The organism is Streptomyces sp. NPDC103540, assembly GCF_055584445.1.
Map to the genome: position 1 here is coordinate 228,939 of NZ_JBVJMA010000006.1, position 57,671 is coordinate 286,609.

Consider the following 57,671-nt stretch of genomic DNA (forward strand, 5'->3'; position numbering starts at 1 on the left):
ACTCCGATGCCCTGCGCCACCTGGCGATCCGCCGGTGGAAAGCAGGAGACATCGATAGTTGCGAGTCGCTCCTCCGAGAGGCCGCAGGCGTCGGCGACGCCAAGGCCGCACGCGCCCTGATCCTCCTGCGGGAGCAGGCAGGAGAACCCGGCCGTGCAGAGGCCATCGCGCGTCAGGCGGTCGACGCGTGTCGCCCCCAGCTTCTACGCGATCTCGCAGTACTGCGAGCGAAGGCCGGGGACATGACCGCTGCCGAGCGTCTCTTTCGGGAGGCCGCCGAGGCGGGGCACCAATACGCCCTCCGAGAGCTGATCCGGTGGCGGGACGATACGGGTGACCACGCCGGAGCCGAAGCCCTCGCGCGCGAGACGGTCAACACGGATGTCAACAGCCGTCACCCGTTGCACGAGCTGGCACGGTGGCGGGACGGAAACGGCGACACCATCGGTGCCGAGGCGCTATACCGCGAAGCCGCCCGCTCCGGAAGCGACGACGCCTTGGTGGATCTTGCCGTGTCACGGGAGCGAGCCGGGGACCGAGGAGCCGCTGAAGCACTGTACCGAGAGGCAGCTGACATGGGTAACGTCGACGCGCTAAGGGCACTGGTACTGCGGCACGGAGAGAGGGGAGACGGGAAGAGAGTCGAGTCTCTCCTCCGTGAAGCCGCCGACGCGGGGAACGCCCGCTTCTTCCTCCTCGACTCCCGATGGCCATCGGGTCTGGACCCCGATGGCGAGCCAACCTCCTCGTGGAATCAGAGGGCTTCTTCTTCGCCACCCTGAAAACGAACTGGTCAGTCGGCGCACCTGGCACATCCACACCGCCGCCCGCACCGCGATCTTCGAATGCATCGAAGGTTCGTACAACACCCCACGCCTCCATAGCAGCCTCGGCTACCAATGACCAGCCCAGTACGAAACGACTGCCACCTGACCAACACAGCAAACCTGTCTGCCAAACAGTGGGCTTATCCGCTTTGACGGACATCCGAGATCAGGGGTTCAACCCCGGGAGGATGTCCATCATGGCGAGCATTGGGGAAGAAGAAGCCCCGCTCTCGCCTCTCGTTCACGCCGGATTTCAAGGCGGAGATTGTCGAGCCGTGCAGGCGCGGTGACCGCTCGGTCGGTCAGATCGCCAAAGACTTCGATCTGACCGAGACCGCGGTGCGGGACCGGGGGAAGCACGCTGAGGTCGATAAGGGTGAGCGAGGTTGCCTGACCAGCAACGACCATGAAGAACTGGCCGCGTTGCGGCGGGAGAACCGCAGGCTGCGGGAGGACGTGGAGGTCCTCAAGCGTGCGACGGCCTTTTTTCGCGACGGAATCGCGGTGACGGTGCACCCGTTCATCGAGGCGGAGAAACGTGCAGGTCACAGCGTCGAACGGGCGTGTGAACTACTAAAGGTCTCCAGAACCGCCTTCTATGCCCGCTGCACCGGCAAGCCCGGCCCCCGCTCGGTCCGTGACGCCGAGTTGACCAAGCGGATCACCCAGGTCCACCAGCATTCGCCGGGCACCTACGGTGCCCCGCGTGTCCACGGCATCCTTCGACGCGAGGGCGAGGAGTGCGGGCGACGCCGGGTCGCCCGGCTGACGTGGGAGGCGGGGCTTCAGGCCCGGCACCGACGCCGACGGCACCTGACCACGATCGCCGGTCCAGGGGAAGCCTCGCGGCTCGACCTCATCGTCCGGAACTTCCACCCCGACTCCACCGGCCTGGACGCACGCGGGTGCGGCGAAATTACCTACATCCCGACCGGGGAGGGCTGGCTCCATCTGGCCACCATGATCGACATCTCCTCTCGCCAGGTCATTGGCTGGGCAACCGCCGATCAGATGTCTGAAAGTCGCTGATGGATCTGTGGCCCGAGTCGTAGGCTTTTCGGAGTAGCCGCGTACAGCTGGGGAGTTTGGCGCGGGGGGATACGCCTGCGCCGCATGTGGCGTCGGCTCAGTCGCGGGGGTCCGGTGTATCTGGCCACACTCAGGGCCGAGAACTTTCGAGTTTTCGGTGCCCGGCGATCGGCGTTGGACGCTGGTGGCTCGCTTAGCCTTGAGCTGCAGCCCGGAGTGTCCGTTCTGCTCGGGGAGAACGATGCGGGGAAGACCGCCGTCGTGGACGCCATCCGACTGTGCCTCCTGACGACAGCGGCGGACTTCTACCGTGTTACCAAGGACGACTTCCACGTCGGCCCGGACGGGCGAGCGGACACCTTCACCATCGCGTGCTGCTTCAGGGACTTGTCCACGGAGGAGCAAAGCATCTTCCTGGAGCTGCTGACTACGGACCAGAACGGGACGACGTCTCTGCACATCAGTTTCAAAGCCCAGCTGATGGAGTCACTGCCGCCGCATCGGGTGTCCGTCACGACACGTACCGGCCCGGACGGTGACGGTCCGGCCGTGGACGGCGCGGCTCGGGAGCATCTGAAGGCTACCTACCTCCGTCCGCTGAGAGATGCCGAGGGTGAGCTGAGAGCGGGCCGAGGTTCCCGCCTTTCGCAGATCCTTGCCGGCTATCCCACGATGAAGGACGAGGGTGCGGACGACTTCGACGTCGACAATGACACGGCCAAGACCCTGGTCGGCATCCTGCGCCGCGCTGAGCACCACATCCGCTCCAACGCCACTGTCACCGCTGCGCTCGACGACATCAACAGCGGCTACTTGGAGAGGTTCTCCATCGGCACAGAGCAGCTCCGTGGAGAAATCGGCGTCGCCGGAGACGCAACGCTCTCCCGGGCACTGGAACGCCTGGAACTTCGACTCTCGGCCGGTGCACCGGAATGGACGCGGCGTGGGCTCGGCTACAACAATGCGCTCTTCATGGCCGCCGAACTCCTGCTGCTCGGCAACAGCGACGTTGCACCCCTCCTGCTCATAGAGGAACCTGAAGCCCACCTCCATCCCCAACTGCAGACACGGGTCATGGACCTTCTACTCGGACGTGCCGCCGGTGGGGACGGAAACGCCGCCACCCGAGTTCAGGTCGTCATCACCACGCACAGCCCGCACCTTGCTTCGGCTGTTCCTGTCGAATGGATCACCCTTGTTGCCGGGGGCCGCGCCTACGGGCTCGCGCCGGGTGATACCCGGCTCGAGCCGGGCGACTACGCCTTCCTGTCCAAGTTCCTCGACGCGACCAAGGCCAACCTGTTCTTTGCCCGGGCTGTCGCTCTCGTCGAGGGTGACGCGGAGGCTCTGCTGCTGCCGGCCCTCGCGGACGCCGCAGGCTGGTCGTTCAGCGAGAACGGCGTCAGCATCGTCAACGTGGGGCACACCGGTCTGTTCCGCTATAGCCGTATCTTCCAGCGGGACGGTGACCAGATTCCGGTGTCCGTCGCCTGTATCCGTGACCGCGACCTCCTCCCACCCGCGACCCCTGCGGACATGCGCGGCCAACTCCCCTGCGTCACCGACATGACGCCCGAGCAAGTAGAGGAACACGTAGCAGGATTGAAAGACGGGGACGCAGGACCGGTGAAGACCTTCGTGTCCGACCACTGGACGTTCGAGTACGACCTCGCAGCAGCGTCATGGCCCCTTGCGACCGTCATGCATCAGGCCGTCCGTTCCGCGTGGGCCTCCACGAAGAAGTGGCCCTCTACCGCCGAACTAGCCGACATCCAGACGCGTGCGGCCGAGGAGGTCCGGACGTGGCAGCAAGGAGGGATGTCCCCGGGCGAAGCCGCCATGCGGATATATCAGCCGCTGCGCAGGAAGCCCGGGAAGCAGGCGAGCAAGGCCGTGACCGCGCAGTACGCCGCACAACTGCTGAAGCCGCGATCGATCGACCCGAACAAGCTCCCCACGTACCTACGCGAAGCCTTCACTCACCTCTGCGGTGGCGCCTGATCCATGGAGCTACCGCTGACGCCGGACGCGCTGTCCAAGGGGAAGGTCGATGCCGCTGCCGCTGGAATGGGGCTCACTCTTCCGCATCAGGAGCAATGGGACTTCCTGCAGAGCCTGTACACCTTGGACCTGCAGGCGGCCCCCGGTTCTGGGAAGACCAGCCTGATCGGACTCAAGCTTGCCCTGCTCGCACGGGGTTGGAGATCGGCCACCCGCGGCGTGTGCGTCTTGTCCCACACCAACACGGCGAAGGACGAGGTCAGGAACCGAATCGCCGTCAACTCAGCGGGCCGCGGACTGCTGCGCTACCCGCACTTCATCGGGACGATCCAGTCCTTCACGCACACTTTCCTCGCCGCTCCCGCGATCCGCGGTCAGGGCGGACGGGTTCTCGTGGTGGACGACGACGCGTACGCTGCGGCCGCCCAGCGCATCCTGCACAGCAGCTGGGACTACGCGAAGCTGCGAACGACGCTTCAACACCAGAGCGACGGGCAACGGCTGCTCTCTGACGCGTGTTACGTCTGCGACGGCGCGGAGCTCAAGGTGGCATCCTTCCGCTCTCTCCCCTTCGGCGCGGACTCGGATAGCGGAAAGCAGTTCACGGCCCTCAAACATCGGATCGCCTGGTCCGGCATCTTCCGGTTCTCGGACATGTACGCCATCGCCGAGCGCCATCTCGCCCGGGCACCCGACCTCGCGCAAGCCGTAGCGGGGCGGTTTCCGTTCGTGCTCCTGGACGAGATGCAGGACACGGACGCCGTGCAGCAGCGCCTACTCGACAAGGTATTCGGGGCCGGTGGCACCGTCGTACAACGTGTTGGAGACGTCAACCAGCGGATCTTCTCCGGCAACCGGACTGAAGGGGTGAGTGCATCGTCGTTCCCCATGCCGATGGCTGGGGAGCTACCTGTGAGCCGGCGGTTCGGTGCGAGGATCGCGAGCCTCGCCGGTCAGCTTACTGTCCACCGCCGCCAGGAGATCGTTGGAGCCGGTCCCGAAGGCACGGTCGCCCTGCTCCTGTTCGACGAGGGCTCGGTCCACGAGGTCGTTCCCTCCTTCGAACGCCTGGCGGCATCGACTGTCCCCGAGGAACTGCTGGCCGCCAGTCCCCCGAGAGTCCTCGGCGCCCGGAAGCAGCGAGGAGCCGCACAGCAGTATCCACAGAGCCTGGCCTGTTACGTCCCGGGATTGGGCGCCGACGAGGAGGAGACGACCGCGATGCGGGGGCTGCTCCTCCCGATCGTGCGACTAGCACGGGCCCGATGGGCGGCCGGGGATGGCCACGCGGCAGCGGTCGACCTGTGGAACGGGATCCGTGCATCGACCTGTCCCACCCACTCGCGTGCGGCGTCGCCGCTGCCTGCGCTCAGCAGGCTGGACCGGTCACCCGCTACCGCGGGCGGGCGTACCAGAGCCGTCCTCCTAGACCTGCTCACAGGATCGGTGGAGGAACCAAAGGCGTGGGCTGAGCTCACCTCCCGCCTGGCCGCCGGCCTTCGGGACCTGGCGGATGGGGCCGTACTGAACCTGTCCAGCCTGGACAGTTCCCTGGAGGATGCCGGCCTGCAGGTCGGGCTGCCTGCCCGACACGGCACGGCCGTTGCCGGGACGATCCAGAGCGCCAAGGGCGAAACCCATGCCGCGACCTTGCTCCTCGACTGCCTCGGACGCACAGGTAAGAAGTACGACGTAGGGCAGGCGATCGCCTTCCTTGCCGGACACGGCGACCTTCTGCGAGCGTCCGCAACGGTGAAGCAGGCCATGCAACTGATCTTCGTGGGCGCCACCCGACCCAGCCATCTCCTTGCCTTTGCCATCCAGCGGGATCATGCCGCACCCCATCTGGCCACCCTGGAAGACCGCGGCTGGCTGATCCGCGACGTAGCGGAAGCGTAGCGGGGGCGGCAGCCGTATGGCTGACTCCTGGCGGGCGGCGCTGATTTCGCCCAAGTCGAGTCAGTTACCGTGCTGCGTCAGGCGCGGCCTGGGCTGGGGAGAGGTGGGCCAAGGCGCTGCGGGCGCTCGGATACCCAGACTCAGCTGCTCGGTGGTACCACTCGACGGCTTCGCTATTGTGTCCGGTCTCTTCCAACGCCTCAGCCACGAGTGGTTCGGCACCCCAGGCACCCGTTGTTTGCCAGGGGAGTGAGCTAATCCGCAGCCTCTTCGGCCTGGCCGTCCTGCTGCATGAGGTCGGCTGCTCGTCCCAGTGCACCTGGACGCCCCTTATCGGCGAGATCGCGCAGCCACTGGGTGATGTCGACGTCATGCTCGGCTTGCTTGAGCAGGGCGATGGCGGTGTCGAGCACGTCGAGGTCGGTCTGCTCGGCGAGTTGCTTGATCCACGCAGCGGCTGTATCGGTCTGGCCTTGGCTGAGCATGAGTTCGACGGCGGCATGGACTGAGAAGAGGTGGCCCTGCACGGCTGCCTCTTTGTACTCGTCGACAGCCTCCTCGGTGCGGCCCAGTTTCTGGAGGAGACCAGCAGCTCTTCTCCGGGCAGCGGCGAAGGCGGCGCCGCCCGCCGCCCGCTGGTACATAACCAGGGCCTCAGCATGCCGACCTGACCTGTGCAGGTCTTCTGCGGCTTCCCACGCCGCTGCATGGTCCCCTGCCTCCGCTGCCTTCCAAACAATGTGGAGCAATGCTCAGGACTTGTGGATCAGCTCCTTTGGAGGACGCGCGAAGGGCTTACCTTCCCGAGTGAGTGATCGTCAAGTCACCGAGTAGGCCCGCGCTACGAACGCGGGTCGGGAAGGCGCACCTGTGCTCAGAGTGGTCAACGAAGAAGGCACCACCGAGGCTGGTTCCCTGATCGACGAGATCGTCCGCGAGGGTGCTCGGCGGATGCTGGCCGCCGCCCTGGAGGCGGAGGTGGACCAGTACATAGCCGAGCTCGCCGGGCAGCGTGACGAGGCAGGTCGACGACTGGTGGTCCGCAACGGCCGGCACCGGCAGCGGACCGTGACCACGGCTGCTGGGCCGGTCGAGGTGGCCGCCCCACGGGTGAACGACAAGCGGGTCGACGAGACGACGGGTGAACGGCAGCGGTTCTCCTCGAAGATCCTGGCACCGTGGTGCAGGAAGTCCCCGAAGATCAGCGAGGTGCTGCCGCTGCTCTATCTCCACGGCCTGTCGTCGGGCGACTTCGTGCCGGCGATGGAACAGTTCCTGGGCTCCTCGGCCGGGCTGTCGCCGGCCACGGTGACCCGGCTGACGCAGCAGTGGACCGCCGACCACGCCGAGTTCCAGCGCCGTGACCTGGCCGGATCCGACTACGTCTACGTCTGGGCCGACGGGGTTCATCCCAAGATCCGCTTGTCCCAGACACACTCCTGCCTCCTGGTCCTGATGGGCGTCCGCGTCGACGGCACCAAGGAACTTATCGCGATCACTGAGGGTCTGCGCGAGTCCACCGAGTCCTGGGAGGACCTGCTGCGCGACTGTCGGCGGCGCGGGATGCGCGACCCGATGCTCGTGGTCGGCGACGGTGCGATGGGCCTGTGGAGGGCGCTGGCGGAGGTGTTTCCGCAGGCCAGCCATCAGAGGTGTTGGGTTCACAAAACAAGGAACGTCTCGAACGCGCTGCCGAAGTCCGCGCAGCCCGGCGCGAAGAGGGCTCTGCAGGAGATCTACAACGCCGAGGACCGTGCGCACGCCGAGAAGGCGGTCTCCGCGTTCGAGAAGACCTACGGAGCGAAGTTCCCCAAGGCCGTCAAGAAGATCACCGGCGAGGTCGACGAGCTGCTGGCGTTCTACGACTTCCCCGCCGAGCACTGGGTCCACCTCAGGACAACGAATCCGATCGAATCGACCTTCTCCACCGTGAAGCTTCGGACCAAGGTCACCCGCGGCGCCGGCAGCCCGGCCGCGGCCCTTGCGATGGTCTTCAAACTCGTTGAGTCCGCCCAGGCCCGCTGGCGAGCAGTCACCGCACCGCACCTCGTCGCCCTCGTTCGAGCCGGCGCCCGCTTCGAGAACGGCCTCCTCGTCGAACGAGACGAGACCCTCGCAGCGTGATCCACCTCAACTGAGGGCCACCGACGAAATGTGCTGACCTGCGGTGATGGCTTCGGTCACGTATGTGGGATCCCGAGCTCGTCGTGGGGCGGCCACGAGGGCCGTTGTCAGAGGCGGTTGGCAAGATTGCAGCCATGAATGTCACTCCTGTCACTCCGCCACGGCCGATCGACGTTGTCGCGGTCTTTCCCCAACTGGCTCCGCTGGCCCGCACGGCGACCCGCCTGCACCCCCGCCCTGGGGCGCCGACATGGCACGACAGCTCGATCGGCGGGCCGCTGCTGTGGCCCGCTGAGGAGCCGTGGCCGCACTGCGAGGAACCGCATGTGGTGGACGGCATCAACCCAGCCCGGTCCCCAGCGGATCTGCGGCTGGAACGACGGATCCTCACCGCCTCCCACGGCCGGGAAATGACTCCGGAGGAGCGGGAGACTCTGGCGCGGATCCGGCCCCCTCAGACGTATCCGGTGAGGGTGGCGGTTCAGCCGTACGAGGGCCCCATAGCGATGCTGCCCGTCGCGCAGCTGTACGTACGGGATGTGCCCGATCTGAGCCCGCCGGAGGGCAAGGACCTTCTGCAGGTTCTGTGGTGCCCTTTCGATCATCCGATCATGCCTAGGACCCTGCTCTTCTGGCGTTCGTCAGCCGCCGTCACCGACGTCCTCGACACGCCCCCCGAGCCGCCCGCAGTGCAGTTCGACGGCTATCTACCGGATCCGTGCGTACTCGAACCGGAGCAGATCACCGAGTACCCCGACCATCTGGAGCTGAGCGAAGAACTGCAGAAGCAGATCGAGCAGTGGAGTGTGCCGCAGGCCGCAGAGGAAGACCTGACCCCGGATACGTACTACGACCTTGTGCTGTCCAACGCGCCCGGCTGGAAGGTGGGCGGCTGGGCTGGCTGGAGCTCTACCGACCCCAGCCCGCAGCACTGCTCCGAGTGCGGCACCGGCATGGAGATTCTGATGACCGTCGCCACCTTCGAGGAAGGGGACGACGACGCGAACAGCTGGTCACCGCACCCCCACCCAGGCGCTGGACCGTACCCCGGCCACCGCGGCTACAACGCGACCGGCGTCCAGATAGGCAGCGGCTACCGGCAGCACCTGTTCGTCTGCCCAGCCGAGCCCGAGCATCCGCACATCGAGTTGATGACGTAGCCCGTCCGCAGTGTGCAGCCGGGGCATCACGGTGCGGGCATGCCGTGACGCCGGGTGGCCACGAGGCGCAGGGTCCCGAACAACCGACGGCGTTCGTTGACCTGCAGGAACGTGACCTTTGACGTGTGGAGTTCCCACGCAGGTGGGCCAGCACGCCCTCTCAGGAAGGTCGGTAGGGCACGAACGTAGGCACATCCTGACGGTGCCCGACCGGCCCCTGCCTGCGTTTCGTCACTCGGTAAGGCCCACTTCTTCGGTGCCTCACTGATCCACAGATCTTGACAATTACTCAACAATGTGCAGATGGTCTGCGTTCTGATGGGGGCCTTGACCCCGGATTTTGAACACGCCTATGCGGCTTGTGTCCGGGTAGTTGATGTTGGTTGGAGGGCGTTTTCGAAGGCGATCGGGGATCGCTGGCCAGCCGAGCCGGGAATCCCGGCGCCGGGTGTTGTGGCGGGTTAGCGAGCGGAAGCCGTTGAGTAGCGCCTCGGACTCGCCCGTCCAGCCTTTTCGGCCCTTGAGCGTCTCTCATTTGAAGTTTTCGTTGCAGCTCTCCGCCGCGGCGTTGTCTGCGCTGGACGCGACCCGCGCTCATGCTCTGCTGCACCCCTGCCAGCCCGCAGGCTTCGGCGAAGCACCGGCTCGTGTACTGGGCCCGTGATCGGTCTGTATCACGGCCCCGGCGAGACTGCCGCGGGTGCGGATCGCGGCGTCAGGGTGCGGGTCACCAGATCGGCGAGCTGTTGGTCCACGCCCGTGTCCAGGCCCGTTCCGCTGCGCGCCGGTCCGAGGTCCTGGATCTGCTGAACCTGCTGTTGTTGGGGTCCTACGGCGTGGTCGAGGCGATCGGCAATGCTGACCGAGGCTAGACGGGCCCCGGATCGCTTGTCGGTGCACTTACAACTGGGCGGAACGACGACCTCCTCCTGGATGCCGTCCCGCAGGCAGCTTGATCCACCTGTCGTCCGGAGGCAGGCCCTGCGAACTGGGCTTTTCGGTAACATTCTTGGCAGGGCCAGGGATGATGTGTAGATGAGTCATGATGACAGGGTCCGGAAGCTGGGTACGAAGTTCGAGAAGGCGCGATACCCGACGTTCGGCCCGATGCTGTTGGGGATGAGAGTCCAGGGCTTTCGCGGAGTGGCGGACCTGACCCTGGAGTTCAAGTCACCCGTCACGGCCATCTCGGGTCTGAACGGCACCGGGAAGAGTACGGTCGTGCAGCTCGCGGCAGCTGCGTTCCGCCAGCCGACTGACCACCCCTGGCACCGCTACTACGTGGCCTACTTTTTCCCCGTATCTGTGGCTGATCCCGAACCCTTCACCACTGGCGCCCAGGTGCAGTACCTCTACGCTGCGGACAGCGGATTGGGTGTTCAACAAGTCACAGTGACGCGGGCCGCGAAGGAGTGGTCCGGCTACAAGCGGCAGCCTGAGCGGGCCACCTATTACCGCGGCTTCACGCAGTTCATTCCGAAGGTTGAGAAGCGTGATCTGTCCATCTACGGCGGGTCCAGTTTGGAGCTGGGAGAGGCGAATCCGCTCGACGCGACGGCTGCCAACCACGTCGGGTGGATCTTGGCGGTTCCCTACGAACACCTGGGTTTCACCGAAGTGCTGACCACGCGGAAGACGGCAACGCTCGCGATGGCGGGTCGCAGCGGCCGACGCTACTCCGAGAACCACATGGGCACCGGGGAGGGGCGAGTGCTCTACATGGTGAACACCATGGAGACGGCGCCGCCCAAGAGCCTCATTATCCTGGAAGAGCCCGAGACCTCCTTGCACGGCGACGCTCAGGTCCGCCTCGCCAAATATCTTGTCGAGGTGGCCCTGCGGCGTGGGCACCAGATCATCATCACCACGCACAGCTCTGCGATCCTCGGACAGCTAGGCCGCGACTCGGTCGTCTACCTGCGACGCACGCCAACGGGAGACGTGACGGCCACGCACGGGCTCAGTACCTACCAGATCGACTCGCACCTCCAGCGGGAAGGCCGTATCCCTGGTGGTATGACCGTTTGCGTAGAGGATGAGTTCGCGCGCCATCTCGCCACTGAGATCTTCCGCACGGTCGACCCCGACCTTCTCACTGGCTGCTCGTTCCTCACCATCGGAGGCGGTCAGGAGATTCCAAAGGCGGTGAAGTTGCTGCGCGAGGCGAAGGTGCGCGCCGTCGGGCTCAGCGACGGAGACATGCCGCATGACGGGACCGGCGGCGTCCGGACTCTGCCCGGTACCGAACCACCGGAGAAAGAGGTCTTCGCGCACCCCGCAGTCAAGAGCCACTTCGCCGACGTGCCGTACTCGATCGACCTGGACGAGGTGCTTGCCGGCGTAGCTGATCACCACGACTACGCCCAGACAGTGGCTGCGCGTCTCATGCTGGACGAAGTCGCAGTAATAAGCGTTGCGTGCCGGACATACGCGGCTGCTCACCAGGCGGGTGACTTCGAAGCAGTCGTCGGCTTCGTCCGCAAGGAGGTGGGTGATAGGCGGTAGCTTGCGCCGCTCTGAGCGGCTCACGGAGTGCAGGTGTCGGAACCGATGAACTGGCGGCCATTGGTGTACGCGTTGCGGACGGCGACGGTCCAGCGCGTGTACTTCCAGCTCTTGTTGGTGTTGAACTCCTCCATGAGTTTGCGGCAGAGAGCCTCCTCTACGGCGCCTTTGAGGTTGGACTGAGCGGCGCGGCTGGCGAAACGGTTGTTGGGGTCGTCGGTCCATACGTACGCGGCGTTTTCGACGGGATCGAAGCCCAGGTTGATACCGTCGCCTGTGCTGAGGGGGGCTTCGTTCGTCTCTGGGGTGTTGGCGTTCCAGGTGGTGGTGATGGCTTTGACCGTGGCGTCGGCGACGCGGATCTCTACCTTGTCGCTGCTGGGGAGTTCCGCGGTTGCCATGCCGGATTCGTCGCCGTGCCATTGGCCGGCGATCTCGGTAAGGCAGCCCTTGGTGGCCTCTCCGTAGCCGAGCGCGGCTGCCTCGGTGTCACCGTCGGATGTCTTCCAGTGGATGGAGAAGCGGCCGTAGGGCCAGGTGGTGGGGTTGTCCTTGAGCTGGTGGGCGAGGGCTGTGCAGGCGGCCATATGCCCAGCCCGGCGAAATACCTCCTGGTAGTTCTCAGGAAGCTGGGGGACCGGTCCGCCGGTCACGATCACTGTCTGCGCGCGCAGGTTGAACGTGATCGTGGGCTTCATGAAGTCCATGTCCTTGGTGGCCAGCATGGATGTCATGTGGTCGCGGATTGCCTGCTCGGCCTCCTGTTCCTGGGGAGTGCTGGCGCGCGTGCTGGTCCGCCATGTGTCGGGGTGCGGCTGGGACTCGTCACCGGCTCGGGTGTAGGCGGGGTTGGGTACTCCTGCCAGTGGATTCTTGGGGACCTTGATGGTTCGTGGATCGACCGGAGGCGCGGTCCTGATTTCGCCCGTGGTGGCGGAAGCCGTGGCTGCGGCAGGTCTGCCGGAGGGCGCTGCAGAGCTGACCGTGCCTTTTGAGTTGGCGTCCGGGTCAACCTGGCCCTTGGAGTCGAAGGCCACGATGCCGCCCGCGACGGCAGCGCCGGCGGCCGCTGCGGCAACGAGGACGATGAGCGTGCGCTTGCGGGCCGACGCGGCAGGAGCCTGCCAGGCGGGGTCCTCCGCGCCGGGCACGTGCCACTCGGTGGCCACGAAGTCGCGGACCGTGGTCGGTTCCAGCCCTGCGTCGACGGTAACTACCTGGGTTGTCTGAGCGGAGAGGAGGTGGGCACACTCCTCCGCTGCCGAGTAGGCGGTGATCCGCTCGCCGGGGTCTTTCGTGAGTGCCTTCTCCACGGTTCCGCGCAGTCCCTCGGGGAAGCCGTCGAGGTCTGGTTCGGCGGACATGATGCGGTAGGCGACCACGTCGGGGGATCCTGTGCCGAACGGCAGGCGGCCGGTGGCGGCGTATGCGACGAGAGCTCCCCAGGCGAACAGGTCGCCTTCGGGGCCAGTGGTGCCGGTGCGGTAGTGCTCGGGGCTGATCCATCCAGGGGTGCCAGTCATCACGCCGGTTCGGGTGACGGACGTGCCGTCTGCGGCGTGGGCGATGCCGAAGTCCAGTACGCGGGGCCCGGCGGGGTTGAGGATGACGTTCTGCGGTTTGACGTCCCGGTGAACGACGCCGGCGGCATGGATGGCCGCGAGGGCCTGGGCGGTGCCAGTGGCGAAGGCGTAGAGGGTGCCGCCGGTGAGCGGACCGTGGGCGGTCAGGTGCTGGTTGAGGGTCAGGCCCGGGATGTAGGTGGTGGCCAGCCACGGGGTCTCGGCGTCGGGGTCGGCCGAGAGCACGGGTACCAGGCACGGCCCTTGGACGCGGGCGGAGAGCTGGACCTCACGGCGAAAGCGGGCGCGGAACTCGGGGTCCTCGGCCTGCGCGGCGTTGACGACCTTGACGGCGACCCGCAGTCCGATCGGATCGAGGCCCGCGTGAACCGTACCCATGCCGCCCGAGCCAAGGCGGCCGATGATCCGGTAAGGGCCGACCCGCTTAGGGTCACCAGAACGAGCAGGCTGCACCCGCCCGCCAGCACGAGCACTGCTCACTGGGCGTCCGTTCCTCTTCTGCGATGGAGCGCGATGAGGCTGGACGCACCCATCAGAAGAGTCCCCCAAGCCTGGAAACTGGATGGTATCTGCAGACCGCCGCAACGAGGGGTGCCAGCTCGAGGATTGGTCGAAGCGCCTACGCCTGGCGGTGGTCGACAGGGTGGAGTGCCGCAGGGTCTCGGAGGCGACGGGGAGGGGGACGCCGGCGGTGATGGTGGCGGCCAGGTGCCTCAGTTCGTGAACCGTCACCCGCGGTACTCCGGCAGCACGAGCTGGCATCCAGGGCTGCCGGACGGGCTACGACTTCCTGGGCGCTGTTGAGGACACTGCTTCGTACAACGAGGTAGCGCTCGGCGCGTGGGCTTCGGAGGACACCTTGGTGATGAAGCCTTATCCGACGCGGTAACCGGCACCGATCAGTCGGTCAGCCGGCACACGCGGTCGTCATCCGTCACCTCGTAGACGTCGATGCGCAGGAGCTGTCGGACGTGGGCCGGGACGCGTGCGGCGGCCTTGAGGGAGGAGGACGGCACGACGAGGGCGTAGCGCGTGTGCGGGTCCTGGCTCGTCATGCGGCGCAGCAGTTGGCCATAGGCGATGTCGGCGTCGACGCCTTTCTCGCTGGTGCGGCCCTTGGCCTCGCAGATCAGCCGTTCCCGGCCGCGTACGGCCTCCAGGTCGGTCCACCGGTCCGTGGGATCGATGGGTGCCCAGCCTTCGGCCAGTAGCCAGGTGCGGAAGGTGTCGGTGACCCGGTCCTCGTCACTGGCGCGGGCCAGGATCTTCTTCAGTGCCTCCAGGTCGGCCGTTTCGTTGCGGCGCAGTCGTCCGCGGCCGTCCGCATCCAGGTCGGCGGGGCGGATGAGGACCAGGCGCAGCCCGTGTGCGGGGATCTGCTCTTCGCGCCGGGCGTCGTACAGGGCGCGCTGTTCGCCGCGGTGCACACCGCTGACGGTGAGGCGGTTCGGCTTGTCGAAGTGGGGCATCGGCTGGTCGTGCTGCAGTTCGCGGTACTCGACCACCAGCTGATGGCCCGGCCAATAGGCGTCGACCGGCAGTTGGACTCGTCGGCCGCCTGATCCGGGATCTCCGAGCAGCCAGTCGAACCTGTGCTGCGTCAGGGCGTTCTCCCGGAGGATCCGCTCACACAACCCGACGACGTACGCCTCATCGCTGACGTCTCTCGTTGCCATGACCGAGCATCCTGCCACCCCCATGGAGCAACTGCACCGGGCTGGCGAACCCGAGCCTCGTCGCGCAGAAGGCCGGCAACGGCAAACAGGCCGTCGGCTTGGCGGTCAACGCCCTGGAGGGTGGAGGGCGTGGTGAGGCCGGCCAGCTCGACGACGATCGCACCTACCGCGCTCCTGTCGAACCGGATGCCCTGATTAAGCAGCTGGACGAGTTCGTGGACTGGGAGCCCGGCGGGCACGAGGACTGCGACTGGGACGGCTCCTGGCGTTGGTATGAGGTCATCCGCGACCTGCGGCGCCGAGCCGAACGGACGCGGCGTCACCCCGCTCCCTGAGCCGCTTTCCACGTGGCGCCCGTCTGTGACGGGGTCGGGCCCGAGGGCCAGGTGGCGCCCCTTGGGGACCAGTTGGGGACCAGCGCCCATGTTGATGGGCGCACAGCACGTATGGATGTGCACGCTGTGCATCCTCAGATTGCGGCATATGTCATGAATTTCCCTCCGACCCATCGATCTGGGGGTCAAGGGGCCGCAGGTTCAAATCCTGTCGTCCCGACTGTGCTTCACGCACGTCGGAGGCCGTTCTCTCATTCGTGAGAGGGCGGCCTTTTCCGTGTCCGGAAACGGTGCGGTCGGGGTCGTCCGCTGTCGTGAATTCCGGCGGGCGCGTACGGCGGTTGTCGCCGCCTCCCGGCCCGCCGGGCGGGGTGGTCAGTGGGCGGTCGGGCGGCTGTAGGGCGTCAGGAGCTGGTCGACGGGGGCGTGGTCGTCGGTGAGCGGGCGGGCGTCGCCGATCCAGGCGGTGAGGGTGTCGCCGGTGGCGATCCGCCAGCCGGAGCCGCGGGCGTCCAGCTCCCGCTGGGTCGCGGCGGGGTCGAGGGGGCGGTCGGAGGCGAGCAGCACCAGGTTGCCGCCCCGCGGCCGGGAGCTCGGGTCGAGGCCGATGTCGGAGGGCGCGCCGACGAGGGCGACGTGCTCGAACGTCTCGGCGAGGGTGGCCGCTTCGGCGCGGGCGAAGGCCAGCTCGCCGTGGTCGATGAGGTTGGCGACGTACAGGCCGTCGTCGGAGAGCACCCGCCGCACGTCGGCCATCGCCTCCGCCGTGGTGAGGTGCCAGGGCACGCTGACGCCACCGAAGGCGTCGCCGACGACGAGGTCGAGGCCGGCGGTGTCGAGGCGTCGCAGGCCGAGCCGGCCGTCCTCCACACGGACGTCGATGCCGGCCCCGGGCTTCAGCCCCAGTCGGTCGCGGTCGATGCGCACGACCCCGCTGTCGATCTCGGAGACCGCGCTGCGCGTCCCGGGTCGCGTCGCCGCGAGGTAGCGGGGATAGGTGAGCCCGCCGCCGCCCAGGTGGTGGGCGGCCAGCGCCCTGTCCTTGGGGAAGGCGGCGTCGACCACCGCGGCGATGGCCCGTACGTAGGCGAATTCGAGGGTGGTGGGGTCCTCGACGTCGACGTAGGAGTGCCGCACGCCGTCCAGGAGGAGCGTGCGGCCGCCGTCGCGGTCGGGATCGGCGACGACGCGCGCGCAGTGGTAGCGGGTCTCGGTGTCGCAGGCACCGGGCGCGACCGTGGAGGCCAGCGCGCCGGCGACCACGACGAGGGTGAGGGCCGAGGCACCCTTCCACCCGGTCTTCCCTCCGCGCGTGCGCCACGCGACCAGCGCCGAGCCGATCACCAGCAGGCTCCCCAGGCCGATCAGGATGCCGCTCACCGGCAGCCGCGAGATGAGGACGAAGCCGGTGAGGACCGTGCCGACGATGGCGCCGACGGTGCCGACGCCGGACAGCCGGCCGACCACCGTCCCGGTCTCGGCCAGGCTGGTCAGGCGCAGCTTGGTGACGAACGGCGTCACCGCCGAGAGCAACGCGCCCGGCACGAGGATGGTCAGGGACGCGATCAGGAAGAGCAGCGCCGGCGCCCACTCCGCGGTGGTCCGCAGCACGGCCGGGGTGAGCGCCACGACCGCCCCCGACAGCCCGAGCGCGGGCCCGATGAGCCGGCGCGGGTCGACCTGGTCGGCGATCCGTCCGCCCATCCACGAGCCGGCGGCGATCGCGGTGAGGGCGATGCCGATGATCATGGTGCTGGTTTCGAGGGTCAGGCCGAGGTACGGGGCGAGGAGTCGCAGGGCGACGATCTCCACCACCAGCACCGCGGCCGACGATCCGAACACGAGCGCAGCGGCGGTACGGGGCCCCAGGCCGCCGCCCGGGGGCGTGCCCTCGGCGACGGGGGAGGAGGACGATGTGGTCACGCGCGCCATCCTCGCACGCACCTCGACGACGCCCCCCCAAGCCCGGGTGCGGGCCGCCGCCTTGGCTCAGTCCAGGCGGTACGTCATCAGGGCGCCCGCCGGGATCGTGGACAGGCGGCCCGAGGGGATCTGGAGGATCGTCGTGTACGGGAGCGGGGTGCCGTCGCGGGTGGGGTTCAGGGCGGCGCAGCCCGAGGCGCAGGTTCCCGGGTTGCGGACGTGCAGGAGGCGGCTGTCGGAGCCCACGAAGGCGTAGTCGAGGCTGCCGCCGCTGCCGTTGACCCGGAACGTCGAGGTGGACGGCAGCCGCATGTGGTAACCGACGCCCTCGGCGCCGCGTTCGCGGATCTGGGTGCGCCCCACCCCGGTGAACTCGACCTCGTTCTTCGGGGTTTCCACCCACACCACCCGAAACAGCGGGGCGCCGTTCGCGTACAGGGTGGCGGTCGGGTACGCCGACAGGTCGGTCGGGGCCTTCGTGCGCGTCGGCGACGGGCCGCGGCTCGGCGTGCGGGTGGGTGTCCGGCCGGTCGTGGCGGTGCGCGTCCTCGTCGGCGTCGGCGAGGAGGTCCGTGACGCGGAGTCGGAGGGGGAGGGGGTGTCCGACGGTGTCTTCGTCGGGTCCGGGGTGCGGCCCCCTCCGTTGTCGCCGTGGTCGTTGCCGCACTCCGCGGTGTCGCCGCAGTTGACGTTGGTGCCGCCCTGCTGGTGGTACTCGTTCGAGGTGCAGCCGGCGGTGAGCAGCAGGGCGGCGACCACCCCCGCGCACAGGAGCCGCGACAACCTAGCGGAGCCCGTTCCCGCAGTCGGCGTCGTCGCCACAGACAACGTTGATCTCCCCCCGTTGGTCGATGGACGGTCCGTCGGACTTCCCGTTCGAACCGGAGCAGGACGTCACGATGACCGCGGCCACGACCGTGGCCACGGCCGCGATGATCCCGCTGATGACCAGACCCTTGCCCTCGTCCATCGACGCCCCCTCGCGCGTGGCGTCACCGCCGCTCCGCGTCCCCCTCGGCAGGATAGGGGTTCGGGCCCGGCGGGGGGAGGTTTCGGCCAACTCGTTGTGTGACCAATTGGCTTGATCCGCAAGGGAGTTCGGATGCCATGCGGTCGGAGCGGCGGCGCCGCGGGCGGGCGCGTTTGCGGCGGGGGCTCCGGTGCCGCTATAGTCGATCTTGAGCCCGCCGCCCCGCGCAAGCGACGAAGCGGGCCACGCGTTGGTGGTCCAAGGAAAGGCACCCCACTTCCTGTGGGGGGATGCAGGTGCAAGGCCTGCCCAGCGCTCGATCAAAGGCCCCGGCCTCCGCGAGGAGGTCGGGGCCTTCTCGTCGTGCGCGCCGCCCGCCCGGGCGGCGGACGGCGCCGGCGGGTGCCGGGTGCGGACCGATCAGGGGAGCGGCGTGGTGGACGGGGCGCGGGCGCGGTGGATCATCACCGCCGAGAAGGTGACCGAGTACGGCGGCGACGACGGCGGTCACCTGGAGATCGTCCGGGAGCTGGAGGGGACCCGCGAGGAGGTCGAGCGGGCCCTGGAGGAGGCCGCCCGGACCGTCCAGGTGGGCACCTTCTTCCAGGAGCGCCGCCGGCAGGTCTACGGGCAGCTCGACGGTTCGTACCTGGTGCGGAGCACGGGGCGGATGGGGGTCCGGCGCAGCCGGGTCCTGCGCGCCGGCCGGCTGGTGTGGGACTCCGAGGGCCAGGGGAGGACCGGGGACGGACGGTAGTCCGGTCGGGGGTGTCGGCGGGCGGCGCTAGGCTTCTCCAATGGCCCTTTCGGACGCGTCCCCCGAGATCGCCGATGCTCTGCGGGTGCTCCACCGCGTCTTCGGCTACGACTCCTTCCGCGGTGAGCAGCAGCAGATCATCGAGCAGGTCGTGGGCGGCGGTGACGCCCTCGTGCTCATGCCGACCGGCGGCGGCAAGTCGCTCTGCTACCAGATCCCCGCCCTGGTCAGAGCCGGTACCGGCGTGGTGATCTCGCCGCTGATCGCGCTGATGCAGGACCAGGTGGACGCGCTCACCGCGCTCGGGGTGCGGGCCGGGTTCCTCAATTCCACGCAGGACCCGTACGAGCGCCAGGCCGTGGAGCAGGCGTTCGTCGCGGGTGAGCTGGACCTGCTCTACCTGGCGCCCGAGCGGCTGCGCACGGAGGGCACCCAGCGGCTCCTGGACCGGGGCGAGGTCTCGCTCTTCGCGATCGACGAGGCGCACTGCGTCGCCCAGTGGGGCCACGACTTCCGGCCCGACTACCTCGCGCTGTCGATGCTGCACGAGCGCTGGCCGAAGGTGCCGCGGATCGCGCTGACCGCGACGGCCACCGAGGCCACGCACGCGGAGATCGCGGCGCGGCTGGGGCTGGAGGAGGCGCGGCACTTCGTCGCGAGCTTCGACCGGCCGAACATCCAGTACCGCATCGTCGCCAAGAACAACCCGCTCAAGCAGCTGCTCGACCTCATCCGCACCGAGCACGACGGGGACGCCGGCGTCGTCTACTGCCTCTCGCGGTCCTCGGTGGAGAAGACCGCCGCCTCCCTGGTGGAGCACGGCATCGACGCCGTGCCCTACCACGCGGGCATGGACGCCCGGACGCGCGCCGCGAACCAGGCCCGGTTCCTGCGCGAGGACGGGGTCGTGGTCGTCGCGACGATCGCCTTCGGCATGGGCATCGACAAGCCGGACGTCCGGTTCGTCGCCCACCTCGACCTGCCGAAGTCGGTCGAGGGCTACTACCAGGAGACCGGTCGCGCGGGCCGTGACGGCGAGCCGGCCACGGCCTGGCTGGCGTACGGGCTCCAGGACGTGGTGCAGCAGCGCAAGCTCATCGAAGGCTCCGAGGGCGACGAGGCGCACCGCCGCGGGTTGGCCGCGCACCTGGACGCCATGCTCGCGCTGTGCGAGACCGTCGAGTGCCGTCGGGTGCGGCTGCTGGCGTACTTCGGGCAGTCGGGCGAGCGGTGCGGCAACTGCGACACGTGCCTGACGCCCACCGAGTCCTGGGACGCGACGGTGGCGGCGCAGAAGCTGCTGTCGACGGTGTGGCGGCTGGCGAAGGAGCGTCGCCAGAAGTTCGGCGCCGGCCAGATCATCGACATCCTCCAGGGCAAGAAGACGGCGAAGGTCATCCAGTTCGACCACGACGGGCTGTCGGTGTTCGGCGTCGGCGCGGACCTGGGCACCGCCGAGTGGCGCGGTGTCGTACGCCAACTGCTCGCGCTGCGGCTGCTGGCCGTGGAGGGCGACTACGGGACGCTCGTCCTGACGGACGGGAGCGGTGAGGTGCTCGCCGGGCGCCGCACCGTCACGATGCGCAAGGAGAAGACGCCGACCCCGTCCCGCAAGGAATCCGGTTCCGGTTCCGGGTCCCGGTCGGGCAAGGGCGCGCGGGTGCCGGTCGACCTGCCGGCTGCGGCCGTGCCGATCTTCGAGGCGCTGCGGGCCTGGCGGGCCGCGACGGCGCGCGAGCAGGGCGTACCGGCGTACGTGGTCTTCCACGACGCGACGCTGCGGGAGATCGCGACGGGACTGCCCGCGACGGTGGCGGAGTTGGGCACGATCGGCGGTGTCGGCGAGGCCAAGCTCGCCAAGTACGGGGAGGGCGTGCTCGCCGCCCTCGCCGAGGTCGCCGCCGGACCGGCGGCGGGCGGGGCCGGCGGTCCGGGCGTGCCGTCGCGTACCGCTGCCGCGCAGGACCACCCGGAGCCACCGTTCGAGGACGAGCCGCCCTTCGACCTGGACGAGATGGATCCCCCGTGGGAGGAGTGAGCCCGCTCCCGACGCGGTGATCCGGGCGGGCCGTGGCGGGGCGGGAGCGGGGCCGCGGGGCTCCGCTCCGTCCCGGCGGTGCGTACGCGGGTCCCGGGTCGCCTCATTCGGGGCCGGGGGCCGCCTCGTAGTGTTCGGAGCGCCGCCTCGCGGTGGTCGGCGAGTCGTCCCCCGCGCCGCCCGGCGGCGCGCAGGGCGAGAACAGCGGATCGTCCAGGACGACGATCCGGTAGCCGGGCCGCCGGGGCTTCGACGCGGGCGGCGTCCGTCTGGGCCCGGCCGCGGACCTGACGGATCGGGCCCGCTGGGCCGCCGCGACCAGGGCGCCCACCAGCGGCGCCTCGGAGCGCAGCCGGTTGAAGCCGCGTACGGAGATGCCGGCCAGCCCCGCGGCCGCCGGCCATGCCGCGCCCTTGCGGATGGCGTTCAGGACGAGTTGGAGCGCGGCGGGTGTCGGCGCCGTGCGCGGGTCGAGGCCGTGGGCCTCGGCCAGGCCCTGGGCCGCGCGGACCGCCGCGGCGAAGCTGGCGTCCATGGCCAGCCACTCCCGCATCGTGCGTTCCGCGACGCCCGCGGCGGCGGCGCACCCGGGGATGGTCAGTCCCTGGGCGGCCCCTCGTACCGCGTCGGCCATGCGGGCCACCGTCTCCTCCCGCTGGCTGGGAGGGCGGTGCAGCGCCTCGCGCAGTGCCCGTTCCGTCTCTTCCTGGCACCCGAACCAGGCCACCACCTCGTCGGCCCAGTCCTCCTGCCGGGTGTGGTGTCGCTTTCCTTGCATCCGTGCCCCCACGTTTAGGTAAGCCTAACCTAAATCATAGGGCCAACAGCTGTCACCCTGCGACGTCCTGTCCGACGTTGTCCCGAATGAGCCCCGACTCAGGGCCGGGTGACGTCCACTCGCCCTCCCGGCTCGAACCGACGCAAAACCGATGGACGGCCGGAAGACGGGCGCATGACGGATGCACGACGAAGCGGGGCGAAACCCTCTCGTCCGACTCGAACTTCGGTCTCGGAGCGGTCAGTAGGCGGCAAGTCGCCCGCCCCCGGACCTGGTTGTGGCAGAGCGCTCTTGACGCCATGGGGCCGGCGCGTGTCAGAGTCGACAAAGTTGCTGTTCAGCGACGTTGCACGGGCCCGCACCACCCGCCGGCCACGGTTCTTCGCGAGCCGGCCGGCATCCGCTTCGCGGAGGTGGGCGGGCCCCGCACGGGGGGCGATGGAGGAAGGCTCGATGAAACATCTCGTCAGTTCCGCACGGCCGGTACGGCAGGGCGCGGCGCCCACCGCCCGTCGACGCCCGGCGTGGCCGCGCAAACCCACGACCTAGCGGGGTGACGCCCGCGCGCGACGGGCCCGTGAACACGTCGGCGCCCCCACGGGGCGACCGGGCCGTCGCACCGGCCGTCGAAGGACGCCGGAACGGGGTCGGGGACGGGGTCGGGGACGGGGTCGGTTCGAGGCCGGGGTCGGGGAACCGGGTCGACCGCCCCTCCGCGAGCCCGCCGCACCGCCACGCCGCCCGCGCACTCCGCGCACCCGCCGACGTACCGACAGCCGGACGCAGGACGAAGCACCCGACCTCCCGGCCCGTCCGATCCATCGGCCGTTCGACCCGCGGCCTTGAAACAAGGAGCAGTCATGAGCGTCACGGCAGAGCCGGTGACCGATCTCCGCAACCTCACTCTTGACGCCCTGCGCGACCAGGCCCAGCAACTCGCCGAAATGGCGGGCAGACTGTTCGAGCAGGAGCGCACCACCCCGGTGAACCAGGCCGGAGCAGGCGACCGTCCGGCCGCGAGCACCGAATCGGTCGCCGCCCACATCGTCCACCAGGCGGGGCATCGGGCGGTCATCGCCCAGTCGAGCTACTCCACGGGACCCTACGAATACGGCGACCTGCTGCTGAACAAACTGCACGCCCAACTCCTCGCCCGGGGCAGCGAGGTCCGCATGATCCTGCCGACCCGGGTCCTCGGGGACGAGGAGGCCTTCGAGCAGCTCTGCGAGCTCTCGCACCTGGGTGCCGAGATCCGGCTCTCGCCCCACGAACTGCCCACCGCCACGGTCTTCGACGGACGCCTCGCGCTCCTCGACGGCGCGGGCGGCGGCCCCTCCCATGAGATGGCCGTCGTCCGCGACCTGGACACGGCCAAGGCGATGGCCGTGCTGCACACCGCCGTCTGGGACGCGGCCGTCGACCTGACCGCCGTCGGCGGCGGCTGGACGGAGGGCGAGAACTCCCTGCGCGTGCTCAAGTCGCTCAGCCTGGGCCAGACCGACGAGGTGGCGGCCCGCGAACTCGGGCTGTCGGTACGGACCTACCGCAGACACATCGCCTCCCTGATGCACCGTCTGGACGCCACCTCCCGCTTCCAGGCCGGTGTCCGCGCGGCCCAGCTCGGACTCATCGACTGCTCCACCCCCTGACGCCGGCCGGCGGCGGACCGCCGACCGGTGCGAAAGCGCAGGCGAAAGGGCAGGCGAAAGGGCCTTTGCCCACCCGGTACACGGGTGGGCGGGGGCCCTTTCGCCTGTCCTTTCCGCCGGCGGTCGGATGTCAACAAGCTGCCAACGTGCCACCGAAATGGCACATTCATGCGGCGCCGGCCCACGCCCCCTTCCCGCTGCCTACGCTCGAAGAGTGAACGGAGAACGCGACCGAAAGAAGAGAACCGACGGCCGCGAACGAGGACGGGGAGGAAGTCGAAAATGAAACTCGACGGAATGCGCGCGGGATTATCCGGAGTCACGACCGGCGAGCGCTCCTCGAATATCGCAAGAATCGACGGACCGCCCGCCACGGCCGTCGCGGACACCGGACGCCGCGCCGGCGTCGTCGGCTTCTTCCCCGGGCTCGGCAGCCGGGCCGCCTACCGCGACCTCGGCCGCCTCCTCCTGGACAGCGGCATGCCGGAGGTCGCCGGGATCTACGCGGACGGCGCCCGGGCCCTGGGCCTGCCGGGCCGCCCCGACCGGCTGCTGACCGCCTCCGAGAACATGCCCGAGGGGAAGCTGGAGCAGCAGGGGTTCATCGGCGCCGCGTTCACGGTGCACAACCTGGCCCTCCACGCCCACCTGCGCGCCTCGGCGGCCCGCGCCGGTCGGCCGCTGACCTTCGCGGCCTACACCGGAGAGAGCTTCGGCGTCCTGGCCTCCGCCGTGGCCAGTGGCTCCCTCTCGGTCGCCGACGGCGTCCGGATCGCCCGCGCCTTCACGCCGCTGATGCTGCTGGCCGCCTCGGGCGAGACCTCCACCGACGCCATCGCCCGCGAGCTGGCCCCCTACCTCCCCGGCCGCACCCGCGGCGAGCCGCTCGTCCCCGAGCCCTCCCACGTGGTGGCCCTCAGGGGCGCGCCCGAGGCCCTCGCCGAGGTCCTCGACGTCCTGTCGGCCGCCGTCTCGACCCTGGACGTGGAGGTCCACAAGCTCTACTCCCCGCGGCAGGTGAACGTCTACGTCCGTGCCGGCGCCAAAGCGCACTTCGACCGGTTCCTGAAGGACTTCCCGGCCGTCGCCTCGGAGGAGCTGAAGGACCCGACCGTATTCCTGGCCCATTCCGCACGGATGCGACCCGTCCGCCGCGCCCTGGCTCGTTTCATCGAGGAGAACGTCATCATTTTCAAGCACCCTCACACCCCGGTGGTCTCCAACAGCGACGCGGGTCTGCTCACCACGGGCGAGGAAATCAGGGACGCGGTCCTGGCGATGACCGACGAGGTCATGGCCTCCCGGCGGACCGCCGAGGTCCTGGAAAGCCTCGACCCCGAAATGATCCTGGAATTCGGACTCGGCAACAAATCCCTGCAACTGTTGGCCGACAACAACGTGGAGGCGCCCGCCATGCCCTACACCGGTGAATTCTCCGAGACCGACCTGCTCATCGGCTCCGTGCGCCTCATGAACGGTCTGACCGGGGAGTTGGACCGGCTGCGCGCCGCCGGCGGCCCCCTGGAGGAACAGCACTACGACACGCTCCGCAGCCTCTTCCGGATGGCCTCGACGAGCCCCTTCTTCGACAAGTACCTCTACCGCACCATGAGTCGGGTCATCACCCGGGAGATGCTGCATTCCGAACGCGACGGCTCACCGGCGTTCCACCGGTTCCTGGAGGTCTTCCAACACACCTCCAACCACCGCGACTCCGTCGACCTCGACGGCGGCGAACTCGTCCTCCAGGCCCGCCTGAAGAAGCGCATCAGCGGTCCCGCCGACGCCCTGGGCCAGGCCTACACCGAGATCGTGGTCCTCGACGCGCGGGGCCGGGTCTCGCAGCGGGAGTCGACCGACGTCGAGGAACCCGAGGTGGTGGTCTTCCACTTCGCCCGGCCCGACGACGGGACGACCGGAGCCCTCGAACCGGCCGTCGCCACCCGGACGTTGCTGGACACGCACCCCGACACGGAGACCGAGACCGTCCCGGACCGGGACCCCGACGGCGCCCCCTACGCGGACCGGGCGGCGGCGGAGCGGATCGCCTACCACCACACCCTCTTCCGCATGCTCCGCCGGCACCGTCCGGCCCTCTTCGCCCAGAGCGACTTCTTCCTGGAGGGCCGCGACCCGGAGGGCTGGCTCGTCGCCCTCGCCGCGTCCGGAGCCGTCCCGCTGGCCGAGGCGATGGCCGCGGGCAGCGCCCACGCGGCGGCCGGCAACCGCGCGCAGGAGACCCGCGCCGCCCTCCAGCGCCTGCTGTTCACCCTCGACGCCTCCGAGATCCCGCTCATCTCGCCGGAGGGAGTCCCGGTCCAGTCCAAGAAGGACCTGGAGGCCTCCACCCGAGCCGTCTTCCACAACCTCGCGCTGGAATCGCCGATCCGCCGGGTCCACCTCAACGGCCGGTCCCGGATCGTCGCGCTCGGCTCCACCCTCGACCCCGCCGTCGTGGACGCCGGCCCCTTCCGCACCGACGTCATCGACCTCCTCGACCCGTCCGAGGTGTGGGAGCGCCGCACCAACCCCGCCCTCGACGCCTTCGAGGACCGCTCGATCCTCAGCCTGACCCCCGAGCACGAGAAGGTGCTCCGCTACGCCCAGGGCCGCCGGCTCCTGCGCAGCACGGTGTACGCCTACGTCCACGCGGACGAGGAGATCGTGGGCTTCGGCGCCGGCGGCAGCGAGTCCATGACGATCTTCATCAAGCGGGAGGGTGACGCGGAGATCACCGTCCGCAAGATCCTCAGTGAGGCCCTGACCACGGCCCACTGGGACCCGGACGGCGAGGGCGTCATGCTGCCGCCCTTCGCCAAGGCCAGGAAGCAGGCGGAGTACCTCCAGGCCCTGCCGGACTCCGTTCGCCGCAACTTCCCCGAGGTCGGCGAGATCCTGGAGCGGGACATCCCCATCCCCGCGCACCTCCAGAAGGACGGTCGGACCATGGACCGGGAGGTCATCTACGAGATGAGCTACGTGAAGGGCGAGGAGGTCAGCCGGTTCGTCGAGAAGCACTCCCCGCCGCCGGCCGTGATCGCGCGCCTCTACGAGCAGATCTTCCGGGTCCTCAACGAGCAGGTGCACTCCGTCGGCCGGGTCCCCGCCCCGGGGGAGACGGTGGACATCTCCTACTTCCAGAAGATCGAGCACCGGCTCGCCCTCAGCCGCGAGACCGCCCCGGTGACCTTCGGGCCGGACCTGCTCGACACCCCGACCATCGTCATCAACGGCGTCACCTACCTGAACGCGCCGACGCTGCTGGAGCGCTTCCGGGAGCACCCGGAGTACCTGGAGGTCCTGGAGCCGCGGTTCCACTCCCTGGTCATGGGTGACACGAACACCGAGAACATCAAGATGGCCGACCCGGCTCCGCTGCTGCACGCCCAGCGCCTGATCGAGGCGGGCGCCCCGCGGGCCGCGGTGGACGCGGCGCTGGACGCCATCACCCCCGAGTCCCTGGGCATCCAGTTCCTGGACCCGCGGGCCATCGGCTTCAAGACCGACGGCGCCGACACCCGCGACGACTCGATGTACGACAACAAGCCCTGGCACAACTCGATCGGCCACTACGACGAGATCCACTTCGAGCGCTTCAAGCTCCGGGTCCGCACCGGCCGCGGTCGCGCCCCGAACGTCGAGATCGAGTTCGACGAGGGGAACCCGTACGCCGACGCGTACCGGGTCCGGGACGTGACGGCCTCGGGCGAGCAGATCGACACCACGGCCGAGCCGCGCGGGATGGAGGACTGGTTCGCCCCCGTGATGACCGCGGTGTACGGCCTGGACGACCCCATGTCGCGCAACGTGCGGGAGGACCCGTACTGGCTCATCCGGTTCGTCTTCATGATGGGCAGCCACTTCACCGCGATGCCGCCCTTCCACTTCCAGGCGGAGCTGGACGGCACGCTGACGGACACCTACCAGACCCAGCGCCGGCCCGTGGCGATCTACTGCGAGGGCATCAAGTGGCTGAACTGGGCGCTGGAGATGCTGGAGGGCGACCGGGACGAGTTCCTCGGCCTGACGGTTCCGCCGCTGCCCTACGTCACCCGTGGCCACGCGCTGGTCGGCCTGCGGTTCGGGGGCTCCGGATTCGACCGCGGAGCGGCCGCCGCCGCGTAGCCGCGGGCCTTCGGCCCCCCGCCGTCCGCCGCCGCGGAGCCCGCGGCTCCAGCGATGGTCAGGCGGAACCCCAGTATCGACTGCCAGTGTTCCTAGTGGTTTCGGGTCGGCCGCTCACACGGACGGCCCGCGCGGGGAGCGCTGGTCGCCGGTCGGGACACAGTCACAGCCACCCCTGTCCAACCCGCTGGAAGGATCACCCCATGCCCATTGCTTCCACCTCACTGCCGGTGGCGGGCCTGAAGGACCTGCGACACGAGTCCCGGATGATCGCGACTCCGTGGAGCCGGATGGTGCGGGGCATCGGCCTCGGTCAGTACCCCGTGGCCTACGATCCCGCCCTCGCCGCGCAGATCCGTCGGACGTTCGCACTCCTGGCGGAGCGGGTGTCCGCCGCCAACACCTACACCCTGTTCTCCGGGCTCCTGGCGGACCTGATCCTCAAGGTCGAGGACCCCGCCGGCGCCGGTGAGGCCGAGGTCGGCCCGGCGCTCGGACCGATCCTCGACGCGATCCGCTCGGAGGAGAACCTCTACTACCGCCTGATGGCCGGCTGCATCCTGATGGACTCCTTCGCCAAGCTGGGCCTGGACCGGGGATTCCTCGTCAACCAGGAACTGGACTTCCCGGCGGAGATCCTCGCGGTGGCCGACGCGATCCAGCCGGACCGCATCGAGGACGAGAACAGCGGCCGGCACGGCGACTACGAGCGCCTGTCCGCGTACTCGGCGGTCTTCCTCGCCCTCGGCCAACTGGGCCTGAAGGACCGTCTGGTGTCCGGCCCGCGCGACTACGTCACCGAGGCGCTGGACCTGCTGGAGGGGATCCCCGGCCCGTTCTTCCGCGGGCGCGGCGGTTCCATGCTCCTGTCGGTGATCTGCCTGCTCGGCTTCGAGGAGCGGATCTTCGACGGCGAGCGGGACTACATGAGGGAGGTCCTGGACTACCTGGACCGTGCCGACGAGATCGACAACCCGCCGTCCTTCCCGAGCCCGATGACGCCGAGCTTCTCGAAGGTCTATCCCCTCCTCACGATGCTGAACGCGATCGCGATGTCGGGCCGTGAGGAGTACCTGACCCACGGGAGGGACCGGCTCGCCGAAGCGCGGGAGCTGATGGCCGGCATCTCCCCGGTGGAGAGGACCCACATGGGCCTCTACTACCTGATCGCCCTGCACAACCTCGGGCGGCTGGAGCAGGAGGTGCCCGACCTCGACGCCTTCGTGGAGGGCGTGGTGGGTCAGTGGCGGACGGTGGACCCCGGAGCCAACTTCTTCCTCAACGGGATCGCCTACCCCTACATGATCTCGACGGCCATGGTCACCGGCCGCACCGACCTGCTGACGGACGAGGCGCTCGACCGCCTCGTGGACTCCTACCCCGACCTGGAAGGGACGGAGTTGGACCGTGTCAACCGGCCCTACCCGCTGAGCTACGTCCTCAACATGCTCGGCGAGATAGGCGAGTCGCACCGGCTCTTCGAGCCCCGGGCCCGCTACGGGGACCGCTCCGCCATGGAGTGGGTCGTCGACCGGATCTCGAAGGACGGGCGCGAGGAAGGCAACCGGCTCTACATGCTCGACCACTCCCTGGTGGGCTTCGCCCTGCGCATGCGCGGCGCGGGGACGGACGAGACCGAGCTGTTCCAGGACTTCCGCTTCCGCCTCACGGCGCCCCTGGTCCCCCGGTAGGACCCGCGGGGACCGAGAACACCCGTCCGGTACACGGGTGGTGGAGTCCCGGTGGAGCCCCGGTACAGCGAGGAACGGCTACGGCGCTCGCGCCGATAGCCCGCGCATACAATGATTGCAGGCGCCTCATGTCGGCGCCTGCACCGTACTGAAAGGTTTGGACATGCCTATCGGGCTTATCGCCTTAGCACTCGGGGGCTTCGGTATCGGCCTCACCGAGTTCGGGATCGTCGGGCTGCTGCCCGAGGTCGCCGCGGACTTCGGAGTCACCGAATCGGTGGCCGGTTACCTCGTCTCGGGGTACGCGCTCAGCGTGGCCATCGGGGCCGTCGCGCTGACCGCGGCGATCGCCCGGTTCGACCGCAAGAAGGTGCTCCTCTCGCTGATGGTGCTGTTCATCATCGGCAACCTGATCTCCGCGGTCGCGCCGTCGTACTCCCTGCTGATGATCGGCCGTGTCGTCGCGGCCCTGTGCCACGGCGCGTTCTTCGGCGTCGGCGCCGTCGTCGCCGCCGACATGGTCGCTCCCAACCGCAAGGCCGGAGCCATCTCGCTGATGTTCGCCGGCCTCACCGCCGCCAACGTCCTCGGCGTCCCGCTCGGCACCTTCCTCGGCCAGCAGCTCGGATGGCGCTCGACCTTCTGGGCCATCACCGTCATCGGGGTCGTCGCGCTCGCCGGCATCAAGCTCCTCGTCCCGCAGACCGCCCCGCCCGGCCAGGTCAGCCTGCGCGGCGAACTCGGCGCCTTCCGCCGGCCCCAGGTCTGGGTGTCCATCACGCTCAGCATCCTCGCCTTCGGCGGTGTGATCGGCGGCTTCACCTACATCGCCTTCACCCTCACCGAGGTCAGCGGCTTCGCCGCCTCCACCGTCCCGTGGCTGCTGGTCCTCTTCGGCCTCGGCACCTTCGTCGGCAACTTCTACGGCGGCAAGTTCGCCGACCGCGCCCTGAACACCTCGCTCATGGTCAGCCTCGGCCTCCTCGCGGTGGTCCTCGCGGTGTTCGCCCTCACCGCCGAGAGCAAGATCATGACGGTCATCTCCCTGCTCCTCATGGGCACCGTCGGCCTCTCCACCGCGCCCGGCCTCCAGCTGCGCACGATGAAGTACGCCCAGGACGCTCCCACGATGGCCTCCGGCGCCAACATCGCCGCCTTCAACGTGGGCAACGCCCTCGGCGCCTGGGTCGGCGGCCTCGCCATCGGTGCCGGCTACGGTTTCATCTCCCCCCTGTGGGCCGGAGCCGGCGTCACCGTCGCCGGTCTCGTGGTCCTGGCGGCCGGCTCCATCCGCTCCGGCGGCGCCGCCAAGGCCGTCGCCCCGGCCCAGGAACTGCGCGCCGAGCAGTCCGCGCCGGTCGCCCGCGAGCCCGAACGGGCCAAGGCCGCCTGAGCACCACCCGCGCGCGACAGGGCGCCCGGACCGTTCCCCTCGCGGAACGCTCCGGGCGCCCGGTCGTGCGTACGGGCGCGGGCGCGCCCCGGCGGGGCCGGCGGAGCCGGCAGGGCGCGCGGGGCTCGGGCCCGGGCGATCGGAGGCGCGGGGCTCGGGCCGGGGTGTTCGGGAGGCGCGGGGCTCAGGCCGGGGCGTCCAGCGCCGCGATGACCTCGGCGGTGGAGACGACCCGGCCGATCCGCGGGAAGATCCGGCCGAAGCTGTGCGCGTGCGCGTCGGCGTCCGGATCGGTGGTGGCGTCCTCCGCGAAGACCAGCCCGTAGCTGTGTTCCCACGCCGTGCGCGCCGTGGACTCGACGCCGATGCTGGTCGAGATCCCGGCCAGGACGATCCGCCGCACCCCGCGCCTGCGCAACTGGAGGTCGAGCTCCGTCCCGGTGAAGGCCCCCCAGTGGCGCTTGGTCACCGTCACGTCCCCCAGGGCCGCGAGTTCGGCGGGGATCCGCGAGAACGCGGGCGGCGGCGCGGTCGCCGGACCCGGCCGGTCGACGTCGGTCGTGGGCAGGTCGCCCCCGTCGGGCGACCAGGCGACGTTCACCAGGACCACGGGCAACCGGTGGGCGCGAAAGGCCCGCGCCAGCGCGATCCCGTTGCGCAGGACCTCCGCGCCGGGGCGGACCGTCGGCAGGGCGAGGATGCCCTCCTGGAGGTCGATCAGCACCAGGGCCGTGGCGGCGTCCACGGACAACGGGGAGGACGGGGCGGGGGTGTTCACGACGGGACTCCTCGGCTCTGCGACGCGCGGGGGCCCGACCGGGGCGGGCCGGGCGCGGCCGACCAGCCTACGGCGCCCGCACCGGCCGAACCGGGCGGCGGCTCCGGGCGCGGCGGCGGTTTCCCCGCGGCCCGACGGTCGTTGACGGGGTGGACGAAAGGAGATCCGCCATGCCGCCACGGGATCCCGCGCAGCGACCCACGACCGAACTCGACGCCCGCTACAGCTCCGCGCTCAACCCCCGCCCCGGCGCCGAGGACGTCACCGCCACCGAGTGGCCCGAGGCCCTGCGCCGCATGGCCGCCGCCGAGATCTTCTGGGTCTCCACGGTGCGACCCGACGGCCGCCTGCACGTCACCCCCGTCATCGCCGCCTGGCACGACGGGGCGCTGTACTTCTCGACCGGCCCCGGCGAGCAGAAGGCGAGGAACCTGGCGCACGACGGGCACTGCGCGCTCACCACCGGCGGGAACGCCCTCACCGAGGGACTCGACCTCGTGGTCGAGGGACGGGCCGCGAAGGTCACCGATCCGGCGCTGTTGGAGGAGGTCATCGCCGCGCACGAGGCGAAGTACGGGCGGCACATGACCTCGCCCGAGGGAACCTTCCACGGGATGGACGAGGCGATCCGCAAGGGCGACGCGGTGGTCTTCGCCGTGGCCCCGACCACGGCGTACGGCTTCGGCCGCGACGACGGGGTCTACACCCACACGCGGTGGACGTTCTGAGCGACGCGCGGCGGACGGCGCGTCCGGGCCCGCCGCCATACTGGCCGGTGTGAAGACCGAAGACGACACCGTAGTGATCGACCGGGTCGGCCGGGCCGGGTACCTCACGTTGAACCGGCCCCGGGCGCTGAACGCCCTGACCCACGCCATGGTCCGCCGGATCTCCGCGACGCTGGACGCCTGGGAGGAGGATCCCGACGTACGGACGGTGGTGATCCGGGGGGCGGGGGAGCGGGGCCTGTGCGCGGGCGGGGACATCCGCGCGATCCACGACGACGCGAAGGCCGGCGGCTTCGCCTCCGCCGCGTTCTGGCGCGACGAGTACCGCCTCAACGCCCGCGTCGCGCGCTACCCGAAGCCCTACGTCGCCCTCATGGACGGCATCGTCATGGGCGGCGGGGTCGGGGTCTCCGCGCACGGCGCCGTCCGGATCGTCACCGAACGCTCCCGCGTCGCCATGCCCGAGACCGGCATCGGGTTCGTGCCGGACGTCGGCGGAACCTTCCTGCTGGCCCGCGCCCCGGGCGAACTCGGCACCCACCTCGCGCTGTCCGGCGCCTCGGTCGGCGCGGCCGACGCGCTGCTGTGCGGCCTCGCCGACCACCACGTGCCGGCCGACGCCCTGCCGGCCCTCGCCCACGACCTCGCGGACCTCCCCGTGCCCGAGGCGCTCGCGCGGCACGTCTGCGCCCCGCCGCCGGGCGAACTGGCCGCGGCCCGCGCCTGGATCGACCCCTGCTACGGGGCCGACACCGTCGAGGAGATCCTCGATCGGCTCCACGCCGACGGGGTGCCCGCCGCCAAGGAGGCCGCCGAGCTCCTGCTCACGCGTTCGCCCACGTCCCTGAAGGTCACCCTGGCCGCCCTGCGGCGGGCCCGCGGGCTCGGCCCGCTGGAGCGGGTCCTCGAACAGGAGTACCGCGTCTCCTGCAACACCCTGTCCCACCCCGACCTCGTCGAGGGGATCCGGGCCCAGGTCATCGACAAGGACCGCAGGCCCCGTTGGAACCCGGCCACACCGCAGGAGGTCGGGGAGGCCGATGTGGCCCGGGCCTTCGCGCCGCTCGGCGAGGGGCGCGAGCTCAGCCTCGGTTGACCCGGGTCGCCAGCCCGTCCAGGATCCGCTGGAGTCCGTAGTCGAAGTTCTCCGCGCGCGTCCGCGCCGGCTCCACGTCCTGCCGGCCGGCCGCGCGGTCCTCCTCCGGCGGGTGTCCTTCGAGGGACTCCCCGTCCGCCGGCGGCGGGGACGGCGACCGCTCGGCCCCGCTCGTGCCGCCGCGGGCGGGCGGGGGCAGGCGGGAGGCCTCACCGGTGGTCGCGCCGATCACGTAGGAGACGACCGCCCTCACCGCGAGGTCGGCCTCGCCCGGGGGGAACCCGGCGTCCCGGGCCGGCGCGAGCATCCGCTCCGACATCCGCGCCTGGTTCGGTCCCGGGCGGGCGAGGCCGACCCTGCCGGGCACGGAGGCCACCCAGGGGTGGCGCAGCACCATGTCGCGCAGGCTGTGCGCGCTGCGCGACAGGGCCTCGCGCCACCCCTCGGGGCCGCCCTCGGCCGGGAGTTCGACCTCGCCGTGGACCGCGTCGACCACGAGCTCGATCAGCTCGTCCTTGTTGGCCACGTGCCGGTAGAGGGAGGTGGCCGCGGTGCCCATCCCGGTGCCGAGCCCGCGCATGCTCAGCGCCTCCAGGCCCTCGGCGTCCAGGAGCCGGACCGCGGCGGCGACGATCTGCTCGCGGCTCAGGGCGGGCCGTTCCCTCCGGGGGCGCCGCCCGGTCCACACGGAGGGGACGGGCGCGGAGGGGGGCGGCTCTGCGGAGGACATGCCGCCACCCTAGTGTCGTGCGCACGCTGTACGCAGCGAGCGTACGGCGCGTGCGCGTGTCGCGGCGTCCGTCCGCCCGCCGCCCGCGGCCCGCGTGACCCCGACCCCGCCGCGCCCCGCCGGCGGCGCCTACGCGCCCACGTACTCGCGCAGGTGCCGTGCCGTCAGGGTGTCCCCCTCGGCCACCAGCCGCGCGGGGGTCCCCTCGAAGACCACCCGGCCGCCGTCGTGACCGCCGCCGGGACCGATGTCGATCAACCAGTCGGCGTGCGCCATGACCGCCTGGTGGTGCTCGATGACGATCACCGAGTTGCCGGCGTCCACCAGCCGGTCCAGCAGGGCGAGCAGCTGGTCGACGTCGGCCATGTGCAGCCCCGTCGTCGGCTCGTCCAGGAGGTACGTCGAGGCCCGCTCCGCCATGCTGATGGCCAGCTTGAGCCGCTGGCGCTCGCCTCCGGACAGGGTGCTGAGCGGCTGCCCCAGGCGGACGTAGCCCAGGCCCACGTCCCTCAGGCGCCCCAGCACGGCCCGCGCCTGACCGGTGGTGAAGAACCCGTGCGCCTCCGCCACGGGCATGTCGAGGACCTCGCTGATGTTCTTGCCGCGCAGCCGGTACGTCAGCACCTCGGGCGTGAAGCGCCGCCCCTCGCACTCCTCGCACACGGACGCCACCCCGGCCATCATCGCCAGGTCCGTGTAGACCAGCCCGATGCCGTTGCACTTGGGGCAGGCGCCCTGCGAATTGGCGCTGAACAGCGCCGCCTTGACCCCGTTGGCCTTGGCGAAGGCGGTACGGATCGGGTTCAGCAGGCCCGTGTACGTCGCCGGGTTGGAGCGGCGCGAACCGCGGATCGGCGACTGGTCGGCCACCACCACCCCGTCCCGGCCGGCCAGGTACCCGTGCACCAGCGAGCTCTTGCCGGAGCCCGCCACGCCCGTGACCACCGTCAGCACGCCGAGCGGCACCTCCACGTTGACGTCCCTCAGGTTGTGCAGGTCCGCGTCCTTGATCGACAGGTGCCCGCGCGGGGTGCGCACCGTCTCGCGCAGCCGCGCCCGGTGGTCGAGGTGGCGTCCGGTGAGGGTGTCCGAGGCGCGCAGCCCTGCGACGTCGCCGCTGTAGCAGAGCCGTCCGCCACCGGTGCCGGCGCCCGGCCCGAGGTCCACGACGTGGTCGGCGATCGCGATGACCTCCGGCTTGTGCTCCACGACCAGCACGGTGTTGCCCTTGTCCCGCAGGCGCAGCAGGAGGTCGTTCATCCGACGGATGTCGTGTGGGTGCAACCCGGTGGTCGGCTCGTCGAAGACGTAGGTGATGTCCGTGAGGGAGGAGCCGAGGTGGCGGACCATCTTGACCCGCTGGGCCTCGCCGCCCGACAGGGTCCCCGAGGGGCGGTCCAGGCTCAGGTAGCCGAGACCGATCTCGACGAGGGAGCGCAGCAGGTCGCGGAGGCTCGCCAGCATCGGCGCGACGCCCGGGTCGTCGATCCCGTCCACGAAGGCGAGGAGGTCGCTGATCTGGAGGGCCGAGCACTCGGCGATGTTCAGCCCGCCCACGCGCGAGGACAGCGCGGCGGCGCCCAGCCGGCTGCCGCCGCAGTCGGGGCAGGCGGCGAACACCACGGCGTGGTCCACGAAGGCGCGGATGTGCGGCTGCATGGACTCGCGGTCCTTGGCCAGGTAGGTGCGCCCGATCTTGGTGATCAGGCCCTCGTAGGTGAAGTTGTTCGACCCCACCTTCACCTTCACCGCCGGTCGGTGCAGGAGGTCCTGCCACTCCCGCTCGGTGAACTCCCTCAGCTTCTTGTCGGGGGAGTAGAAGCCGCTGTTCGCCATGATCTGCCAGTACCAGGAGTCCACGGCGAAGCCCGGGACGGTGATCGCTCCCTCGTTGAGGGAGAGGTCGCGGTCCACGAGCCGGTCCACGTCCACGTCCGAGATCCGGCCGATGCCCTCGCAGCGCGGACACATGCCCTCGGGCGTGTTGAAGCTGAACGCGGAGGAGGTTCCCACGTGCGGGGTCCCGAGCCGGGAGAACAGGACGCGCAGCATGGTCGAGGCGTCGGTGGCGGTGCCGACCGTCGAGCGCGAGCCGGAGCCCATGCGCTCCTGGTCCACGACGATGGCGGCGCTCAGGTTGTGCAGTCCGTCCACGTCCGGACGGCCGAGGCTCGGCATGAACGACTGGACGAACGCCGTGTACGTCTCGTTGATCATGCGCTGCGACTCGGCGGCGATGGTGCCGAAGACGAGCGAGGACTTGCCGGAACCGGAGACCCCGGTGAAGACGGTCAGCCGGCGCTTGGGGATGTCGAGGGAGAGGTCGGCGAGGTTGTTCTCCCGCGCGCCCCGGACCTGGATGACCTGGTGGCCGTCGGCGGCCCGCGCGCCGGTGGGCGCGGTGTCGGGGGCGCCGTCCGGCGTGGTGCCGGGGGCCCACTCGATCAGCTGGACGATCACCCCGTTCGGGTCGCGGACCTGGAACAGCCGCTCGCCCCAGGGCTCCTCGCGGGGCTCCAGGGCGATCGGGGCGCCCTCCGCGCGCAGTCGCGCGTACTCGGTGGCCAGGTCGGACACGGTGAAGGCGAGGATCGGGCCGTCCGCGTGTCGTCCGCGGACCTCCTCGGGCAGGACCTCGACGCCGCGCCGCAGGAACACCACCCGGGGGCCGCCGGGGTGGGCCAGGGAGGCGAAGTCCTCGCTCGCCACGGTCTCGGTGTAGCCGAAGTGCCCGACCAGGAAGGCGGCCGAGGCGCGTACGTCGTCGACGGTCAGGGATATCGCGGTGCCGGTGATGTGCACGGAACTCCTCGAGGAACGATGTCGAGGTTTCTTTATACACTGTATTCTGTACGGTGTAGCCAGTTATTCGGCGCGAAGGGGAGAGTGGACGTGACGACGAAGGACCGGAGCGGGGCGGGCGACCCCGTCCGCACGCTGGAACTGTTGTGGCGCGAGGCCGGGCAGGAGCCCCCCGCCGGCCGGCGCGGCCCGCGCCAGGGGCTCACCGTCGACGCCGTGATCGCGCAGGCCCTCGCCCTCGCCGACGAACAGGGCCTCGCCGCCCTCACCATGCGGGCCCTGGCCGGACGCCTCGGCGTCACCCCGATGAGCCTCTACACCTACGTCCCGGGCAAGGCCGAACTCCTCGACCTGATGCTCGACGAGGCCTACGGGAGGATGCGCGGCCCGGCGCCGGTCCGTCCGCGACGACCCGACGGCGCGGAGCCGTGGCGGCGCCGGGTCACCCGGATCGCCGAGGAGAACCGGGAGCTGCTGCGGCGCCACCCGTGGATCGCCGACCTCGCCGTCACCCGACCGCCGTTGGGCCCCGGGGTGATCTCGAAGTACGAGTACGAACTGGGCGCCTTCGACGGGATCGGCCTCACCGACGCCGAGATGGACGCCGCCCTGACCCACCTCCTCGGCTTCGTCCACGCCAACGTGCTGGCCGAGGCGGACGCCGCCGCCCACAACGCGCGCCAGAGCGACGACGAGTGGTGGGAGGTCAGCGCCCCCCTGCTGGAGCGGGTGATGCACGCCGAGCGCTTCCCGCTCGCCAACCGGGTGGGCAGCACGGTCGGTGCCTACGACCCGCAGGTGGCCTGGGAGTTCGGCCTGGACTGCGTCCTGGACGGCTTGGCCCGCCGGATCGAGGCGCGCGGGGCGTAGCCGACGGCCGCCGCCGGACCCGTGCCCGGACCGGCGCCCGGACCCGTGCGGAAACCCGTCCCGCCGGGCGCCGGATCACCCCCGGGAAGGCCCTGTGCGGGCGTCACGGCGGCCGTGCGGGGCCCTCCCGGGGTCCCCGCTCCGACCCCCGTCCACGAGCCCGCCACGGGCCCGTACGGGGACCTTCGGCATGCCGTCTGACCTGGGGTTTCACCCATTTTCCCGATAAGATCACAGCCTCGGGAAAGGGGATCCTCATGGACCGGAACATCCGCTCGATGGACGACGTGCTCACCCTGCTGGACGGCCTGTTCGCCCCGGAGGCGGACCGCTGGACGACCGGCGGCTCCTCCTGGTGGGACGGGTTCTACGCGGACCGCGCCAAGCCGGTGCCGTTCTTCGTCGACAAGCCCGACGAGAACCTGGTCGACGCCCTCGACCGGGGCGTCCTCACCCCCGGTCGGGCCCTCGACCTCGGCTGCGGACCCGGCCGTAACTCCCTGCACCTGGCCGCCCGCGGCTTCCGGGTGGACGCCGTCGACCTCTCCCCGACCGCCCTCGACTGGGCCCGGGAACGCGCCCGCGCCGCGGGCGCCGACATCGACTTCCACCAGGGCGACGCCTTCGAGCTCACCACCGGCGCCCTCGCCGGCCCCTACGACCTCGTCTACGACTCGGGCTGTTTCCACCACCTGCCGCCCCACCGCCGCGTCAGCCACCTCGCCCTGCTGGAACGCGTCCTCGCCCCCGGCGGCCACTTCGCCCTCACCTGCTTCGCCTCCGGAGCCATGGGCTCGGAGCTGCCCGACGCGGACCACTACCGGGCGGGCGGACTCGGCGGCGGGCTCGCCTACACCCCCGAGGAACTCCGCTGGATCTTCGCCGAGCTGGAGCCCGTCGAACTGCGCCGCATGCGTGACGAGGCCCCCGAATCCGCCCTGTTCGGCGAGCCCTTCCTGTGGACCGCGCTCTTCCGTCGCCCCGGAGGCGCGGCTCAGCGGTAGCCGGTGGTGTCCGCCGGGAGCCCGGGGTCCTGCACCTCGACCACGTACCGCCAGGCGTCGGGCCGGCTCCCGTCCAGGTCCGTGAACCCGTACACCCGGGCCAGTTGCCCGCTGGAGAGGGACTTCCCGTTCCAGCGGGACACCTCCGGGTCGGCGGCCAGCGCCGCGACCGCCCGTCCCACGTAGGCGGGGCTCTCGGAGATCGCGAAGTGCGGGACCCGCTCCAGCGCGTCGCGCCAATCGGCCTCCGTCACCCCGAAGTGCCCGAGCATCATCTCCGAGCGCAACCACCCCGGCGTCAGCGCGACGGCCGTCGCGCCGCGCGGCCCCAGCTCGTGGCCGAGGGCGAACGCCATCCGCAGCACGGCCGACTTGGCGAGGTCGTAGAAGAACGACACCCGGTAGTTGCCCGCGTTGTACTCGCTCGTCCCGTCCGTCATCTCCACCACCAGCCCGCCCGGCTCGCGCAGCATCAGCGGCAACGCGAAGTGGTTGGTGACGGCGTGGGTGTCGATCGCGAGCCGCAACAACCGCAGGCCGTTGTCCAGGTCGTGCTCCCACACGGTGCTCTCCCACTCGAAGAGCAGCTCGGCACCCCAGATGTCGTTCACCAGCACGTCCAGCCGGCCCTGCTCGGCGTCGATCCGCCGCACCAGCGCCTCGACCTCGGCGTGCACCAGGTGGTCCGCCACCACCGCGACGCCCCGCCCGCCCGCGGCCGTCACCAGCTCGGCCGTCTCCTCGATGGTCTCCGGACGGTCGTACTCCGAACGCCGCCCCGCGGTGCTGCGCCCCGACACGTAGACCGTCGCGCCCCGGGCGCCCAGCTCCACGGCGATCCCGCGCCCCGCGCCCCGCGTGGCCCCCGCCACGAGGGCGACCCTGCCTTCAAGATCCCGCTGCGTCTCCGGCATGGCCCGACCCTACGCCGCCCGACCCGCCGGCACCCGGCGGCAACCGACGGCTTCCGGCTCACGGGGACCGGACCAGCACCGTCACCGCGTGCAGACCCGTCGCCCCGTCCGGCAGCGGCGGCCTGCGCCGTGCCGGCTGGACCTCGCCCCGGCCGTCGACGGCCCGCACCTCCAGGACGTGCCGACCCGCGCCCGCCTCCCACTCCCACCGCCACTGCCGCCAGGTGTCCACCCCGTCCGCCGCGCCCAGTCGGGCCCGCTGCCACGGACCTCCGTCGACCCGTACCTCCACCCGGGCGATGCCCCGGTGCTGCGCCCAGGCCACGCCCGCCACGGTGACGGGTCCCGGGCGGGGTCGCGCGCCCGGGCGCGGCACGTCGATCCGCGACTGCGTCCTGACCGGCGCCCGCTCGGCCCAGGCGCGGCGCACCCAGTACGCGTCGTACGCCGCGAAGGTGGTCAGCCTCAGGTCGGTGAGCCACTTGCAGGCGGACACGTACCCGTAGAGGCCGGGGACGACCATCCGGACGGGGAAGCCGTGCGCGAACGGGAGCGGTTCGCCGTTCATCCCGACGGCCAGCAGCGCGGCCCGGCCGTCCAGGACGCTCTCCACGGGCGTGCCGATCGTCATCCCGTCCACCGACCGGGCCACCAGTTGGTCGGCCGGTCCGCCGCGCGACGGCGGGCGCACCCCCGCCTCGCGCAGCAGGTCGGCGAGGGGCACGCCGAGCCAGCGGGCATTGCCCGCGTACGGGCCGCCCACCGGGTTGGACACGCAGGTCAGGGTGATGTCGTGCTCCGTCAGGGGGCGGGCGAGCAGTTGCGCGAGGCTCAGCGTGAGGGGCCGGCCGACGCCCTCCCCGTGGACGCGCAGCCGCCAGGTGTCGGCGTCGACGCGCGGGACGACCAGGGCGGTGTCCACGCGGTAGAAGTCCCGGTTCGGGGTGAGGAAGGGTGCGCCGCCGGGCGCCTTCAGGTCCGCTCCGGCGGGTACGGGCGGGGCCGGTACGGCGGGCGGCGGCAGGACGAGTCGGGCGCGGGAGGCGTCCGCCCCCGCCGAGCGGCGGGCGCCGAGCCGGCGTCCGGTGAGGCCCACGACCGCCGAGGCCGCCGCCGTGGCCAGCACCAGCCGACCGAAGCCGCGCCGGTCCACCCCGCCCGCGCCGCCCGCGCCCGCCTCCGGCGCCGGCCGGCCCGCCGCCCCGACCAGCAGGAGCAGCACCGCCGCGGCGACGGCCCCGCCGGCCAGGGAGGGCAGGGCGTCCCACCCGGTCGCGCCCGGCCGGTCGAGCGCGAGCAGCGCCCCGAGCCCGCCCACCGCCCCGGCGAGGGCGGCGCCCGCGCGGGGACGGCGTACGGCGAGGAGGCCCGCGCCGACGGCGACGGCCGCGAGGACCGCCACGACGCCGAGGGTCAGCACCGCCTTGTCGGCGGTGCCGAAGGAGCCGACGGCCCACTCCTTGACCGCGGTCGGCGTACGGTCGACCACCGCCCCGCCGACGGCGGCGATCGGCGCCGCCTCCGGCCGGACGAGCAGGGCCACCGGCTCCGCGACGCACAGCCCGGCGAACGCCGCGACCGCCCCGCCGAGCGCGCCGCGCCACGGCGCGGCCGGTCGTCGCCGCTCGGGAACCTTCCTCGCACCGGTCATCCCGGACCACCCTCCGCGGATCCGTCCTTCCAGCATCCGCCGGGGGCCGCCCGGGCGCGAGGGCCCCTCGTCAGGGGCGCCGCGCCGAGCCGGTCGCCGGATCCCCGCCGCGCCGCGCGGACGCCGGCGCGGGCCCGCCCCGGCCGGCGGGGGACGCGTCGGCGGTGGGGAGCCCGGCGGTGGAGGGCCCGGCGGTGGAGGGCCCAGCGGGGAGGGGCCCGGCCGGGGACGGAGCGGCGCACGGGCCGGCGCACGGGCCCGCCGGGCGCCGCTTGCGCAGTTCGACCAGCCCGTCCAACGAGGAGCCGAGAGCCTCCCACACCCCACCGGAGCCGGCCCCGCGCGCGGCGGAGCGCGGGCGCTCCTGCTCGGTCTCGGACATGTCGCTGCACTCCCGTCGGCGGCCGCTGCGGTCCGGGCCAGTCAAACCGGCGCCCCGCCGCCCCGGGCCGCGCCCGCCTGGATCTCCCCCGTACAGGTGACGCACCTCCGAGGGGCGGACGCGGGGGCGCGCGGTGAGCTAGGGCCTGTCGTCGAACTCCCGTCCGCCCCGCGACGCCCGGCACGCGCCCCGGCGGATCCGGTGGAGCGGCCCCCGTCAGCCGGTGGACGCCGGCAGGATCGCGGCCACCCGCGCGGCGGCCGCGTACGGGTCGCCGACCGGCGCGGCGGGGTGGTCGGTGGTGCGCCGGGCCCACTCCTCCTCGAAGGCGTGCCAGTCCACCTCCCGGGGCGGGGCGCCGCGTTCGAGGGCCTCCTCCAGCGTGTCGAAGTACAGCCGCCAGCGCGGCGCGTACAACTCCGAGACCAGGCCGTTCCACTCGCGGTTCGCGTAGTCGTGCAGGAATCCGCCCTCGCTGGTGGAGCGACGGCCCCACACGCTCAGGATCGATCGGGCGTCGTACTCGTTGCGGTCGCGCTCCGCCGCGTCCCCGCCCGCGGCGCGGGCCGCGTCGAGCCAGCCGCCCAGCAGGAAGTTCGGGTCGGATCCCGTGAGCGCGTCCAACAGGGCCTCGCAGTCGTCCCACTGGCCCGTCAGCTCGCGCAGCCGGGGCAGGTCCTTCGCGTCGTAGGCCGCCTTGATCCTCGGCAGCAGCACCCGCGAGTGGTTCGCGAGCGCCTGCCGGGCGGTGTCCACGAGGTCGAACCGGTAGGCGCTGGAGCCGCGCAGGCCCGGCGCCACCGCCAGCAGGTGGTCCAGGGCCCGGCGGACGGACCCGGCCGGATAGCGCATGGACTGGGGGCTCCAGTGCGCCGCGCCGGTGGCGGTCAGGCTCGGTCGGGCGGTGAACAGGCTGTCCTGGGACTCCGACCACAGCCCCGAGGAGGTGCTGTACGGGCCCTTGCGCAGTTCCTCCCAGGCCGCCGCCGCCCGCGCGTCGGGCCGCCCGTACCTGCGGGCCGCGAAGGAGGCGAACCAGCGCTGCTGGTCGACCGGTTCGGCCTCCCAGGCCAGGTCGGTGAACAGGTCGAAGGCGGCCGGGTTGGTCCCGGTGGCCTCCGGCAGGTAGGCGGTCCCGACCAACGCGCTGCCGCTCTTGGCCCGCCAGGCGCCGAACCGGTCGATCCACACGCTGGTGTTGGCGCCGATCGTGGTGTGCCCGCCGAAGTTGAGGATGCTGCCCATCGCGTACGGGGTCCCGCCCCAACGGGCCTCCCGGTCGAGGCGGTTGTAGCGGTCGGAGAGACCGTCGAGGACCAGCAGCTTCGAGGTGTCCACCCCGGCGAGCAGCTCGGCCGTCGGGTCGTCCTGCCAGCCGAGGACCGCCCACAGGGCGCCGGGGTGGGCCGTGTGCAGGGCGCTCTGGATGGCCCCGGCGGCGGCCCTGACGTCCACGGTGCCCGTCTGGCCGCCCTCGTGGAGCGGGCTCATCCGGTACATGGTGCTGTCGCCGAACACCGCGCGCTGCTCCGCGTAGTAGGCGGCGGCCAGCCGGCGGAACACCGGCGAGGTCGGGTCCAGCCAGTCGGGGCGGTCGAAGCCCGCCCAGTCGCCCTGCGCCACCGTCGTCGCCCCGGGGTTGCGGGCGGCGAACTCCGGCGGAACGGTGCCGAAGTACCCGGGCAGCACGGGGGTCATGCCGAGGGAGCGCAGGTGGTCGGCGATCCGACCGCCCACGCGGGCGCGCTCGCGCATCGCGCGGTCGCCCATCGGGCCGCCGAAGCCGCTCAGGTTCTGCAGCAGCCACCAGCTCTGGTGCGCGGCGCCGGGGATCCACGCGCTCAGCTCGGCGGGGGAGTAGCCGAATCCCTGGAGCGCCCGGTGGTACGGGTACTCCGCGCCGATCTGCACGAAGACCTCGTTCACCCCGTGCAGGGCGAGCAGGTCGACCTGGCGCCGGTGCTCCTCGAAGGAGCGGTACGGGCCCGAGTAGCCGTCGTCGGTGTCGTTGAGGGCGTACCGGTGGGCGACCCGCGCGGAGCGGGTGACCGGTTCGGGCACGGCGGGCAGGGTCGCGGGGAGCATGCCGAGGCTGTCGCCCGGCCAGCCGATGTCGACGCCGGCGACGTGCTGGAGGTACCAGCCGACGCCGGTGAGCAGGGTGGCGCCGGTGGAGCCGCGTACGGTGACCGCCCCGGCCCGGCCCGACACGGTGAAGGTGTCGGGTCCGGCCGCGGCGTCGGCCACGAGCGTGAACTGCCGTGCGTGGCGGGGCAGCAGCCGCTCCAGCGCGGCCCGCGCGGGAGCGGTGTCGAAGGTCCGCGGGGCGTCGGCGCCGGCGGGAGCGGTCGCCGGCGCCGCCGGGCCTCCCGGCAGCGACCGTTCGGACGCGGCCCGTTCGGTCGTGGCCCCTGCGGCTCGCGCCTCCGGGGCGGGCGGGGGCGCGGCGGCCCCGGGCGCGGCTCCCGCGCAGACCAGCGTCAACAGGGCGGCGGGCAGGGCGGTCAGGGCGGCGCGCGGCGCGGAGTTCCTCATCGTCACCCGCTCAGACCGGCAGGGACCAGGTCTGGTCGACCTGGTGGTCGCCGCAGGCGCTCAGCGCCAGCCGCCCGGCCGGGGCGTCGGGGGCGGCCGGCGCCGCCGGGGCCGTCAGGCACAGCCCGCTCCCGCGTTCGACGAGGGCCCCGTCCCGGCGGTGCTGCCAGCTCTGGCCCGCCTCCCGCGCCGTGCGGGCGGGAGCGCAGCCGGCCAGGGCGACGAGCCCGTCCGCCGGGTTCGCGGCGAGGCACTTGCCCTCCAGGTGCAGCCGTCCGGCCTGGCCCAGGACCCAGCGCTGGTCGGCCGCGGCCGTGCACGCCGCGAGGATCACGGCGCCGACGCCGGTGGTGTTGGCGCCGTCGGCGCACCGGGAGCCGAGGCCGTTGATCTGCCCGGTGGGCACGGCCTCGGCGCAGCCGCGCGGGGTGAGCCGCCAGACGGCCGTGTCGTGCGCGGCGAGCCGTCCGGTCAGCGAGCCCGACACCTCGGTGCGCCTGCCGTTCCACAGGTCCTTGGCCTCGACCGAGCAGGAGTGCAGCCCGATGTCGGCCAGCGGTACGGAGATGTCCCGCGCGGCGCCGGAGCGGTTGAGGACGGCGACGGCGCGGTCCCCGTTCGCCAGCGGCCGGGCCAGCACCTCGAAGGTGGCGTTGGAGGAGACCACGGCGCCCTGACGGCCCAGGGGGTCCTGGTCCAGGGCGATCAGGTCGGTGTTGCCGAGCGCGGCGAGGCCGGCCGGCGTCAGGGCGGAGACGTCGGAGGACAGGATGAAGGGGGCGGCCATCATCGCCCACAGCCCGACCTGGCTGCGGCTCTCGGCGTCGGTGAGTCCGGGGGCGCCGGCGATCAGGAAGTCCGGGTCGTTCCAGTTGCCGGGGCCGGCGTACCGGCCGAGCCAGCGGTTGTAGCCGTAGTTGCCGAGGACCGAGCTCCAGCGGGAGGTGGTCGGCGCGGCGGGCCGGTGGACCTGGATGTCCCGGCCCTCGCGCCAGAGCTGACCGGTCTCGCCGACCCAGTCGAGGACCTTGTGCCAGTCGGAGCCTCCCCATTCGCCCTGCTGGAAGTAGGCGGGCGCGGACGCGGAGAGCACCATGGGGCGGCCGCTGTCGCGCAGGGCGCGGGCGACGGAGTTGTAGGCGTCGCGGTAGGCCTGCTCCTTCGTCCTGCCGGGCGGCACCCACAGGTTGCAGCCGTCCATCTTGACGTAGTCGACCTTCCACGACGCGAACTGCCGGGCGTCGCGGGCGTAGTGGTCGGGGCCGCCGCCCTGGGGGGAGCCGCTGCCGGGATAGCGCTCGCAGGTGAGCGAGCCGGCGTCCTCGTAGATCCCGAACTTCAGCCCCCGGGCGTGCAGGTACTCGCCGAGCCAGGCCATGCCGCGCGGGAACCTGTCGGTGTCCACGACCAGGTTGCCGCCGGCGTCGCGCTCCTTGCGCATCCAGCAGTCGTCGACGGTCACCGTGTCGTACCCCTTGGCGGCGAGACCGGTGGAGACCAGGGCGTCCGCGTTGGCGACGACCTTGCCCTCGTCGATGTCGCACATGTAGTGCGCCCAGTTGTTCCACCCCATGGGCGGGGTGAGCGCGAGCGGGGTGTCCCAGGTCGCCGTCGGATCGGCCGCCGCCGGGGCGGGGGCGAGCGTGAGGGCGAGCAGGGCTGCCGCGGTGGCGGCGGTGAGGGACGCGCGCGGGCGAGGCGGCACGGGGTCTCCTTGACGTGGGGGGCGAGGAGGTCGAGCGGTACGACGGTCATGCGTGCGCTCAGTGCAGCGGTGCGACTACCCTCTGTCAACATAAGTCGATGGTTGTGACTCAATGACCAGCAATATGGCCGTAATCGATGTCACACCAAAGTGGTGATACGCCGTACGTGACACTGGCTGATACGGTGTATCTCATGCCGAGGAGATCCACCGCCCTGGACCGGGCCACCCCCGAGGTCATCGCCGAAGCCGCCCTGCGGATCCTGGACGAGGAGGGCCCGCGGGCCCTCAGCTTCCGCGCCCTCGCCGACCGGCTCGACGTCTCCCACGCCACCGTCCAACGCCGCTGCGTCGACCTCGCCGGCCTGCTCGACCTCTGTACCGAACACCTCGCCGCCCGCCTGCCCGAGGTACCCGCCGGCACGGACTGGGCCGAGGCCGCCGAACTGCGCTTCGGCGCCTTCTACCGGCTCCTCGTCGCCCACCCCGGGCTGCTCGTGCTGCGCGGCGGACGCCCCTGGCTCGGCCGCCAACTCCTGGCCCGGCTCGTCGAACCCTCGCTCGCCGACAGCGTCGCCGCCGGCATGACCCCCGCCGAGGCCATGACCGTCTACCGCGGCATGTACCTGCTGACCCTCGGCAGCGCCGCCTTCGTCGACCACCGCGACCCCGCCGCGGCCACGGCCGCCTCCCGCGCGGCCCTCGCCGCCCTCGACCCGGAACGCTTCCCCGTCCTGACGGGCGCGCAGGCCGCCGTCCTGCCCCCGCTGACCGGCCACGAGGTCTACCACACCGCCCTGCGCCGACTCGTCGAAGCCTCCCGGCCCGCCCCCGCGACGACCGACCCACCCGCGACGACCGACTGACCCGCGACCGCCGACCGACCCGCCCCCGGGCGCGACCCGCGCGCCCCACGAAAGGCAGCCCACCCATGGAGCGACAGCTCGACCACGCCGCCGTCCGCGCCGCCGCCGAACGGACCGCCGGCGTCATCCGGCCCGTCGCCGTCGTCCCCGCCGCCGAAGGACTCTGGTACGCCCTCGAACACCTCCAGCACACCGGGTCCTTCAAGGCGCGCGGCGCCCACAACTTCCTCGCCGCCCACCGTGCCGCGGGCGCGCTGCCCACCGCCGGGGTCACCATCGCCTCCGGCGGCAACGCGGGCCTCGCCTGCGCCTGGGCCGCCCGCGCCCAGGGCGTGACCGCCACCGTCTTCCTGCCCGCCACCGCACCCCGGGTCAAGGTCGAGCGACTGCGCGGCTACGGTGCCGACGTACGCCTCGTCGGCGAGCGCTACGCCGAAGCCCTCGCGGCGTGCGAGGAGTTCGCGGCGGCCTCCGGGGCGCTGCTCAGCCACGCCTACGACCACCCCCTGATCGCGGCCGGGGCCGGCACCCTCCTCGACGAGATCCGCACCGCCCTGCCGCTCCTCGACACCGTGGTCGTCGCGGTCGGCGGGGGTGGCCTGTTCGCGGGCGTCGCCACGGCCGCGCGCGCCCACGGCATCCGCGTCGTCGCCGCCGAACCCGAACACTGCCGGGCCCTGAACGCGGCCCTGGAGGCGGGGCGCCCCGTCGACGTCCCCGTACGCTCCGTGGCCGCCGACTCCCTCGGGGCCACCCGGGTCTCGGCCGACGCGCTGGAAGCCGCCCGACTGGGCGACGTCACCTCCGTGCTCGTCCCCGACGAGGCGATCACCGAGGCCCGCCGCGCCCTGTGGGAGGAACACCGGATCGTCGTCGAGGCCGGCGCCGCCACCGCCCTCGCGGCCGTGCGCACCGCGCCCCGCCCGCCGGGCCGCGAGGTCGCCGTCGTCCTGTGCGGCGCGAACACCGACCCCGGGGACCTGTGAGCGCACCCCGGACCCGGGGCACCGACGACGTTCGTCGCGACCGCCGAAGACTTTCGAGGACAGCGCCCGCCCGCCTCCCGCTGCCAGGCTCGTGCCGACAACGGGAACACGTGGTGCGCCGCGATCGCGGCGCGGAAGGCGGGCAGGGAAGTGGCCAAGCGCAAGGGTTGGTTCATCGGCTGCGGAGTGGCGCTGGTCATCGGCATCGGACTGCTCGCGGCCCTGGCCTTCGGCGCGGCCAAGCTCCTCGACGTCGCTGACAAGAGCTTCCTCGACCCGAAGGTCTACGAGGCGGTCCGCGTCGGCGACGCGGAGAACGAGGTCCGCGCGAAGCTCCCCTCGGGGGAGAGCTTCGTCAAGGACGCCCTCAAGGACGGCGGACCGGCCGAGCCCGCCGGCAGCACCTGCGCCTGGTACGTCTCCAGCGCCGAGAACGCCGACGAGGACGTCCTGCGCTTCTGCTTCAAGGACGGCAGGCTCGCCGAGAAGGCGAGCTACCGCATGAAGTAGCCGGCACCCCGGGCACCCCCGGCACCCCGGGCGCCCCGGGGGCCGGGCGGGTCACGGAGAGGACAGGACGACGAGCCGCTGCGTGGCGCGCGTCATCGCGACGTAGCGGTCGACGGCGCCCGCGACGCCCTCGCCGAAGGCCTGCGGGTCCACGAGGACGACCAGGTCGAATTCGAGGCCCTTCGCCAACCCGGGGGTCAGCGACCGGACCCGGCCGCTCGCCTCGAAGGTCGGATCGCCGATGACGCAGGCGACGCCCTCCGGATGCCCCGCGAGCCAGTCCTCGAGGACCGACTCCAGCTCCGTGACCGATCCGTGGGCCACGGGGACCCCGCCGGCGCGGACGGAGGTCGGCACGTTCGCGTCGGGGATCGCGGCCCGGATGACCGGCTCCGCCGCGGCCATGACCTCCTGCGGCGTGCGGTAGTTGACGCCGAGCGAGGCCACCTCGATCCGGTCGAGTCCGACCCGCTCCAGCCGCTCGCGCCACGACTCCGTGAAGCCCCTGCGGGTCTGGGCCCGGTCCCCGACGATGGTGAAGCTGCGCGAAGGACAGCGCGAGAGCAGCATCTGCCACTGCGCGTCGGTCAGTTCCTGCGCCTCGTCCACGACGATGTGCGCGAAGGGCCCGGCGAGCCGGTCCGGGTCGACGGTGGGCAGGGCGCCCGCGTCGATCAGGCTGTCCTGGAGGTCCCGGCCGCGCAGCATCGTCACCGCGCCCTCGCCGTCGTCGTCCGCCGCGAGGATGTCGTCGATGACGCCGGACATGCGCTCGCGCTCGGCCGCCACGGCGGCGTCGTGCCGGCGCCGGCGCCGGGCCGCCCCCGGGTCGCCGAGCCGCTGCCGCGCCGCGTCCAGGAGCGGCAGGTCGCAGACCGTCCAGGCGTGGGCGTCGGCGCGCTGGAGCCGGGCCACGTCCTCGCGGGACAGCCACGGGGCGGCCATCCGCAGGTAGGCGGGGACCGACCAGAGGTCCCCGACGAGTTCGGTCGCCTCCAGCAGCGGCCACGCGTCGTGCAGGGCCTCGGTCAGCTCCTCGTCGTGCAGGACCGCCCGGCGGAACCGCTCGTGCGGCACGTCCTCGTCGCCGTCGAGCTTGTCCAGCAGGATCGTGGCCAGCTCCTCCCGGATCTGCTCGCGCGCCTCGTTGTGCGGGGTCCCGGCCGCCGAGGCGAACGCCTCGGCCCAGTCGTCGGCCGTCAGCCGGACGTCGGCCCACGGGGTGGACACCGTCATCCCCGAGGTGGGGGGCTCCTCGTAGATCCGTACGGCCTTCTCGACCGCCTTCACCAGGTCGGCGGACTCCTTCAGGCGGGCCACGTCCGGGTCGCCCTCCTCGTGCGCCGCCGCGCCCTCGGCGACCAGGTCGCGCACGGTGCAGGTCTGTACGCCCTCCTCGCCCAGGCTGGGCAGGACGTCGGCGACGTAGGCCAGGTAGGGCTGGTGCGGGCCGACGAAGAGCACGCCGCCCCGACGGTGGCCCAGGCGCGGGTCGGAGTACAGGAGGTGGGCGGTGCGGTGCAGGGCGACGACGGTCTTGCCCGTGCCCGGGCCGCCGTCGACGACCAGCGCGCCGCGCGAGCCCGCGCGGATCACGGCGTCCTGGTCGGCCTGGATGGTGCCGAGCACGTCCCGCATCCGCGCGGACCGGTTGCCGCCCAGACTGGCGATGAAGGCCGACTGGTCGTCGAGCGCGGCGTGGCCCTCGAACGCGTCGGCGGTGAACACCTCGTCCCAGTAGTCGCCGACGCGCCCGCCGGTCCAGCGGTAGCGGCGGCGGCTCGCCAGACCCATCGGGTGGGCGTGGGTCGCGGCGAAGAAGGGCTCCGCCGCGGGGGAACGCCAGTCGATCAGCAGTCGGCGCCCCGTGTCGTCCGTGAGGCCGAACCGTCCGATGTACACGGGCTCGGCGTCACCGGCTTCGCCGGTGGGGACGACGCGGCCGAGGCACAGGTCGAGACCGAAGCGGCGCAGGGAGCGCAGCCGGCCCGTGATCCGGTGGATCTCGACGTCCCGGTCCATCGCCTCCCGTCCCAGACCGCCCGGCGCCCGGCGCAAGGCGTCGAGCCGGTCGGACAGTTCGGCGATCGACCGTTCGAGGGTGCGGGCGAGGTCCGCGAAGTGCCGCTCGTCGTCGGCGATCAGGCTCGGGTGCGCCTTGGGGGCGAGGTGGTCGGGAAGGTGGAACGCGCCGGTCGAAGACGGCAAAGGCACGGGGTGGATCCTCATTTCCGCAGGTCGTGGCTACGAGGAGCGATTCTGCGGTACCACCGGGGCCTTGCCGCAAGCCCCCCCGTGCGCTATAAGTTGAGAGTGGCAAGGGGTGTGTTGGCCCTCTTGCCACTCCACCGGGAGCCGCGTGAGGACGCCGCGATCCCGCTCTCCCCACCTCGGGAAACCCGCCGCCGCCCCCGCGCGTGCCGGTACGTGGCACCGGCACGCGCGGGAGGATCCTCAGCGCGTCGGGGGCACCGTGCGGATCCAGTGGCCGGTCGTGCTCCAGCCCAGCAGTCGACGGGCCCGCCCGCCGTCGGCCTCGCCCCGGGCGTCGAAGCTGCCACCGGCCTCCACCAGGCGCAGTCCCGCGAGCGCCGGCGCCAACCGCTCCCGTACGGACGCGGGACGGCGGGTCGCCTCCGACTCCATCCACGCCAGGACGGCCGCCCGCTCGCGCGGCGAGCACAGCGAGAGGTGGAACACCATCTGCCGCCAGGCGTACGCCGCGTCCTTGATCACGGGCAGCGGGCGCGGGTCGCCCTCCACCCGGGACACCAGACGGCAGACCGTCGCGAAGCAGTCCCGGGCCAGGCCCGCCCAGCCCGCCGGCGGCTCGATCCGCACCCGCGCGGCCAGCGTCGCCAGGTTGTGCGTGGTGAGGATCTGGGCCTGTTCGATCACGGTGCCGTTCGCCCCCACCGACCAGCCGCGCTGCCCGCCGTCGGCCGCGGCGGCGCGCTCCGCGCACAGCGCCGCGAACTCGTCCGCGCCGCGGCCGCGACCGCGGTCGCCCAGAGCGGAGTCGGCGGCCCGGGCGACGGCCATCCGGCGCACCCGCCGGTAGTCGATCCCGTAGTACCGCTCGTACAGGCCGCCTTCCAGCAGGTCGGCGGCGATCCGGGCGGCGACGAGGAACTTCGGGGTGAAGGTGCCCATGAAGATGTCGGCGGCCAGCTCCTCCACGAACGGCGTGCCCGCCTCGGCCCGGCGACCCAGCTCGGCCAGTTCACGCACCAGCGGGTTGGGCAGCAGCGTGCCCGGGAAGGCCGTCACGGCCAGCTCGCCGAGCCGGCGCAGCGCCTCCTCGGCGGACTCCCGCGCCGATTCCTCGGCGCCCGCGTCCGCGCCGCGGTGCCCCTCGACCGCGCGCAGCCAGGGCAGTTCCCCGATCCGCACCTGGTGCCGGAGGTTCAACAGCAGCAGCGAGCGCCGGCCCCGGAAGGCGCGGTACGTCGCCGCCATCAGGGTCCGCAGCGCCGGGTCGGCGTACCGCTCGGCGGACACCGCCGCGACGAGCTGCGGCACCAGCTGGGCCAGCACCTCGGCGGAGGGCACCACCCCCCGCTCGACGAGCACCTCCAGCGGCGCGCTGAGGGCCGAGCGGACCGTTCCCGCGAGGGCGGGCGGCACGACCGCGCCCACGGGCAGGCCGCACTCCCGCGCCTCGCGCGCGCTCACCGGGGCCAGCGGTCCCTCGACGTCCGGGGTGCCGGAGGCCGGGTCGAGCCGGGCCAGGCGGCGCAGCACCAGCGCGGCCATCGCGTGGTGCGAGGGCAGCGCCGCGTGCTCGGCCTGGATCCGACGGAGCCGGGTGTGCCGGTCCGAGCCGGGCAGGCCGCGCTTGGCGACCATCGAGGAGACGGCCACCCGCAGCAGCCCGGCGAGCCGGGGCGCGAGCGCGCGTCCCGCGAGCTCCTCCTCCAGGGCCCGGCGCAGGATCCCCGCGTTCGACTTCGGGTCGCGGTGCTTGGCGCACCGGGTGTGCGCGGAGGCCAGGGCGGTGTACCGGGCCAGGAGCGCGGCGCCGTCCGCGCGCCAGTGCGGGCCGGGAACGGCCGGGGGCGTCGCCTCCAGCCGGTGCGCGAGCAACTCGTCCTCGAAGGGGCGCCATACGGACAGCGCCTCGCGCTGCGCCTCCACGGCGTCGTGGGGTCGGCGTCGGGCCAGCGCGGCGGAGGCCTCGCCGACGGTGCGGCGGTGCACGGTGTCGACGCCGGGCGCGGGCCGCAGCGCGGGGCGGGGCAGGAACCGCAGCCGGTCGGCGAACGGGGCCAGCTCGGTGACGAGCTCCGCCGCCGCGTCGAGGTCGCCCGCGCGCACCAGCCAGGCGACGGTGGCCAGCGCGGCCTCCTCCGGCACCCGGACCTCGTAGCACCCGTCGTCCAGCAGCGACCACAGCCGCTCCAGACCGTCCTCGGTGAGGTGGTGGGCGAACAGCTCCCCGCGGGTCGCGGGCACGCCGGCCCGGCGGGCGGCCTCCTCCTCGTGGGGCAGCAGCGGTCCGCCGGCGGCGGCGGACCCGGTGGCGAAGCCGCCGGTGACCACCTCGGGGGTCACCCAGGCGGGGAACGCGGCCACGGGGGTGCGGGATCCGACGGTCAGGGAGCCGGACGCGATGCCGGACAGGACCGCCCGCCACTTCGCGGCCCGCGACCCCGCCCGCTCGCGCGTGGCGGCGTCCTCGTGGCGGGTGGCGGTGCGCAGGGCGCGGGCCAGCCGGTCCGCCGCGTAGGCCGGGGAGACGGATACGGGCCCCGGCTCGGAGACGGTCGCGGCGTCGGGCCCGGTCCTTCGGGCGGACGCGTTCGGGAGCTGCTGGTCAGCGTCTGTGTTCATGGCCGACGTGGCAGGTTCCGCCCCTGCGCCCTCCGGGAAGCAAGCCCGGTGCTCTGCTGCTGAGCTACACGTCGTGGTCGTCCCGAACCTAGACGGTGGACCGCGGACCGCACAACAGGATTCGGCCGGCGCTCCGGTCGCCGGCCGCGGGCGGGGGACCGTCGGACGGGCTTCGCGGGACGTGCGGTAAACCGCATTAGTGCGCGCGGGGCGCGGGCGCCCGCGAACCGACGACAAGAAGTCAAACATCGGCGTTCCGTCCTTTCGGCGCTCCAACTCCCCGCCCCTGAAAGAGATTGCGAACTAAAGCGCATCAGTCCAGGTGGGAGCCCGGTTGGCGGCGGGCCTTTCGCCCTCCCCGGCCCTCCCGAACGGACGGGGCACGCGTACGCCCTCGGCCGGCGGGCCCCGGGGCCGCGTTGACGCTCCACCGCTTTGTGGACAGCGTGGGCCGCGCGCTCCGGCAGCGAGGCCGGAACTTCCCCCGAAGGCGGCGAAGATGCATCGTTCACCCCTGAACCGGAAAGCCCGTACCGCCCTGGCCGCGAGCGTCCTCCTCTCGCTCTGCGCGTGCGGGGTCGGCGGCCCCGCCGAGGTGGAGGAGGCGGAGAAGACCGGGAAGGTCTCCGGTGAGATCACCTTCCGGACCCTCCAGTTGAAGCCGAAGTTCACCGCGTACGTCCAGGGCGTCATCGACTCCTTCGAGGCCCGTCACCCCGACGTCACGGTGAGATGGGAGGACGTGCCCGGGGACGGCTACAACGAGAAACTCGTCGCCGACGCCCAGGCCGGCGCCCTCCCGGACGTGGTGAACCTCTCCACCGACTCCTTCCAACTGCTCGGTGACCGCGGCATGCTCGCCGACGTCGCCCGGCTCGACCCGGACGTGGCCGCGGAGTACGTCCCCGGCGCCTGGGAGCAGTTCGGGCTCCCCGGCAAGGGCGCGGGCAGGTTCGCCTACCCCTGGTACGTCACCCCCGAGATCCTCACGTACAACGAGGACCTGTTCGTCCAGGCCGGCCTCGACCCCGATCGGCCCCCGACCGACGTGGAGCAGTTCTTCGACTACGCGGAGCAGATCGCCGCCCGCTCCGGAGGCCGCTTCTCCGCCTTCATGGCCGACCCCAAGGGGCGTCTGCCCGGGGACTGGCAGAAGATGGGCGTCCCCCTCCTGAACGAGCGGAAGGACCGGTTCACCTTCGACACGGACCGGGCCGTCGCCTGGGTCGAGCGGATGAAGGACCTCTACGCCAAGGGCGCCATGCCCAAGGAGTCCCTCCTGAAGGCCGACGACGTCAACCAGCTCTACGGCGGCGGCAAACTCGTCTTCGGCCCCGGCTCCCCGGGCTTCGTCAAGGACGTCAAGCAGAACGCCCCGCAGGTCTACGGGCGCACCCGCGTCGCCGGCGCGGTCACCGGCCGGCTCGGCCACATCGGCATCTACGCCCAGTCCCTCGGCATCCGCAAGGACACCCGGCACGTGGACGCGGCGAGCGAGTTCGCCAAGTGGGTCACCAACGGCCCCAACCAGGTGGAGTTCTCGCGCAAGGCCACGATCTACCCCTCCAACGCCAAGGGGCTGGCCGACCCGTACTTCGCCGACAGGGGCGACGGCAAGGACGCCGAGACGCTCGCCCGCGCGGTCGGCGCCGAACAGCTGAAGAGCGCGGGCCTCGACGCCAACACCCCCGTCCAGTGGACCAACCAGGTCGGCGACGCGGTCGTCCGCGAGGTGCAGAAGGCCATCACCGGGGAACAGGACGCGCGGACCGCCGTGCGCAGGGCACAGGAGGAGGCCAACAGGCTGCTCGCCGCCGGGGCGAGGAAATGACCACGCCCACGACCGACCCGACGACCGACCCGACGGCCGCCTCGACGACGACCTCGACGGCCGCCCCGGCGGCCGACAGGCGGGCGGCGGGGCGCCGGCGCGCGGCGGCCCTGCGCGCCATGGAGGCCGACACCGGCCTGAGTCACCGCAGGTGGTGGACGCCCTACCTCTTCCTCGCCCCCGGCCTGGTGATGGTGACCCTGTTCAGCCTCTGGCCGTTCGTCAACACCGTCGTCCTGTCCCTGACCGACGCGCGGATCCTGCGCGGGGGCCGCTTCGTCGGCCTCGACAACTACGCGCGCGCCCTCGCCGACCCCGACTTCTGGACGGCGGCCGGCAACAGCGTGCTCTACCTGCTGGTCGTCGTACCGTGCCTGGTCTTCCTGCCGTTGGCGCTCGCGGTCCTCGTCTCGGCCAAGGTCCCCGGCATCGGCTTCTTCCGGTCCGCCTTCTACACCCCGGTGATCGCCTCGGCCGTGGTCGTCGGCCTGATCTGGCAGTGGGTGCTGCGCAGCGACGGCCTGGTCAACACCGTCTTCCGGCGGATCGGGGTGATCTCCGAGCCGATCCCCTTCCTCACCGACTCCACGATGCTGCTGGTCTCCGCGATGATCGTGACGGTGTGGAAGGGCCTCGGCTACTACATGGTCTTCTACCTGGCGGCCCTCGGGAACGTGCCCGCCTCCCTCCACGAGGCGGCGGCGATCGACGGCGCCGGCCCGGTGCGGCGCTTCGTGTCCATCACGATCCCCCAGGTCAAACCGATGATGCTGCTGGTCGGCACCCTCTCGGCGATCTCGGCCCTGCGCGTCTTCACGGAGATCTACATCCTCGGCGGCGAGAGCGGCGGCCCCGGCGGCGGCGCCCGCACCCTGCCCTTCCTGATCCGGCAGGTCGGACTCGGCTTCGCCGGCGAGACGGGGTACGCGGCGGCCGTCTCCCTGCTGCTGTTCCTGCTGACGCTGGTCTTCAGCCTGCTCGGGCGGCGCCTGTCGAAGGGGGACGGGAATTGAGCACCTCCACGGGTCCCCGCACCCCCACGGGTACCCGCACCCCCACGCGTCCCCGCACCCCCACGCGCACCCGCGCCCGGGCCGGCCGCGCCGCCCGCTACGCGACCCTGCTGCTGATGCTGGTCGTGACGCTCGGGCCGATCGTCTGGCAGTTCCTCACCTCGATCCGGGGCCGCGGCGAGAACGTCTACGACGGACTGCTGCCCTCCGACCCCACCCTCGACAACTACCTCCGCGTCGCCGAGTCCTTCCCGCTGGCGCGGTACGTCGGCAACACCCTGACGGTCGCGGCCCTGGCCGTCACCTCGAACGCGCTGTTCTGCGCGATGGGCGGCTACGCCCTCTCCCGGGCCGGCTGGAAGGGCCGCCGGGTGGTCTTCACGGTGTTGGTGGCCACCCTGATGTTCCCCTTCGAGTCCGTGATGGTCTCGATGTTCCTCACCATCCGCGGGATGGGGCTGGTCGACACCCTCGTGGGGGTCTGGCTGCCCGGCGCGGTCTCCGTCCTCAACATCATGATCATGCGGGCGGCCTTCCTCGCGGTCCCCCGCGAGGTGGAGGAGGCGGCGGTCCTGGACGGGGCCGGCGAGTGGACCCGCTTCACCCGCGTCTTCCTGCCGTCCGCCAGGGGCGCCCTGGCCGTCGTCTGCCTCACCAGCTTCATGGGCGCCTGGGACGACTTCCTGTGGCCCCTGCTGGTCCTGACCGACAGCGAGAACCACACGCTCCAGCTCGGCCTGAAGACCCTCGCCGGCGCCACCACCGTCAGCGATCAGCGCGTCATCGCGGCCGGCGCCATGGCGGCGCTCCTGCCGATGTTGCTCCTCTTCCTCGCCCTCCAGCGTTTCTTCTTCCGCGGTGTGGGCGAGGGCGCGGTAAAGACCTGAGGGTCGCCCCGTCCGCCCCTCCGTGCCCCACCCCGCCCGGTCCTTCCCTCTTCCCCTCCCTCGCTCCCTCGCTTCCTCCCTCGCTCCCTCCCTCCCTCCCTCCCTCCGTCCCTCCCTGGAGCCGCCGTCATGCACGACGACCGCAGCGTCACCGAACACCGTCTCCGCCGGATGCTCGCCGAGCGGATCAAACCGGCCGTCCACTCCCGCGCGCACCCGCTGACCGTCGAGCGCTGGGAGGCCCCGGGCGAGCCCGTCCCCGTCACCGAGGCGCTCGCCGCGCCGTACGGGCCCTGCGCGATCGGCGAGCCCTGGGGCCCGGCCTGGGGCACCACCTGGTTCAAGGTCACCGGCACGGTGCCCGCCGAGTGGGCCGGCCGCACCGTGGAGGCGGTCCTCGACCTCGGCTTCGACCGGATGATGCCCGGCTTCCAGTGCGAGGGCCTGGTCCACCGCGCCGACGGCGGCGAGGTCAAGGGCCTGAACCCGTACAACGACTGGGTGCGCGTCGCCGACCGGGCCGCGGGCGGCGAACGCGTCGAGTGGTACGTGGAGGCCGCCTCCAACCCGATCCTCGTCGACCACGTGCCCACGACCGAGGGCGACCGGCTGACCAGCGGTGACCGGCCCCTGTACCGGCTCGCCCGGATGGACCTCACCGTCTTCGAGACCGAGGTCTGGGAACTCGTACAGGACCTGGAGGTCCTGTACGACCTCATGACGCAGCTCGACCCGGGGGAGGCCCGCCGGTACACGATCCTGCGGGCCGTCGACGCCGCCCTCGACGAGGTGGACCCGGCCGACGTCCCCGGCACCGCCCTCGCCGCCCGCGCCCGCCTCACCGGGGTGCTCGCCGCCCCGGCGCACGCGTCCGCGCACCGGATCAGCGCCGTCGGCCACGCGCACATCGACTCGGCCTGGTTGTGGCCGCTGCGCGAGACGGTCCGCAAGGTGTCCCGGACCACGGCCAACGTGGTCGCCCTGATGGACGCCGACCCCGACTTCGTCTTCGCCATGTCGCAGGCCCAACAGCTCGACTGGATCAAGACCCACCGGCCCGAGCTGTTCGAGCGGATCAAGAAGAAGG

The 57,671-nt window shown here is 71.7% G+C and carries 42 protein-coding genes and 1 tRNA gene (2 of these 43 cut by a window edge); 25 read left to right on the forward strand and 18 right to left on the reverse strand.

All coding sequences use genetic code 11. The annotated features are described in order from the left end of the window. The 4 genes from ACZ6ZI_RS16820 to ACZ6ZI_RS16835 all read left to right on the forward strand — a co-directional run. Positions 1–782 carry the 3' end of a helix-turn-helix domain-containing protein gene (locus ACZ6ZI_RS16820; protein ID WP_469521079.1) on the forward strand. It extends 2,107 nt beyond the left edge of the window, so 782 of the gene's 2,889 nt are visible here — the last part of the coding sequence; its start codon lies beyond the left edge, outside the window; its stop codon occupies positions 780–782. Positions 783–1,034: 252 nt separating this feature from the next. Beyond that, positions 1,035–1,856: an IS3 family transposase gene (locus ACZ6ZI_RS16825; protein ID WP_469521082.1), complete on the forward strand. Its 822-nt coding sequence runs from the start codon at positions 1,035–1,037 to the stop codon at positions 1,854–1,856. Positions 1,857–1,940: 84 nt separating this feature from the next. Further along, positions 1,941–3,857, forward strand: a complete 1,917-nt coding sequence (locus ACZ6ZI_RS16830) for an ATP-dependent nuclease (protein WP_469521085.1) — start codon at positions 1,941–1,943, stop codon at positions 3,855–3,857. A 3-nt stretch (positions 3,858–3,860) separates the two neighbouring features. Beyond that, entirely contained in the window at positions 3,861–5,756 is a 1,896-nt protein-coding gene (locus ACZ6ZI_RS16835; protein WP_469521087.1) for a UvrD-helicase domain-containing protein, read from the forward strand. Between the two features lie 254 nt (positions 5,757–6,010). Here the strand turns inward: ACZ6ZI_RS16835 and ACZ6ZI_RS16840 are convergent, their stop codons facing one another. Continuing rightward, positions 6,011–6,400, reverse strand: a complete 390-nt coding sequence (locus ACZ6ZI_RS16840) for a hypothetical protein (protein WP_469521090.1) — start codon at positions 6,398–6,400, stop codon at positions 6,011–6,013. 226 nt (positions 6,401–6,626) lie between these two features. Between ACZ6ZI_RS16840 and ACZ6ZI_RS16845 the strand changes: the two genes are divergently transcribed. The 3 genes from ACZ6ZI_RS16845 to ACZ6ZI_RS16855 all read left to right on the forward strand — a co-directional run bounded on the left by ACZ6ZI_RS16845 (position 6,627) and on the right by ACZ6ZI_RS16855 (position 11,545). Then, positions 6,627–7,880: an IS256 family transposase gene (locus ACZ6ZI_RS16845; RefSeq protein ID WP_469521092.1), complete on the forward strand. Its 1,254-nt coding sequence runs from the start codon at positions 6,627–6,629 to the stop codon at positions 7,878–7,880. 134 nt (positions 7,881–8,014) lie between these two features. After that, positions 8,015–9,040, forward strand: a complete 1,026-nt coding sequence (locus ACZ6ZI_RS16850; protein ID WP_469521095.1) for a hypothetical protein — start codon at positions 8,015–8,017, stop codon at positions 9,038–9,040. Positions 9,041–10,075: 1,035 nt separating this feature from the next. Further along, positions 10,076–11,545, forward strand: a complete 1,470-nt coding sequence (locus ACZ6ZI_RS16855) for an ATP-dependent nuclease (protein WP_469521098.1) — start codon at positions 10,076–10,078, stop codon at positions 11,543–11,545. A 20-nt stretch (positions 11,546–11,565) separates the two neighbouring features. Here ACZ6ZI_RS16855 and ACZ6ZI_RS16860 read toward each other — a convergent pair whose 3' ends face one another. Both ACZ6ZI_RS16860 and ACZ6ZI_RS16865 read right to left on the reverse strand, forming a co-directional pair. Further along, positions 11,566–13,608, reverse strand: coding sequence for a serine/threonine protein kinase (locus ACZ6ZI_RS16860; protein ID WP_469521101.1), 2,043 nt, complete (start codon positions 13,606–13,608; stop codon positions 11,566–11,568). Positions 13,609–14,027: 419 nt separating this feature from the next. Then, positions 14,028–14,804, reverse strand: coding sequence for a hypothetical protein (locus ACZ6ZI_RS16865; protein ID WP_469521104.1), 777 nt, complete (start codon positions 14,802–14,804; stop codon positions 14,028–14,030). A gap of 98 nt (positions 14,805–14,902) precedes the next feature. Here ACZ6ZI_RS16865 and ACZ6ZI_RS16870 point away from each other — a divergent pair, with 98 nt between their 5' ends. Beyond that, positions 14,903–15,139, forward strand: coding sequence for a hypothetical protein (locus ACZ6ZI_RS16870; protein WP_469521106.1), 237 nt, complete (start codon positions 14,903–14,905; stop codon positions 15,137–15,139). A gap of 375 nt (positions 15,140–15,514) precedes the next feature. Here ACZ6ZI_RS16870 and ACZ6ZI_RS16875 read toward each other — a convergent pair whose 3' ends face one another. The 3 genes from ACZ6ZI_RS16875 to ACZ6ZI_RS16885 form a co-directional block, all read right to left on the reverse strand. Continuing rightward, positions 15,515–17,062, reverse strand: coding sequence for a fused MFS/spermidine synthase (locus ACZ6ZI_RS16875; RefSeq protein ID WP_469521109.1), 1,548 nt, complete (start codon positions 17,060–17,062; stop codon positions 15,515–15,517). Between the two features lie 66 nt (positions 17,063–17,128). Continuing rightward, positions 17,129–17,845 (reverse strand): hypothetical protein, encoded by a 717-nt coding sequence (locus ACZ6ZI_RS16880; protein WP_469521112.1) that lies wholly within the window; start codon positions 17,843–17,845, stop codon positions 17,129–17,131. Position 17,846: 1 nt separating this feature from the next. Then, positions 17,847–18,032: a hypothetical protein gene (locus ACZ6ZI_RS16885; RefSeq protein WP_363054946.1), complete on the reverse strand. Its 186-nt coding sequence runs from the start codon at positions 18,030–18,032 to the stop codon at positions 17,847–17,849. A 409-nt stretch (positions 18,033–18,441) separates the two neighbouring features. Here ACZ6ZI_RS16885 and ACZ6ZI_RS16890 point away from each other — a divergent pair, with 409 nt between their 5' ends. Together ACZ6ZI_RS16890 and recQ are read left to right on the forward strand one after the other, a co-directional pair. Then, a complete protein-coding gene (locus tag ACZ6ZI_RS16890; protein ID WP_469521115.1) occupies positions 18,442–18,789 on the forward strand; it encodes a hypothetical protein in 348 nt (115 codons plus the stop codon). A 40-nt stretch (positions 18,790–18,829) separates the two neighbouring features. Next, on the forward strand, positions 18,830–20,827 hold the full coding sequence (gene recQ / locus ACZ6ZI_RS16895; protein WP_469521116.1) for a DNA helicase RecQ: 1,998 nt from the start codon (positions 18,830–18,832) through the stop codon (positions 20,825–20,827). A gap of 103 nt (positions 20,828–20,930) precedes the next feature. Here recQ and ACZ6ZI_RS16900 read toward each other — a convergent pair whose 3' ends face one another. Further along, positions 20,931–21,605: a hypothetical protein gene (locus ACZ6ZI_RS16900; protein ID WP_469521118.1), complete on the reverse strand. Its 675-nt coding sequence runs from the start codon at positions 21,603–21,605 to the stop codon at positions 20,931–20,933. 860 nt (positions 21,606–22,465) lie between these two features. Here ACZ6ZI_RS16900 and ACZ6ZI_RS16905 point away from each other — a divergent pair. From ACZ6ZI_RS16905 to ACZ6ZI_RS16920, 4 genes are all read left to right on the forward strand, one after another. Further along, on the forward strand, positions 22,466–23,254 hold the full coding sequence (locus ACZ6ZI_RS16905) for a helix-turn-helix transcriptional regulator (RefSeq protein ID WP_469521121.1): 789 nt from the start codon (positions 22,466–22,468) through the stop codon (positions 23,252–23,254). A 282-nt stretch (positions 23,255–23,536) separates the two neighbouring features. Continuing rightward, positions 23,537–27,379: an ACP S-malonyltransferase gene (locus ACZ6ZI_RS16910; protein WP_469521124.1), complete on the forward strand. Its 3,843-nt coding sequence runs from the start codon at positions 23,537–23,539 to the stop codon at positions 27,377–27,379. Between the two features lie 203 nt (positions 27,380–27,582). Beyond that, a complete protein-coding gene (locus ACZ6ZI_RS16915; RefSeq protein ID WP_469521126.1) occupies positions 27,583–29,070 on the forward strand; it encodes a hypothetical protein in 1,488 nt (495 codons plus the stop codon). 163 nt (positions 29,071–29,233) lie between these two features. Further along, positions 29,234–30,463, forward strand: coding sequence for an MFS transporter (locus ACZ6ZI_RS16920; RefSeq protein ID WP_469521128.1), 1,230 nt, complete (start codon positions 29,234–29,236; stop codon positions 30,461–30,463). A gap of 184 nt (positions 30,464–30,647) precedes the next feature. Here ACZ6ZI_RS16920 and ACZ6ZI_RS16925 read toward each other — a convergent pair whose 3' ends face one another. Further along, a complete protein-coding gene (locus tag ACZ6ZI_RS16925) occupies positions 30,648–31,241 on the reverse strand; it encodes a hydrolase (protein WP_469521130.1) in 594 nt (197 codons plus the stop codon). Between the two features lie 170 nt (positions 31,242–31,411). On the opposite strand from ACZ6ZI_RS16925, the gene ACZ6ZI_RS16930 reads away from it, so the two are divergent. Together ACZ6ZI_RS16930 and ACZ6ZI_RS16935 are read left to right on the forward strand one after the other, a co-directional pair. Then, complete coding sequence (locus tag ACZ6ZI_RS16930; RefSeq protein ID WP_469521133.1) at positions 31,412–31,969, forward strand: pyridoxamine 5'-phosphate oxidase family protein; 558 nt, start codon at positions 31,412–31,414, stop codon at positions 31,967–31,969. A 49-nt stretch (positions 31,970–32,018) separates the two neighbouring features. Beyond that, positions 32,019–33,065 carry an enoyl-CoA hydratase/isomerase family protein gene (locus ACZ6ZI_RS16935; RefSeq protein ID WP_469521136.1) on the forward strand — a complete coding sequence of 349 codons (1,047 nt, stop codon included), beginning with the start codon at positions 32,019–32,021 and terminating at the stop codon, positions 33,063–33,065. On the opposite strand, the gene ACZ6ZI_RS16940 is transcribed toward ACZ6ZI_RS16935, so the two are convergent. Both ACZ6ZI_RS16940 and ACZ6ZI_RS16945 read right to left on the reverse strand, forming a co-directional pair. Further along, positions 33,052–33,795 (reverse strand): TetR/AcrR family transcriptional regulator, encoded by a 744-nt coding sequence (locus ACZ6ZI_RS16940; RefSeq protein WP_469521138.1) that lies wholly within the window; start codon positions 33,793–33,795, stop codon positions 33,052–33,054. The two genes, ACZ6ZI_RS16935 and ACZ6ZI_RS16940, sit on opposite strands and share 14 nt — an antisense overlap. Before the next feature lie 129 nt (positions 33,796–33,924). Beyond that, a complete protein-coding gene (locus ACZ6ZI_RS16945) occupies positions 33,925–36,597 on the reverse strand; it encodes an ATP-binding cassette domain-containing protein (RefSeq protein ID WP_469521141.1) in 2,673 nt (890 codons plus the stop codon). A 90-nt stretch (positions 36,598–36,687) separates the two neighbouring features. Here ACZ6ZI_RS16945 and ACZ6ZI_RS16950 point away from each other — a divergent pair, with 90 nt between their 5' ends. Continuing rightward, positions 36,688–37,467 (forward strand): TetR/AcrR family transcriptional regulator, encoded by a 780-nt coding sequence (locus ACZ6ZI_RS16950; protein WP_469521144.1) that lies wholly within the window; start codon positions 36,688–36,690, stop codon positions 37,465–37,467. A 257-nt stretch (positions 37,468–37,724) separates the two neighbouring features. Further along, positions 37,725–38,471 carry a methyltransferase domain-containing protein gene (locus tag ACZ6ZI_RS16955; protein ID WP_469521147.1) on the forward strand — a complete coding sequence of 249 codons (747 nt, stop codon included), beginning with the start codon at positions 37,725–37,727 and terminating at the stop codon, positions 38,469–38,471. Here the strand turns inward: ACZ6ZI_RS16955 and ACZ6ZI_RS16960 are convergent. The 5 genes from ACZ6ZI_RS16960 to ACZ6ZI_RS16980 all read right to left on the reverse strand — a co-directional run bounded on the left by ACZ6ZI_RS16960 (position 38,462) and on the right by ACZ6ZI_RS16980 (position 45,658). Further along, positions 38,462–39,385 (reverse strand): SDR family oxidoreductase, encoded by a 924-nt coding sequence (locus ACZ6ZI_RS16960; RefSeq protein ID WP_469521150.1) that lies wholly within the window; start codon positions 39,383–39,385, stop codon positions 38,462–38,464. The two genes, ACZ6ZI_RS16955 and ACZ6ZI_RS16960, sit on opposite strands and share 10 nt — an antisense overlap. Before the next feature lie 58 nt (positions 39,386–39,443). Next, a complete protein-coding gene (locus ACZ6ZI_RS16965) occupies positions 39,444–41,036 on the reverse strand; it encodes a molybdopterin-dependent oxidoreductase (protein WP_469521153.1) in 1,593 nt (530 codons plus the stop codon). A 70-nt stretch (positions 41,037–41,106) separates the two neighbouring features. Beyond that, complete coding sequence (locus tag ACZ6ZI_RS16970; protein WP_469521155.1) at positions 41,107–41,418, reverse strand: hypothetical protein; 312 nt, start codon at positions 41,416–41,418, stop codon at positions 41,107–41,109. A 216-nt stretch (positions 41,419–41,634) separates the two neighbouring features. Continuing rightward, positions 41,635–43,953: an alpha-N-acetylglucosaminidase gene (locus tag ACZ6ZI_RS16975; RefSeq protein ID WP_469521158.1), complete on the reverse strand. Its 2,319-nt coding sequence runs from the start codon at positions 43,951–43,953 to the stop codon at positions 41,635–41,637. 10 nt (positions 43,954–43,963) lie between these two features. Further along, on the reverse strand, positions 43,964–45,658 hold the full coding sequence (locus ACZ6ZI_RS16980; protein WP_469521161.1) for a ricin-type beta-trefoil lectin domain protein: 1,695 nt from the start codon (positions 45,656–45,658) through the stop codon (positions 43,964–43,966). Positions 45,659–45,852: 194 nt separating this feature from the next. On the opposite strand from ACZ6ZI_RS16980, the gene ACZ6ZI_RS16985 reads away from it, so the two are divergent. From ACZ6ZI_RS16985 to ACZ6ZI_RS16995, 3 genes are all read left to right on the forward strand, one after another. After that, positions 45,853–46,524 carry a TetR/AcrR family transcriptional regulator gene (locus tag ACZ6ZI_RS16985; RefSeq protein WP_469521164.1) on the forward strand — a complete coding sequence of 224 codons (672 nt, stop codon included), beginning with the start codon at positions 45,853–45,855 and terminating at the stop codon, positions 46,522–46,524. Positions 46,525–46,589: 65 nt separating this feature from the next. Continuing rightward, on the forward strand, positions 46,590–47,510 hold the full coding sequence (locus ACZ6ZI_RS16990; RefSeq protein WP_469521168.1) for a serine/threonine dehydratase: 921 nt from the start codon (positions 46,590–46,592) through the stop codon (positions 47,508–47,510). A 150-nt stretch (positions 47,511–47,660) separates the two neighbouring features. Further along, on the forward strand, positions 47,661–48,020 hold the full coding sequence (locus tag ACZ6ZI_RS16995) for a hypothetical protein (protein ID WP_469521170.1): 360 nt from the start codon (positions 47,661–47,663) through the stop codon (positions 48,018–48,020). Between the two features lie 51 nt (positions 48,021–48,071). Here ACZ6ZI_RS16995 and helR read toward each other — a convergent pair whose 3' ends face one another. The 3 genes from helR to ACZ6ZI_RS17010 all read right to left on the reverse strand — a co-directional run bounded on the left by helR (position 48,072) and on the right by ACZ6ZI_RS17010 (position 52,927). Then, a complete protein-coding gene (helR, locus tag ACZ6ZI_RS17000) occupies positions 48,072–50,234 on the reverse strand; it encodes an RNA polymerase recycling motor ATPase HelR (RefSeq protein ID WP_469521173.1) in 2,163 nt (720 codons plus the stop codon). Between the two features lie 240 nt (positions 50,235–50,474). Beyond that, complete coding sequence (locus ACZ6ZI_RS17005) at positions 50,475–52,853, reverse strand: hypothetical protein (protein ID WP_469521176.1); 2,379 nt, start codon at positions 52,851–52,853, stop codon at positions 50,475–50,477. Continuing rightward, positions 52,853–52,927 (reverse strand) — tRNA-Ala (locus tag ACZ6ZI_RS17010). The genes ACZ6ZI_RS17005 and ACZ6ZI_RS17010 overlap by 1 nt, the downstream gene beginning before the upstream one ends. Positions 52,928–53,352: 425 nt before the next feature. Here ACZ6ZI_RS17010 and ACZ6ZI_RS17015 point away from each other — a divergent pair. The 4 genes from ACZ6ZI_RS17015 to ACZ6ZI_RS17030 form a co-directional block, all read left to right on the forward strand. Next, positions 53,353–54,684, forward strand: a complete 1,332-nt coding sequence (locus ACZ6ZI_RS17015; RefSeq protein ID WP_469521179.1) for an ABC transporter substrate-binding protein — start codon at positions 53,353–53,355, stop codon at positions 54,682–54,684. After that, a complete protein-coding gene (locus ACZ6ZI_RS17020; RefSeq protein ID WP_469521182.1) occupies positions 54,681–55,697 on the forward strand; it encodes a carbohydrate ABC transporter permease in 1,017 nt (338 codons plus the stop codon). Before ACZ6ZI_RS17015 ends, ACZ6ZI_RS17020 begins: the two co-directional genes overlap by 4 nt. After that, positions 55,694–56,584 (forward strand): carbohydrate ABC transporter permease, encoded by an 891-nt coding sequence (locus ACZ6ZI_RS17025; protein ID WP_469521185.1) that lies wholly within the window; start codon positions 55,694–55,696, stop codon positions 56,582–56,584. The genes ACZ6ZI_RS17020 and ACZ6ZI_RS17025 overlap by 4 nt, the downstream gene beginning before the upstream one ends. 129 nt (positions 56,585–56,713) lie before the next feature. After that, positions 56,714–57,671, forward strand: partial view of an alpha-mannosidase gene (locus ACZ6ZI_RS17030; protein ID WP_469521188.1) — the beginning only. Its footprint extends 2,066 nt past the window's final position; 958 of the gene's 3,024 nt are visible here — the first part of the coding sequence; its start codon is at positions 56,714–56,716; the stop codon falls past the right edge of the window.

What these genes read in the sequence shown, in the direction of transcription:
- ACZ6ZI_RS16830 (WP_469521085.1), top strand. Translation starts at nt 1,941, where the DNA reads ATGTGGCGTCGGCTCAGTCGCGGGGGTCCGGTGTATCTGGCCACACTC.
- ACZ6ZI_RS16835 (WP_469521087.1), top strand. Translation starts at nt 3,861, where the DNA reads ATGGAGCTACCGCTGACGCCGGACGCGCTGTCCAAGGGGAAGGTCGAT.
- ACZ6ZI_RS16840 (WP_469521090.1), bottom strand. Translation starts at nt 6,400, where the DNA reads ATGTACCAGCGGGCGGCGGGCGGCGCCGCCTTCGCCGCTGCCCGGAGA.
- ACZ6ZI_RS16850 (WP_469521095.1), top strand. Translation starts at nt 8,015, where the DNA reads ATGAATGTCACTCCTGTCACTCCGCCACGGCCGATCGACGTTGTCGCG.
- ACZ6ZI_RS16855 (WP_469521098.1), top strand. Translation starts at nt 10,076, where the DNA reads ATGAGTCATGATGACAGGGTCCGGAAGCTGGGTACGAAGTTCGAGAAG.
- ACZ6ZI_RS16865 (WP_469521104.1), bottom strand. Translation starts at nt 14,804, where the DNA reads ATGGCAACGAGAGACGTCAGCGATGAGGCGTACGTCGTCGGGTTGTGT.
- ACZ6ZI_RS16885 (WP_363054946.1), bottom strand. Translation starts at nt 18,032, where the DNA reads ATGGACGAGGGCAAGGGTCTGGTCATCAGCGGGATCATCGCGGCCGTG.
- recQ (WP_469521116.1), top strand. Translation starts at nt 18,830, where the DNA reads ATGGCCCTTTCGGACGCGTCCCCCGAGATCGCCGATGCTCTGCGGGTG.
- ACZ6ZI_RS16900 (WP_469521118.1), bottom strand. Translation starts at nt 21,605, where the DNA reads ATGCAAGGAAAGCGACACCACACCCGGCAGGAGGACTGGGCCGACGAG.
- ACZ6ZI_RS16905 (WP_469521121.1), top strand. Translation starts at nt 22,466, where the DNA reads ATGAGCGTCACGGCAGAGCCGGTGACCGATCTCCGCAACCTCACTCTT.
- ACZ6ZI_RS16910 (WP_469521124.1), top strand. Translation starts at nt 23,537, where the DNA reads ATGAAACTCGACGGAATGCGCGCGGGATTATCCGGAGTCACGACCGGC.
- ACZ6ZI_RS16915 (WP_469521126.1), top strand. Translation starts at nt 27,583, where the DNA reads ATGCCCATTGCTTCCACCTCACTGCCGGTGGCGGGCCTGAAGGACCTG.
- ACZ6ZI_RS16920 (WP_469521128.1), top strand. Translation starts at nt 29,234, where the DNA reads ATGCCTATCGGGCTTATCGCCTTAGCACTCGGGGGCTTCGGTATCGGC.
- ACZ6ZI_RS16930 (WP_469521133.1), top strand. Translation starts at nt 31,412, where the DNA reads ATGCCGCCACGGGATCCCGCGCAGCGACCCACGACCGAACTCGACGCC.
- ACZ6ZI_RS16940 (WP_469521138.1), bottom strand. Translation starts at nt 33,795, where the DNA reads ATGTCCTCCGCAGAGCCGCCCCCCTCCGCGCCCGTCCCCTCCGTGTGG.
- ACZ6ZI_RS16955 (WP_469521147.1), top strand. Translation starts at nt 37,725, where the DNA reads ATGGACCGGAACATCCGCTCGATGGACGACGTGCTCACCCTGCTGGAC.
- ACZ6ZI_RS16960 (WP_469521150.1), bottom strand. Translation starts at nt 39,385, where the DNA reads ATGCCGGAGACGCAGCGGGATCTTGAAGGCAGGGTCGCCCTCGTGGCG.
- ACZ6ZI_RS16965 (WP_469521153.1), bottom strand. Translation starts at nt 41,036, where the DNA reads ATGACCGGTGCGAGGAAGGTTCCCGAGCGGCGACGACCGGCCGCGCCG.
- ACZ6ZI_RS16970 (WP_469521155.1), bottom strand. Translation starts at nt 41,418, where the DNA reads ATGTCCGAGACCGAGCAGGAGCGCCCGCGCTCCGCCGCGCGCGGGGCC.
- ACZ6ZI_RS16975 (WP_469521158.1), bottom strand. Translation starts at nt 43,953, where the DNA reads ATGAGGAACTCCGCGCCGCGCGCCGCCCTGACCGCCCTGCCCGCCGCC.
- ACZ6ZI_RS16985 (WP_469521164.1), top strand. Translation starts at nt 45,853, where the DNA reads ATGCCGAGGAGATCCACCGCCCTGGACCGGGCCACCCCCGAGGTCATC.
- ACZ6ZI_RS16990 (WP_469521168.1), top strand. Translation starts at nt 46,590, where the DNA reads ATGGAGCGACAGCTCGACCACGCCGCCGTCCGCGCCGCCGCCGAACGG.
- ACZ6ZI_RS17005 (WP_469521176.1), bottom strand. Translation starts at nt 52,853, where the DNA reads ATGAACACAGACGCTGACCAGCAGCTCCCGAACGCGTCCGCCCGAAGG.
- ACZ6ZI_RS17015 (WP_469521179.1), top strand. Translation starts at nt 53,353, where the DNA reads ATGCATCGTTCACCCCTGAACCGGAAAGCCCGTACCGCCCTGGCCGCG.
- ACZ6ZI_RS17020 (WP_469521182.1), top strand. Translation starts at nt 54,681, where the DNA reads ATGACCACGCCCACGACCGACCCGACGACCGACCCGACGGCCGCCTCG.